A 57,671-nucleotide genomic window follows, 5' to 3' on the forward strand; every position below is an offset into this window, starting at 1 on the left:
CGCCGGAGGCGTGACCTACGGCGTGAGGCTTTTTTTCGTAGGTCCGGCCTCGTGGCCGGACGGCGCTGGACGCAGCAGAGCGTAATCTGTCGCAGAGAGCGTTGTCACGCCGGAGCCGTGACCTACGGCGTGACGTCTCTGCGTCTTGGCCTGAAATCCTGTTCCCATCAGGAGGGTTCATCATGCAGCAAGCGATTCTGACCGTGGATCTCGGCTTTGGCGATGCGGGCAAAGGCTCGATCGTGGATTACCTGGCGCGGCGCCACGACGCGCACACCGTGGTGCGCTACAACGGCGGCGCGCAGGCCGGACATCGCGTGGTGACGCCAGGCGCCGCGCCGCAGGAACACGTCTTTGCCCAGTTCGGCAGCGGCGCGCTGGCTGGCGCGGCGACCCATCTGTCGCGCTTCATGCTGCTCGACCCGCTGGCGATGCTGGTCGAAGCGCAGCATCTATGTGAACTGGGTGCGCCCGATCCGTTCGCCCACACCACGATTGACGCCGGCGCGCTGGTCATCACCCCGTTTCAGCGCGCCGCCAATCGGTTGAAAGAACTGGCGCGCGGACTTCGGCAAGCTCAGTCGAGCCGCGCTGGCCGCCACGGCAGCTGCGGCATGGGCATCGGCGAAACCCAGGCCGACTTCTTGTCTTTTGGCGAGCGCGTCTTGTTTGCCGGCGACCTGACCAAGCCCGCTGTGCTGCGCGAAAAGCTGGAATTCCTGCGCGCGGTCAACCTGGCCAAGGCGCCGGCCTTCCCATCGGATCTGGCCGGCAGCACGCTGATTGCGGCCGAATGGGAGATGCTGGCTGCCGCCGATTGGGCCGACTGGTTGCTGCCCGCCTACGCCGACTTCACGCGTCGCGCACAGGTCGTCCCCAGCGCCCATCTACACACGATTTTGCAACAACCTGGCGCGGTTATCTTCGAAGGCGCGCAGGGCGTGCTGCTGGACGAATGGCGCGGTTTCCACCCGCACACCACCTGGAGCACCACCACGTTGGCAAACGCCGATCGGCTGCTGGGCGAGGCCGGCTACGGCGGCCGCGTTGTGCGCCTGGGCATCACGCGCGCCTATGCCACGCGGCACGGCGCGGGGCCGCTGGTCAGCGAAGATGCTGGCCTGACGGCTGCGCTGCCCGACGCCGCGAACGGATTTGGCGCCTGGCAGCGCGACTTCCGCGTCGGCTGGCTTGACCTGGTCATGCTCCGCTACGCCCTGGATGTCGCCCGCCCGCTCGATGCCCTGGCGGTCACCTGCCTCGATCGGCTGATCGGACTGCCGGTGCTCCGGGTGTGCGATCATTACTGCGGCGGCGGCGCCCTCATCCAACGGCTGACCCCTGCGCCGGGCGGCCGCGATCTGGACTACCAGGCAGAGCTGACGCGGCTGCTCATGCGCTGCCAGCCCAGCCTGATTCCCGTGGATGGCGCACAAGCCTTACTCAGCCTGGTGCGCGCGGACTTGGGGATACCCATCAGCCTGGTTTCCTCCGGGCCAACCGCCGCGGATAAGCAAGGGATGGGAGAGATGTGGTAGATGGGCAAGCAGGCGAGATGCCTGCAGCCCACATTCATGATCGGTCAATTGGCGCACGCGCACTTTTGGGCTATAATCCGCCCCATGCCAACCAACGGACACAACGGAACGCGCATCATTTTTCTCTTCCTCGACGGCGTGGGCCTGGGCGCCGACGATCCATCCGTCAATCCGTTGGCGCGCGCCCACCTCCCCACCATCGCCGCGCTGTTGAACGGCGCGCCGCTCATCGCCTCCAGCGGCCAGGTGACGACCGCACACGCCTCCCTGACGCCGCTCGACGCCACGCTGGGCGTGCCCGGACGGCCGCAGAGCGCCACCGGCCAGGCTGTCCTGCTGACCGGCCGCAACGTGCCGCAAGAGGTGGGCGAACACTACGGGCCGCGGCCGCATCCCCCTGTGCGCACGATCGTGCAGGCTGGCACGCTGCTGAGCCAGGTGCGAGACGCGGGCAAACGCTTCATCTTCGTCAATGCCTATCCTCCCAACTATTTCGACGTGGTCAACCGCGGCAAACGCGTGCTGTCGGTGATGCCGCTGGCGGCGGTTTCGGCCGGGCAGACGCTCTTGACGCATACGGACCTGCTGGCGGGTCGTGGATTCTCGGCCGATTTTACCAACCAGGGCTGGCGCACGCACCTCGGCTTTGCGGATGCGCCGCTGCTGACGCCTGCGCAGGCCGGGCGCAACCTGGCCGCGCTGGGCCGAGTCTTCGATTTTGTCCTATTTGAGCATTGGCTGACCGATGTGCATGGGCATGGGCAGGAGATGGAAGCGGCTGTCGCCAATCTGGAGGCGTTCGATGGCTTCCTGGGCGGGCTCATCGAGGCGAGCGACCTGGCGCGCACGCTGATTGTAGTGACCAGCGATCATGGCAACGTCGAAGACCTGAGCGTGCGCCAGCACACCATGAACGCCGTGCCCGGCCTCTTCATCGGCGCCGGTCATGCCGCCATCGCTGCGCAGACGCACGACCTGACTGACGTGGCGCCGGCCCTGCGCCGCGCGCTGGCCCTGACGGCTTGATCTTTGCACTTTGACCTTTGCACTTCTGACCAACAGGTGGCTCTATGACAAACCAACTGAAAGTAGGCCTGCTTGTGGGCCGCGAACGTTCCTTTCCCGATGCCCTGATCGCCGAGATCAACCGGCGCGGCCAGGGGGTGACGGCTGAGTACGTCAGCGTCGGCGGCGTGACGATGGACGATCTCCTGGGCTATCGCGTGCTCGTGGATCGTATCTCGCACGATGTACCGTTCTACCAGCCGCTGCTCAAGTACGCCGCCCTGCAAGGCGCCTATGTCATCAACAACCCCTTCTGGCGCATCGCCGACGACAAGTTCTTCGGCACAGCGTTGGCGCACCGCCTGGGCGTGGCTGTTCCCAAGACGGCCGTGCTCCCCAACCACAGCCACGGCTCAGACGTTTCTAGCGAGAGCCTGCGCAACTTGATCTACCCGCTGGATTGGGAACGGATGGTCAACTACGTCGGCCTGCCCGCGATTCTCAAGCCTCACTGGGGCGGCGGCTGGCGCCATGTCCACCTGGTGCATGACCTGGAAGAGCTGTGGCGCGCGTATGACAGCAGCGGCCGCCTGACCATGATCGTGCAGGAGTTCATCCAGTGGGATCAGTACATTCGCTGCCTGTGCATTGGCCAGGACAACATTTTGCCATTGCGCTGGGACCCGACCCGTCCGCATTACGAACGCTACGCCGGCAGCCACCAACCGCTGGCGCCAGCACTGCTTGCACGCGTGGTGGCTGATGCCCGCGCATTGAACCAAGCCCTGGGCTATGACATGAACACGGTCGAGTTTGCCGTGCGCGACGGCATCCCCTACGCGATTGATTTCATGAATTCCGCGCCCGATTTCGACATCACCTCGCTCACGGTGGTCTACTTCGATTGGGTGGTCAACGCCATGGCAGACCTGGTTATCGCCAAGGCGCTGGGGCCAATCGGCGGGGCGACCATGCGTTGGGACGCGCTCTTGCGCGGCGAAAACGGCGCCTGAGGCACCGTTAGCGGTTTGGGGGCGATACAGTCGGAGAACAGCCCGACCTGCCAGGCTGAATTAGGAGGAAGACATGTCCGTGCAAGCAGCCATTGACCGTTGGCACGAGCTGTTGGCGGCCGACCCCCTGGGAACATGGGAACAGGTGCAGGCCGCGATGGCGGCCGATCGGCTCTATTTCGGCGCACGACCGGTCTGCTCGGTGCTGCGGCCGCACTTCCTCTCGCCGCGAGCCTACAGCTACCTGGTGGAGGTATCGCGCATCGTGCGCGGCGCGCTGGGCAAGGCCTACGATTATCTGTTGGCGCACGATGCTTTGCGCGCGCGCCTGGGCGTCAGCCGTCAGGAAGACGCGCTGCTCGCGCTGGAGCCCACGCGCGGCCCCGGCGACTACAGCGGCCGCCTGGATGCCTTTTATCTGGCAGATACGCTGCCAGAAGCCGGCCAGTACCCCACGCTCAACTTCGTCGAATACAACGCCGAAAGCCCCGGCGGCCTGGCCTTTGGCGAATCGCTCAGCGCCATCTTCCGCGACCTGCCGCTCTACCACCACTTCACGCAGTACTACCAGGTTGAATCCTTTGTCCCCCGCCCGCGCATCCTGGCTGAACTGCTGGCTGGCTACCGCGCCTGGGGCGGCCTGGGTAAGCCGCGTATTGCCATCGTGGACTGGCGCGGGGTGCGCACCTACCGCGAGTTCGAGCTGTGCCAGGACTACTTCCGCAGCCAGGGGTACGACGTAGGCATCTTTGACCCGGACGAGTTGGAGCAACGTCCCGACGGCCGCCTGGCCGCGGGCGACTTCGCCATTGACCTGGTCTACAAGCGCGTGGTCACGCTGGAGCTGCTGGCAAAGTACGGCACGGACCATCCGCTGATGCATGCCGTCGGCCAGCGCACCGTCTGCATGGTCAATTCCTTCAATGCCGTGCTGCTCTTCAACAAGGGCCTCTTCGCTCTGCTCAGCGACAGCGCCTTTCCACTCGACCTCAACCCTATCGAACGCCTGGTGATTCGGCGGCATGTGCCCTGGACGCGGCTGCTGGTGGATGGCCGCACGGACGTGGACGGCCAGGCCGTGGATTCGCTCTCCTACGCCATCGCCAATCAGGACAACCTGGTCATCAAGCCGACGAATGACTACGGCGGGCGCGGCGTCATCCTGGGCTGGGAGTGCGACCCGGCTGCCTGGCGCGTCGCGCTGACGGCTGGCCTGCAAACGCCCTCAATCCTACAGCGCCGCGTGCCGATACCGCAGGCGCTCTTTCCGAGCATCAGCGACGGACAACTTGACCTCTCGCCGCGCCTGGTGGATGTGGACCCTTATGTCTGGGGCTGTGCGGAGGTTGAAGGCGGCGGCGTCCGCCTCAGCACCAGCTCGCTGCTCAACGTCAGCGCGGGCGGCGGATCGGCCGCGCCGCTGTTTGTCGTCGAGCCGGTGAGCCGCGCATAGACGCGTAGAAGTCGGGTTTCTGCGCGCAACCCGACTTCTTGGTAGAGTCAAAGACTGAGTTTGGGTGAGAAACCGGCTTCTTAGCAGGTCAATCCCCAGTGCGCGGACACCGTCATGATGTCAATCACATCAATCACGCCGAATGGCGCCGCCACGTCGTAGGTTGGATCGTACAGCCCAGCGTTGCGCCACCGACTGGCCACGGCCGTGATGTCGAGCGTGTCCACCTGACCATTGTGATTGAAGTCATAGCAGACGCCTGGCGTCGCCGTCGGCGTCGGGGTGTTGGTGGGTGTGGGGGTTCGCGTCGGGGTGTTGGTAGGTGTAGGCGTACGCGTGGGTGTACTCGTCGGCGTCGGCGTCCGCGTGGGCGTATTGGTTGGCGTAGCCGTAGGCGGCGCCGTGACTGTGAAGCAGGCCGAGAACTCAGAGGTATAGTTGCTCGGATTGGTGGCCGTGGCGGCAACGATCTGCCCTGGCGTGACCGCTACCGGCAGGCTCGCCGTGAAACTGGCATTGCCGCTGGCGTCCGTCGTTATGTTCTGCGCGCCCAAGTACGTGCGCCCTTCGCCATTGCCTGAGGCGTCGCAGCTGGTATCGGAGAAGAACTCCAGGCGAAATGCACTGCTGGCCGTGCTGTTGAGCGTGCCCTGAATCGTGGTCGTGCCGCCGCCGCTGGTCGCCGACGTCAATAGCGGGTAGTTCTGCAAGCTGTTCGGCCCAGTGTCGCCGTCGCCGGGGTCGTTGGGCGTCACGCCATCGTTGTTCAAGTCAATCCCCAAGCCCGCATTGCCGTAGATCGAGTTGCCCAAGATGTCTGATTCCGCGCTGGTGATAGCCGAGATGCCGTCCGCGCCGTTGTTGGCAATGATATTCGCTTCCCCGGTCGCGGTCCCGCCAATCGTGGCCGGCACAGCGTCCTGCAAGTAAACGCCATGTTGACTGTTGCCCAGCGCGGCGCCTGCCGTGTTGAGGCCAATGTAGTTGCCTTGCACGCGCACGCGCGGCGAGTACGTCCCCGCCACGCGTGAAAAGAACCAGAAGCCATGGATCGCATTGCCGGAAACCAGATTGCGCGCGGCCGGCGTTACGCCGCCGATCAGAACGCCCTGCGTATCCTGCACGTAAACCCCATAATTATTGGGCAGAGCCGCAGCGCCCGTTACGTCGGCGCCCACATAGTTGCCTTCAACCACCGTGCCGCTGGCGTTCTTGTGCGTGATGATGATGCCAAAGCTGTTGCCAGACACCAGGTTGCAGGCGCCCGTGCACGCGCCGCCCGGCGTCACGCCCGTCGTACCGCCAATGTGGGTCCCGGCCGCGCCGTAAACCTGAATTCCGTACGCGTTGGCAATCGCCGCCGTGCCGGCCGGGTTGGTGCCGATGTAATTGCCAATGATCTGGTTGTTCTGCGTCAAGCCGTTGAGATCATAGCCCACGTAAATGCCAGGGCCAGGGCCGCCCGCGCCATTGCCAGAGATGATGTTGCGCGCCGCCGCAGTCGTGCCGCCAATGGTGTTGTCGTGCGCGCCGCCGTTGATGTAGATGCCGTTGCCGGGATTGCCAATGGCCGCGGTGCCGGCGGCGTTCAAGCCAATGTAGTTGCCCAGCACCTGGTTGTTGGCGGCGGCGCTGCCGTAAATCACCACACCACCGTTGTTGCCGGAGATGATATTGCGAGATCCGGCGCTGGCGCCGCCGATCGTATTGTTGGCGCCCCCTTCGATCCAGACGCCCGTCGAATTCCCGAGCGCGGCATTGCCCGCGGCATTGGCGCCGATATAATTGCCCACCACGGTATTCCCACCGGCTCCTTCCAGGAAGATACCGCGGTTGTTGGCAGAGATGACGTTGCCCGCGCCGGCCGCCGTGCCGCCAATCGTGATGCCGGTCTCAGTGTTGTCCAGGTAGACGCCGTGCTTCGAGCTGGTAAACCCGGCCGTGCCCGCGGCATTCAGGCCGATGAAATTCCCCTGTACGCTGATGGATGTGCTGCTGTTGGTCAGGGCGACGCCGTGATTGTCGTTGCCAGAGATGATGTTGCGCGCGGCGGCCGTTGTGCCGCCCAGGGTGACATTGGTCGTGTTGAACAGCCACACGCCATAGCCAGCATTGCCCAGGTCATTCGTTCCGGCGGCATCCAGGCCAATGGTGTTGCCCTGGATCGTCGTACCCGCAGCCTGCGCATAAGCCACGACGATGCCGCGACCGCCGTTGGCGGAAATGACATTCCCGGTAATCGTCGTATTGCCGGCGCGTTCCACGTGTACGCCGTTGATGTAATTGCCCAGCCCTGCCGCCCCGGTTGTATCCACGCCGATGTAGTTGCCGCGCACAGTGTTGCCCGTCGCCGCGGTGCCGGTAATGAAGACGCCGGAGCCAATCGAGCCGGTGTCGCCATTGGCCGAGATAGTGTTGCGCGCGGCCGCGGCCGCGCCGCCGATCGTGTTGCCGGGCGCGCCGTCCACCAGGACGCCGTGCAAGGCATTGCGCCGCGCCGACACCCCGCTCAGGTTGAGGCCGATGATGTTGCTCTGCACGATGTTGCCGGTCGCGCCGCTGCCGCGCAAGGTCACGCCGTCCTTGTTGAGACCGGAGATCAAGTTACATTCGCCGCTGCACGCGCCGCCCAGGGTGACGCCCGTCGTGCCGCCAACCGTATTGTTGGCCGCATTTTCGATCAACACGCCATCGCCGGTGTTGCCCAGGTACGCGCTGCCGTTGATGTCGGCGCCGATGCGGTTGCCCTTGACGGTATTGCCAGTGGCACTGCTGCCGGAAATGTAAACGCCCTGCTGCAGGTTGCTGGAGATCAGGTTGCCCGTAGTTCCCCAGATGCCGCCCACGATGTTGTTGGGCGCATTGACGATGCGCACGCCGCTCAGGCTGTTGCCCAGCGCGCTGTTCCCGGCCTGATTGAGACCGATGGTGTTGAAGATCACCTGGTTGCCGCTGGATAAGGTGCCCGTGATGAGCACGCCGTTCTGATCGTTGCCCGAAATGATGTTGTAGATGCCAACGCCCGGCGTGGAGGCGCCAACCACGTTGCCCGACGCATTGAGAACGATGACGCCATCCAGGGTGTTGCCCAAATCCACGGCGCCCGTCACATCCAGGCCGATATAGTTGCCCGCAACCACGTTGCCGGTCACATTGGCCGCTGTGCCGTTCAGCCCCACACCATACTGCTGATTGCCAGAAATGATGTTGCGGCCGGCCGCATACGCGCCGCCCACGGTGTTGTTAGCCGCACCGTTGAGGATGACGACGCCGCTGAAGAGGTTGCCCAGGTCGGCCGTGCCGTTGACATCTACGCCGATATAGTTGCCCAACACGGTATTCCCGGTCGAACCGGCGCCATTGAAATTGATGCCGTCAATGTTGTTGCCGCTGATGACATTGCGCAGATTGCTGGCCGCGCCGCCGATGGTGTTATTGGCGGAATTGGTCGCATAGATGCCGGTGTTGTTGCCGGCTGCGGCTGTACCCGCGCTGTTGGCGCCGATGGTGTTGCCGGTGATGGTGTTGCCGTCACCCGTGTCCAGGAAGATGCCGCGGCCGGCAAAGCGGTTGACGATCAACCCCTTGACCGTGCTGCCGCCGGCCGTGATCCACAGGCCGTGGCAAGGGCTGGTGGTGCAGCTTGCGCCGCTCAGCTCGATCAGCGGCGTCCCTGCGAACCCCGGCTGCGTCGTGCCATCCACGATCACAGGGTCCGTGATGGTGGGCAGAATCGTCAGCGGCGCAATGGTCTTGACTCCCGCGCCCGCGATGTTGAACGCAATCGTGTCCAATCCGGCCGCGCCGTTGGCCTGACCGATGGCCCAGCGCAGCGAGCCAACCCCGCTGTCTGCGGTATTCGTCACGGTAAACGTCGCGGCCGGCGCATTTTCGCCATCCAGGAGCCCGGCTGCGGCCGGCCGCGCCGCGGGGAACAAGGCCACGCTGATCACCAGCAACAGCCAAAACACGGGCCATCGCCCGGAATTTTTCGTCATTGTCGCACCTCGCCTTCTCGTCATCAAAGCACTCGACATGACCCCATCTTACGCAGCCATCGTAAAACTTTCGTAAAGGAACGCTAGAGATTAGGGATCAGAGATCAGAGACCGGTCGTACGGCGAGCGTTGTGTCGGTGCAAGCTTCAGACTTCGCTTACGATGCGCGTGGTGCATCTTCCACACAAGTCCGGTCTCCAATCTCCAATCTCCGGTCTCGGATCTCCGGTCTCTGACCCAACAACCACCCCCACAGCGCGTAGGCTCCGTGCACCCGTGGATAGGCCAGCAAGGCCCACCAACCGGCGCTGAGCTGCGGCGCCTGGTAAGGCCATGGGATGCTGAGCAGCAGGGCGGCGAGCGCCAACCAACCCCAGGCGCGTCGCCTCAGCCGCGCCGTCCAGGCCCACCAGGCCGCGATGAGCAGCGCGGGCAGGATAAGCGTGTAGTGATAGCCCTCGCCCAGCGGTGCGTTCGCGATCGCCAGGGATAGCAGCAGCGCCAGGCTTAACACCTGTCCGGCGTGGTCAGCCTTTAGTCTACGCTGACCGTACGCGGTCAGGATGAAGGTTGCAAGCTGTACGGCCAGGGTCAACCCGGCAGCCAGCGCAGGCAGATGAGCCACCGGCGCGGGACTGAAGGGCGGCGCGTAGACCAGCAGATGGCCGAACAAGCTGGTGATGGTCTGATAGCCGGCGCTGTAACGATCGGTCATGGTGAAGAGCAGCGGCATCTGGTTCAGATAAGCGCGCCAGGGAGCAAGGCCGAAATAGGGCAGTGTGAGCAAGGCCACCGCGGCGGCCGCGGCCGCGCCCCAGAGCAGCACGCGCTGCCGCCGCGGCTCGACTGAGCTCGCCGAAGTCGCCAGCCACAGCAAGGGCCACAGCCAGATCAGCGCGGTCTTGAAAATCAGAAGGAAGCCCAGCATGGCCCCGCCGACGGCGTCAGTGGTGCGGCGGGGCGGATGCTGCGCCAACGCCCACAGCGCCAGGCACAGCCAGAGCAGCAACCAGAGATAGACCTGTCCCTGGCGCAAATTATCATGCACCGGGTCAGACAACAGACACAAGGGCGCGATCCACAGGCCGACGCGCGCCGGCCACCGCACAGCCCGCGCCAGCAGCATCAGGCTGGCGACCAGGAAGACCAGACTGAGCAGCAGCCAAATCAGCCGCGCGACCGGATAGGGCAGCCAGACCAGCGGCGCCAGCAGCAGACTGCCCGGCGGCGGCTGGTTCTTGAACACCTCACGCACACCGGGCGCGGTCAACGCCGCCACCTGCGGGCCGTACCACGCTTCGTCATAGGCCAGGGGCAACTGCGCCGGCGTGTAGACGGCGATGTGGCCGACGGTGTAATAGCCGGCAAAGCCGTTGGTGTGCAATTGCGCCAGCGGCACTAGGACCGCCCCCGCGTATCCAATCAGCGCCAGCAAAGCCAGGCCTGTCGCAAGGTGCGCCAACCAGCGGCGTTCTCGTTGATCGTGCATGCAGCAGCCCTTTCAGGAAGTTTTGGTGATTGCGGAGGTGCTTGATCGCATGGCCCAGGGCAGCGCCAACCATAGGACCACCAGCGGCGTCACGTGCGTCAGCAGACGGTCAATCGAATTGAGGACGTGCTGCCAGTAGGGCTGGTAGTCCGAAAAGACAAACCCCAGGCTAACCAGGGCGATGTAGACGGCGGGCATGAGCAGCCACAGATCGGGCCAGGCCAGCCGACGCGCCGCGCCAGGCGCCTGTCCACGCGGCCAGATGGCCCGTCCCAACAGCAGCAGCGCGGCCAGCGGCCAGGCGTAGCTCACGCGCGCGCCGGCCAGCGCGGTCGCCGCCAGGCGCAGGATCGTCGGCAGCCGATTGGCATTGGCCTGCCACGCGGCCCAGGTCACGGGGACAAAGGCGTTGTTGGGCGCGGGATGGCCGCGCAGGAAAAGCTGCCACGGCGCGTTGATGACCAGCACAGCCAACAAGAGCGCGCCCAACGTCAGCCCTACGCGGCGATCTCCTGGCCGCGTCAACTTGACGATCAGAAGAGTCGAAACCAGCGCCAGCCACAGCAGCAGCCCCTCGTTTTTTGTCCACGGCAGCAGCCCGGCCGCCAGCGCGGCCACCCACAGCGCGCCGGCCCCTTCGCCTTGCAGCCAGGCCGCCAGGTAGAGCCCGGCCGCGGCGGCGAAGAGCGCCAGCGGCGCATCGCTGAGCACCGCGCCGGTCCAGGTTGCCAGGTTGGGCAGCATGGCGATGGCCGTCACGGTCGCCAGGACGATCAGACGCGAGGCGCCTCGCCGCTGCAAGGCCGCGGCGCAGAGGCCGAGGAGGGCAAGGTAATGAAGCACCGACAGCACACCCACCAGGCGGTCATCGGCCGCGCCCAGCCAGCCGTAGATCCAGGCCTGGTTCAGCGGGGCCAGCAGCGGGTAGTCCAGCAGGGTCACGGCGCGGGAGGGGTCGGCATACACCGCGGGCGACACGCCCCCATCCAGGAAAATAATGCGTGACTTCATGCCCCACGTGACCCAGCTGTCCCAGATGCGCAAGGGAGCGCCGCAGGCGGCCAGAGTGACTGAGGCGATCTGAAAGGCGAGCAAGGCCACAAGAAAAGCCGCGACGACGTGCGTCCACTGCAAGCGCCGCGGGGGGCGCGGGGGCGATTCCTGGCCGCGTGGGTGCTGCGTGTCAGGGAGTTCAAGGCGCCGGCGCAACCGCGCCCATCCCCGCCAGGTCAGAATGACGAGCGCCAAGAGTGTCAGCGCCTGCATTTGATTTTGAAGCGTCAAACCCAGGCGGTCGAGCGACCACATGGCGAGCGAGATCGCGCCGCTGCCGAGCGTCCAGGCCAGGGCCAGCATCTCCAGGCCGGTCGGACGATAGCCCAACCAGACCGCAACCTGCATAACGCCAAATCCAGTGAGCCAAATGACGACCAGGGCCAGCGGCAGCGCGGCGAGGTAAGGAATGTGTGTCCCCGACCGGTTGGCAGGCCGGGCTAATGGGCTTGGCGGGTCGGCCTCAACCGAGAGCAGGTAGCCCTGATCCCAGGACGCCAATTTGCGACCCCATGACAGATCGAGCGCCGGCGCGCCGGGCGGCTGAAAGACCAGGATGTGCGTTACCTGGCGCTCACGCGCGACGGTTTGCACGGCCGGCGCGGTCAGCGGGGCGGAAATCCACCAGCGTGACTCCCAGGAGCCGTCCGCGGGCGCCGGCGCCAGCCACCAGACGCTGCGCGGCGCCAGGAAGTAGAGCGCGCGGTGGAAAAACGTGTATTCGAGGCGGCGGACGTCGCGACCGCGGGTGACCAACAACACGGAGGCGTCGCGTGGCAGCGCGGCATCGGCATCTCGCAACAGGTCATAGGGTACATCGCCGAGCAGGATGCGATACTGGGCGTCCGGTTGATTCCAGAAGCGCAGCAGCGGGAAGACAGGGCGCACCAGCAGCCTGAATTGCGCCGGCTGATTGAACAGGCCGCTGAGCAGGACGAGCGCCAGGGCCAGGCCAGACCAGGTTGCGAGCCGCCTGGGCTTGACGCGCGCCAGAAATCGCGCCAGCGGCTTCATGGCTGCACCCAGTAGATGTCAAGCGCGCCGTAGGTGGCATCCTCGATGGACGCGGCCAAGCGGCCGTTGTGCTGCGCCAACCAGGCGGTCAGGGCGGCCTCCTGGTCACGATGGTGCGTGAAGTAGTCGCGCAGATGCGCGTCGAGCAGGATGACATCAGGCGCCACGCGGCTAAGCGCCGCGTCGAACGTGAGCGGCGGTGAGGTGTAAGCCGGATCGGTCCACAAGATGGGTACGGCAAACGAACGGTAATCGTAGTCTTCCAGGCCCAACCAGTAGTTGTGCAGACCGAGAACTTGTGAGCCGGGGGGCAGCCAACGGCGCACCTGCTGGATGAAGGCGGGATAGGGCGTTGTCCCGGCCGCGGCGGTTTCGAGCGCGGCCAGCCGCGTGACACCTTCGAACACGGCGGCGAGCAGCAGCGCCGCCAGCAGCCACCGCATGGCCCGCAGGCCCGGCCGTGCCCTCGTCAGCCGATCCCACAAGGTTACGCCGCCCCAGGCGAGCGCCAGGCACCAGACCGGCGTGAAGAGCACCAGGTAGTTGGACAGCTTGAGGAAGATCAGCAGCGCCATCAGCGCGGGCAAGAGCACGGTGGGCAGCAGCAGCGCGCGCGCCGCGGCGTCATGCCGGGCGCGCCGCGTCAAAACCAAAACGACCATTGGCAGGCCAAGCAGGTGCACCCACGCGCCGACGCGCGCCAGGCGAGGGAGTAGATCATCTGGCAGCCAGAGCGCGTAGCGCAGCGGCTCCTGGCGCAGATTGGTGAGGTACCACTGCCAGTCGAACAGTTGAAATCGCTCGCCGTAAAAACTGGTCTGCCCACGCCAGGCAGGTAGATCGGTGAACACATACGGCAGGTAAAGCAGCCAGGGAATGAGGAAGCCGGCCAGCAGCCCCGCAGCGGCGACCCTGTGTGGTCGCCCCTGCCGACCGGGCAACGGCAGCCAGAAAGCCAGAATCACCAGCGCCGGCAGCCAAAACGCGCCGTAGAGATGGCCCAGGCTGGCGAGGGCGGTCAGCGCGCCGGCGAGCAGATAGCCGAAGACCGCGCGACGCCCCACGGCTGGCCGCTTGACTGCCGTGCGCCAGAAGACATACCAGGCGGCCAGGCCAAAAACCGGCACGGTCATGTCATAGCGGGCGATGCGCGCCGTATCCAGGAGCGGAATGCCGGTGACGCGAAAGGGGCCAGCGCCGTTGAGCCGCAGGAACAAGAGGAACAGGAGCGCCAGCAGATCCACACGGCGATTGCGAAAGAGGGCTTGCGCCATCGTCGCGGTCAGCGCCAGCGTCAGCAGGCCCAGAGCCACCGGCTCCAGGCGGGTTTGCAGCAGGCCGATGCCGGCCGTGCGGTAGATGGCGGCGAGCAGGAGCGGGTGCAGCGGCAGGTAGCCGTAGTAACGCCGATCCATGTCGTAAAGCCCGGCAAACAGGTCGCTGCCAAAAACGCCGGATGTGGCCAGCTTCCAGCCAGTGGAGGCCTGCCAGGGTTCATCCTCGTACACGGGCGGCACCACGGTCAGATGGCGTAGTGAAATCAGCCAGAAAGCGAGCAGGAGAACAACCAGGGCGGCTCGCCTGATCCCTGGGGAAGTGGCCGCGGTCATGCGGCCTCGTGGGGCCGGGAGCCCGATCTGCGCAGATGCAAGGATTGGTAGATGGCAAGGGCCTGGCGTCCCACCGCAGGAACGCTCAAGTGGGCCCCGAAGAACTCGCGCACGGCCGCGATCTGCGGCGCCAACGGCTGCTGCGCGCATGCGACCAGGGCTGCGGCAAAGGCGTGGGCATCGCCGGGCGGCCAGAGGGCGCCCAGCGCGCCGTTGGCGGTCAGCACACGGAATGAAGGAATGTCGGTCACGATGGGTACGGCGCCGCAGGCCAGGGCATCCAACAGTGCGTAGCCGGTGCTCTCATGATGACTGCCCTGCACGAAAAAGTCGGCGCTGTTGAAGTGCGCCTCGATGTCAGCGCGCGGTAGGGCGCCGAGGAGCTTGACCGCGCCGGCAAGGGCCGGGCGCTGAGCCAGGCAAGCCTGCACTTCTGGCAGCAGGTCGGCAAAACGAAAGGCCATGTAGAGGCGTGCGGCGGGCAGCTGCGCCAGCGCAAGCTCGAAACCGTGCAGGATGGTCAACGGATCTTTGTTGGCGTCCAGGTTGCCGGCCCAGAAGAGAATAGGGTCGCCTGCCATGCCGGTTATCGCGCGAGCTGCGGCCCGCGGCTGGGTGTGAAAATCGCTCGTGCCTTCCATAATCTGAAAAATGGGCTGGCCGGGTCGAATCATGCCGGCCGCCTGCCAGGGCTGCGCCAGGGCGAACGCCGTAAAGAGGAATCCATCACACGAGCGCAGCGCCAGGCGCTGAGCCGCGCCGCGGAGGCCCGTCCACGGCCGTTCGGCGTGGTGCTGAACGACCACGGCGCAGGCGCGCGGTAAGCGTTGGCGCAAGGCCCAGGTTTGCAGGGGAAACAACAGGCCATTGATATGGACAACATCCGGCCGCGCCTCTGTCACGGCGTCGTGCAAACGGCGCGGGGTCTGCCAGGCGCGCGGGTGAGGGCCGAGACCATCATTGACGAAGCGATAGGTCACGCCCTGGCGCTGCCGTTGCGCGTCCAGCGTGAATGCCTGTACCACCGTGACCTGCGCGCCCGCCCGCGCCAGTCCGTCCGCCCAACTGACCAGGCTGAAATAGCGATCGAGCAGCGCGTCCGGGTCTTTCAAGTCAGGCGCGCAGGCGTAGTTCACGATGGCGATGTGAGTCACAACCGCAGGCCAGGCACGTTTACGATTCCGAAGGTCGCTTCTCGGTCCGGTACAGGTTCTGCCATTCGATCAGCGTTTTCGCCGTCCTCAGGCCTTCCTGCAGCGCTCGCAGAACATCCACATCTTCAATTTTGTAAACTTCTGGCAAGACGCTCGCTGCCTGGAAGCCAAATTTCAACTCCAGACCCACAGCAATACCCGCCAACAACCCCTGGCGCAGGCCAATGGTTTCGCCCTGCTGAATGCCCTGCTGAATGCCTTCCTGTCTGCCAGTTTCGAAACCGCGTTTGATGGCAATACGTTCAATACTGGTAACATACGTCATATGCTGCGCCTCCTCAATTTCCGTCACCGCGCGCCAAATCTCATTCTCAACCGCTTGTGGCAAGACCAGGACCCAGTCAATGAAACGAAACAGGTTCAGCACGTCGTCGCGTTCATACCCTCGCTCGTATAAACGCCGAATCAACATGAGCTTCCAAAGCTTGCGTTGCCCCTCATCACGGCGAGTTTCCTGTGCTTTTAGATGCGCCATCACAACCGTCGCAAACGGGTTATCGAGAGCAGTCAATTCATCCCAACGTGCGCCGTAATCGTGCAATTTGACCGTGGGGAAGCGAAAACTGATCTCACAGCCCCACAAATTGTACCCGTAATGTCCGGGCCGCCATGCGGGCTGTGTATCGGCCAGAACAACCAGGCTCACTACTTTGTGCTGATAACGATCAAACAGGCGGTAGTGGTATACGAAGATGCGCTCATCAAATGCCTGTTCCACCTGGCCTTGAACTTCGACGTGGATGAGCACCCACGTTTCTTCACCGTTCAGCAACCAGACGCGAGCAAGCTTGTCGCCATAACGCCGCCCCAAGGAAGATTCACGGACTACTTTCTGCAGTTCCTTGTCCAGGAACTCATAACCGCGCGGCCAATCAATATCGGCATGGGCGGTCGGAAAGAAGAATTCCATAAACTGCTCGAAGTAAATCTCGAGGACTTCTTTCCATGGGCTGTCGTAATCGCTGCGTTCCTGGATCTCTTCCATGCGTATCTCGCTGTTGTTTGAGATAATGCGCGCGCCAGTATTTTACGTCAAACGGGGGCGCTGTCAATTGTCTCTGCGATTTGACCAAGCAAGATAGACTCAAAATCCCGATGTCTCTGGCCGCTGATAACGAATGCGCCTTTGCACGGCTTCCAGTTCGAAAGGCCAGCGGTAGACGCGCAGGTTGTAGCGCCAACCACTCAGGGCCTTGAGAATCGGACGCCAAAGCGGGCTGTGCAGACGACGGTCGGTGGTCGTTGGATAATACGCATTGAGCACCGTCTCGAAGTTACGCATCAACTCGCGTTCGCTGCGCTTGAACCACGGCGTATCCGCGCTGCGGCGCAGCTGCACACGCACCCATTTGGGATCGGCCCACTCGTCCAGGGTCTGTGGGAAGGCGAAACCCGACGCTTCGGCCGCCAACCACATCTCGCCGGCCAACGGCACGGGGTCGTAGCGATACATGATGATCTCCACGGCCGGGTTGATCTCTTTGACCTTGCGGATGAACTCGATGCCGCGCTCGATGTCCTTGTGCGGATCGGGCGGATTGCCCAGGATAAAGCTGAACTCGGGCACGATATCGTATTGGCGCGCGCGCGCGGCCAGCGCCAGCGTCTTGTCGGCCGTCAGGGTGCCGCCCTTGTTCATCTTCCTGAGCGTTTCATCGTCCGCGCTCTCGGCGCCCATGAAGACCATCTTCAGACCGCTGTCACGCATCAATTTCCAGGTGCGGTCGCTGTATTTGAGCATGGTATCAATACGCCCTTCGCCCCACCAGGCCAGCAGCAGGTCGCGGCGCAGCAGGTCTTCGGCATAGGCGGCCACCCGTTTCTCGCTGGTGAAGAAGTTGTTGTCATGAAACTCTAGCGCGTTGATATGCCAGTTGTCCACAAAATACTGTGTCAACTCGCCCAGGCGTTCGGCGCTCTCTGGCAGCCACTTGCCCTCCGCCAGGTTGACCACGGCGCAGAAGTTGCAGAAGAACGGGCAGCCAAAACTGCTGTGATGGCTCAACGTGCGCGTGCCCAGGTGCGTGCGGTTGACGTAGCGATCCACCGGCACCTTGTGGTAAGGATACCAGGGCAGGTCGTTCGGGTGGTGCGGCTGCCGCGGCAGGGTGTGAATCACCTGGCCGTCGCGCGCAAAGGCCAGCCCGGCCACGGTCGCCGGATCGCCGCCTTGCTCCAGCGTGTCGAGAAGCGCCGGCAGCGTATCCTCGCCCGCGCTGAGCACCACGTAGTCAATGGCCGGATCATTGGCGCAGGTATTTGGGTGGTTGGTAGGAAAATAGCCCCCCACGATGATGGTCAGATTCGGGCAGGCGGCCTTGATGCGCCTGATGTCTGGCGCCGCCCGCTGCAACTGCGGGCCGGGCATAATGGTCACGCCCAGGTAGCGCACGCCGTCACGGCGCACACGGTCAATGATTTCACCTGCGCGATCACGCTCCTGGTCCAAATTGCCGTCAATGATCTCATACGGATAGCGCCCTTCCAACAGCGTGCCCAATTGCAGCAGCGAATGAGGCAGGCGATGATAGCCCGGCTTGGCGACTTGCGGGTTGTAAAGCAGGATCAGCGGTGTATCAGTTGTCATGTCGTGTTCCCTCATGTTCTTTTCTAAGCGCACGGCGTTCGCGCCAGCCCCACAAGTAGGCCAGACCGTCTGTCCACGGCATGGCGCGCAGACTGCGAAAAACGGCCGGCCAGGTAGACGGTGCGGCCGCGTGCAGCCGTTGATACCTGGCCGCGCTCATGTCCCAAAAGGCCTCCGCCTCGCCAGGCAGGCCGTAGGCCGCAGCGGTGTAGCGCCGCATGCGCTGCGTACGCGCCGTGCTATACGCCTGCGAAGCGTGCGCGGCGATGGCGGCGGCCTGCTGTTGTGCCTGCACGCTGCTTGTGCTGCAAACCACGTTCGTCAGGCTCGCTCCCAGCGGCACTTGCAAAGCCATCGCACGCACACGCGGCGCGCCAGGCCACTGTGCCAGCGCCGCGGCCAGTGCATGCGCCACCTTCCAATGCTCTGGGTGAAAATCCACTCGCGACGGCGCATAAATCACGTCTGGCTGCACCCCTTCCAGGGCTGCCAGCAGGCGCGACGCCAAGGTTTCGATCTCCCATGCCCACTCCGGCAATCCCAGCCATTGCCAGTCGCTGACGCCCAAGACCGCCGCGCAGGCCGCGGCTTCTGCCTGGCGTCGTGCGGCCATCGCATCCGGCGCTAATCCCAGCGCGCGCGAGCCGCGGCCGTCAGTGACATATAGAAGCGTGACCGCATCGCCGGCTGTCAGGTGACGCAGCAAAGCGCCTCCGCAGCCGCACGCCTCATCATCAGGATGGGGCGCAATCACCAACACGCGCTGCCCGCCGGGCGTTGACCAGGGTTTCACGGGATCTCCAGTCGTTCGGATCGCGTGCCTGACCACGCCGGCCAGCCAGAATCCGAGCCGCCACCCCGTTTCGACAAATGCCGCCAGCCGGCGCTTGAGCCAACGCAAGGCTTGATGAAGCATCAGATCACGTCGAAATCGCTGCCGGTCAGATACCACTGCGCAGGGTCGCGCAGGGCGTCCAGGTCGAGCGGCTGCGCCAACGGCCGCGCTTTGACGGTAAACGCGCCCAAGGCTGGCCGGAAACCGACCTGCGTCAGGCTGTGATGGAGCGGAGTCGCTGGCACAGCCAGGGTGGCAACCTTCTCCGCGCCCAGGTCATACAGCAGATGCAGCGCGTGCGCCAGCAGCGCCTGCCGGGCCGGCTCGTCTGCCGCCGCGGTGAACAGGTCAGCCAGAAAGCCGGTCGTGCGTCCCGCCTCGCTGTGCAGCCGGTAGGCCGCATAGCCCACCGGCTCCTCGCCGCGATAGGCCAACAGCAGATGATAGCGCCAGCGGCGCTCATCGGCCGGCGCGGACAAGAAGCGCCAGTTCACCCAGCGCCGATCACGCTGCACGCAGTATCCCTGGCGGGGATGCGCGGTCTGCCACAGAAGATCAAAGCGCGCATCGGCCTCTGTCACGGGCTGCACCACGATGCCGTGCGCGCTCGGCACGCGCCAGCGGCGCTGCCACACGCGGCTGACGATAGCCGCACGCGCCAGGAACGGCAGGTGCAGGCGGCGGGCCGCTAAGGCTTCTGGGCGCAGGGGATAGATCAGCCACGCCAGGGGCAGCAGCGGCTGCCAGCCCAGGTAATCAGCGCGCGATCCCCAGCGCTCGTTGGGCAGCCCAATCGTGAACGGCAGCCCGGCCTGGCTCCAGGTTGCGTACACCTGCGGCGCGTACGCGGTGAGCAGCCCGCGCCGGCGTTGATCGGGCGCGGTCATCAGATCCGCGCCGGTCATCAGGATTGCGGGGGCGTCCGGCGTCTGATACGGCGTCGGGACGCTGGCGTAGTGGAAGATCGGCCTGTCCTGCTCCCACGCCACCCAGACATTGGGCGTCGGTGACGGCAGGCCGCCCAGTTTCCAACGGTAGAGCGGCTCGGACATCGTGTGGCCGTAGGCCGCGGCAAACAGGGCCACCAACGCCGCTTCATCGCCGGGCTGCGCCGGGCGCAAGGCCGGCAAGTCATCGGCGCCGGACGCCGGTGTGCGCATCGGCGCCATAGTTGAGGTCACGCTCACCCAATCACCTCGCGGTAAATCGCCTCGAACGCCGCGGCTGTCCAGTCGGCGTCGAAAGTCTGCGCCCAGGTCTGCGCGGCGCGGCCGCGCCGCGCACGCTGATCAGGATCGCGCAGCAGCGTCAAGATGCCTGCCGCCAAGCCAGCCGCGTCTCCAACCGGCGCGGCCCACGCGGCCTGCGGCGCCAACTCGGCCACCAATCCCACGGCTGTGCCGACGGTCGGCGCGCCCGCGGCCGCGGCTTCGCACACGGCCACACCCTGGCTCTCGTGCCGCGACGATTGCACGTACAAATGCGCCTGGCGAAAGTAGGGCGCCAGCACATCCGCCGGCTGCACGCCGTGAAACGTGACATGGGCAGCCAGATCAAGATCGCGCGCGAACGACGACATTGCGCCGCCCAGGGTGTCTTCGCCAAACCAGTCGAGATGCACAGACTTCTCGTGATCCGCCACCAGGCGCAGCGCGTGCAGCAGCGTGGACTGGTCTTTGACGCGGTTGATGCTGGCCGCATGCAGCAGCCGCCAGGGCGGGCCTGGCTGCCGCTCAGCCTCCGCCCGATCGCCGCGATAAAAGGCTGCATCAACGCCCAGCGGAATCCAGCGCGCGTCAGGTCGGGTTGGCAGTACGGGCGTCAAGACATAGCGGCTGCCGCCCGTAATCACCTGCGCGCCGTGCAACGCCAGCCTGACCTGCTGGCGATGCCGCCAGGAGGCCGCGCCGCCATAGCCGATCTCCGGCAGCCAGACCAACTCGCCGCCGCCGATGCTGGCAACCACCGGCAGGCGTCGCCAACGACCAACGCCCAGGGCCAGCGTACTCGCGGCGCCCAGCCAAAACGCATGCAGGACATCGGCGCCGCCGTAGGCGTCGAGGGCAGCCAGGGTTTGGCGCAGACGCTGCCAATAGCCAAATCCCGGCAGACGGGACTGCCCGCGCCCCAGGTTGACGACCTGCGCGCCCAGCAAGGCATAGGTAGAAGGCGCCGGCTCCTGCTCCAGGGCAACGACGAAGACCGAATGGCGGCGGGCCAGCCGCTCGATCAACGCCAGCAGCGCAGGAATCACGCGCTCGCGGCCGCTGCGATCCACGCCGCCGGGCACGATCAGGGCAATCCTCATAGCGCCTGGTTGGGCCGGGCTGGGGTGAGCCGGTAGGCTGTGAGGATTTCGTTGACCAGATCCTGCTGCCTGAACACCTCGCACTGAAAACCGGCTTTGTGCAGACCCGCCAACAGCGCCTGGCCGTCGCCATCTGATGACAGGATCAACAGCGCCTGGCCCGCCGGCTTGAGCTGCGCGGCCAGGCCGGCCGTGAAACGCTCGAACACGTCCTCGCCGCGCCAGGCGTGATCGAGCGGTCGTTGCGGCCGGCCGCGATAGAACGGCGGGTTGAAGACAATCAGATCGAACTGCTTATCCGCCACCGGCGCGAACAGATCCCCCTGACGCACTTCGATCAGATCCTCCAGGTGATTCAGCAGGGCGTTGATCCGCGTGCAGCGCGCCGCTTCCGGGTTGATGTCTACCGCGACCACACGCGCGCCGCGGTGTGCGGCAAAGACTGCGCCCACGCCCGAACCCGCGCCCAGATCGAGGACATCCGCGCCTGGGCGCAGCGGCAGGGCAACTACGGTGCGGGCCAGGAAGACTCCCGTGCGCAGCAGCACCGGGTTGAAGACCTCCGGCAGCACCACGAGCGGCACACCGTCAATCTGTTCCAACACCAAACGATTGTGGCGCCGGCTCAGTACGCGGTAGCGCAGGGTCAACCACGCGCGCGCCACCCTGGCCGCCAGGAGACGGCTGGTTTTTGCCAACCTCACGACAACCTCTCCGGCGGCCACAGCCAGCGGCTGAGAACCTGCTCCAGCGGCAGGGCATACACATCGCGCTGGCAGCGCCACTGCGCCAGTTTCTGGAATGGGCGCTTCCACGGCGTGGGATGATCCCAGGCCAGCTGCGCGTAGAATTTGAATCGCTCCACCTGCTGGTAGCGCTGCGGGGTAACCCACGGCCCGGCCGAGCCAATGAAATCGAAATTGGCCCATTCGTCCAACGTGCGGGGCAGTTGGTAGCCGTTGCGCACCGCTTCCTCCGTGATGGGTGAACCAGGGTAGGGCTTGAAGAAGAAAACCGGCGTCTCGAAGTCAGGGCTGAGGCGGCGCAGCCGTTTGATGACATCGAGCGATGCCTGGACGCTCTCATCCGTTTCGTTGGGAAAACCGACGATAAACGGAAAAATCACGCGAATGCCGTGGCGCAGGCATTTCTCAGCGCTGATGAACACCTGTTCCAGTTGGATATCCTTGCGAATCCAATCCATCATAGCCTGCGAACCCGACTCCACGCCGATGATGACGCGGCGGAGGCCCGACTGCTTGCAGCGCGCCAGCACGGCATCCGGCAGGCGGTCGCCTTGATCCGCGCGCATCGTGCCAGCCCACGTGATAGGCAGCCGCCTGCGGATGAACTCTTCAACAATGGCTTCGACGCGCTCGGTGCGTGTGAAGAACGTTTCGTCCTGCAGCGACAGGTCGTCGAAACGATAGCGCTGCCAGAGCGCATCCACTTCCTCGGCCACCCGCAGCGGCTCGAATCCGACCCACTTGCGCTTGTAGACAAATGGGTCGGCGCAGAACGCGCAGCGAAAATTGCAGCCCTGCGAGGAAATGTAGTCGAGTTGGCGCTTACCCTTGAGCTGGTAGTAGCGCTCGACCGGCAGCAGAGCGTAATTGTGCGTCCGAAAGGTGTTGATGTTGCGCAGGGGGCGCGGCGGGTTAACGCAGATTTCGCCTGCAGCCGTGCGATAGGTGCAGCCCAGACAACCATCCAGGCTCTCACGCCGGGCCAGGCGCAAGACGATCTCGCCCAACGTCTCCTCGCCCTGCGCCTGCACGGTGATGTCCACCGATGCTTCTGCCAGGCACTCGGCAGCGAATAGCGATGGATGCCAACCGCCCCAAATCACCGGCAGGTCGGCGCGGCGCGCTTTGGCTGCCCGCGAGATGCGAATCGCGTCACGGATGGGCGCGCCGGTGAGCACGCTGATGCCCAGGCAAAGCGCATCATCCACGTGGGCAAGCACCGCGGCGACCGGGTCGGCTTCCAGGCGGCCATCAATGATCACCACCTCATAGTGCACCGGATCCAGATCAGAGCCAACAGCCAGCAGGCCGAGGGGCATGGTGAAAAAGACGGCTTGTGGATTGTAGAGAACGATTTTGTGGCGGTGTGACAGGCTCATGATTCACGCAAAGAGAGTGTGCAAACGCACTTGCGGCAGATGGCGTCGCGCTCCATGTCCAGCCCTGCGCGCCAGGCCAACGTCGTCGGGGAATTGAGCAGGCTGGTCAGGCTGGGCGCCTGGTAGATGTTGCCCAGGGGCGGCTGGAAGAAGCAGGGACGCACCGCGCCGTCTGCTTCGATGACGGCGGAGACCCAGGGCGCGTTGCACGATACCCGCGGAAAATCAGCCTGGCCGAGCAGGGCGGTGTAGTAGTGCAGAATACGCCGGCGCAGCTTTGCCTGTGATTCCGCAATATAACCGGAGGCAAAATCGGCCGCAAATTCTGTTTCCAGCGCGTCCAGCTCCTGGGCCAGCAACGGCAAATCCTCAGCCGCCAGCGCAACCTGCACGACGCGCGCATCATCCCAGCCCAACGGCCGGTTGAAGGCGTCGGTGCTGACATCAGCAGCCAGGAAACTGATGCGGTCCAGGCCCAGCTCGTGCGCTGCGGCCACCACCGCGCGCATCTGACGATAGTTGGCGCGCTGCACGGTGCAGCGGCCAGTGACCGTCACACGGGCATCGGCCGCCTTGACGGCCGCCACCCCTGCGGCCAGTTTTTCATAGGCGCGGGGAATGTTGCGAATCTCATTGTGAACGGCGGCCGGCCCATCCAAACTCACAACCACATCGTCACAGTAGGCAACCACCTGCGCCGCATGGCGCGCCAGCAGCAGGCCGGTCGTCAGCAGCGTGATGCCAATGCCGGCGCGCTGCAGATGGGCGCACAAGTCCCACAAGTGCGAGTGCATCAGTGCTTCGCCGCCGCTCAGCACCACCCGGCGTACACCCAACTGCTGCCACTCGTCCAGCCAGCGCGCCACATCGGCTGCGGCCAGCTCATCGCGCGTGGTCGCGCGCCAGATGTCACACATCAAGCAGCGGCAGTTGCAGTGGCTGTGCGGAAACAAAATCAGAATCGGCAGCCGCGTGATCGGATCCACGCGCGGCAGCGGCGCTAGATTCGCTTGGCCTGAAGTAGGCGTCGGTTTAGGCTGTAGAGTCGTCATATCACTCGTCTATTACCCAACAGAGGTTTTCATCGAGCTTGAATCTCATGCGGCAGCCTCAAGAGGTATCGCCACGTATCGCTCGCGTGACATCTCAGCTCCATAGGCAATGGCAGCATAAATATCCTGTACACTAAGCTGTGGATACTCAGTTAAGAGGTCTTCAATCGTCGCCCCATTCGCCAGGAAATCGAGAATAAGTGAAACCCAGATGCGCGTACCACGAATGCAAGGCTTGCCAAAACAAACGCTGGGATCAACTGAAATTCGGGTCATTAGTGAGTTCATACTTTTGCTCTCATAAACTCGATCAAATAATGATCCGCCAACCAGGGCAGGGGCCAGGCGGTCTCCAGGCGACGCTCAACGCGGTTCAGCCAGGCTAATACGCGGGGATGGCGGGCCGCCCAGGGTTCGACATACGACGGCGGCAGCAGTGCGCCAATCGCGCGGACGCGCTGCAGGGTAAAAGCGGGTGCGAACGCACGACGTACGGCCCCGATAGACGGGTAGCGAATCGTCAGTCCGCGCCAGACGACGCCATCACGACGCAAACGCCTGAACGCTTTTTTCGGCTGTCCCCGGCGCAGGTACCAGACCCATTCCCAGGGCGCCAACGGCCCCATGAGGCACATCAGCGCCCGCCCGCCTGGTTTGAGCAGCCTCGCCAGCGCCTGCGCCGCGCCGGCCAGGTCGGTCACGCAGTTCAGCCCGCCGAAGTTCGACAAGACGCCGTCGAAAGGGGAGAGGGATATCAGAGATCGGGGATCGGAGATCGGGTCGCGCGGCAACGGCGCATCGCCGTCTTGTGGTCTCTGGTCTCTGGTCTCCAATCTCAGCCATCTTCCCCATGCGGCCAGGTCTTCGATGTCCAACCTCTGCACCTTCACCAGGTCGCTCACGCCCGCTTGCGCCACTTTGCGGACGGTCACGTCCAGCATCGCCTGGGATATGTCTGTCGCCAGCACATGGACGCCGCGCTGCGCCAGGTGGACCGCATCCGCGCCGGTGCCGCAGTTCAGTTCCAGCACGTGATCGCCTGGCCGGAAATTGGCATCTAACCGCCGCCAGACCGCCGCGCGCATCAGGCGGCCAATCGCACTCTGGGTGAACGCGGCATCGTAATCGCCAGCCAGGTCATCGAATGCTGAATTCTGAATTCTGAATTCTGAATTCGACGCCACATCATCCAAGATCGCCGTTTGGTCTTCAGCGTTCAGCGTTGTCCCCTTTGCGTTTTGCACTTGGTACTGTGCACTGCCGACTCATCATTCATCATTCAGCGTTTTTCGCTTTAGTCAGCCTTCTTGTTCATCCGCCACGGCCAGCAGGCTGCGGCGCGCATCCTGCGCCAGGGTCTGCAGGCGCAAGGCTTCGCCGGCATCCTGGCCGTTCAAACGATGAGCCGCAACCTCGTTGCGCAGCCACTGATCGGCAAAGCGGTAATACTGACGCGTGTGCCGCCCGCGCACCACGTAATCGCGGTCGGTGGCCTCCACCCAATCCCGATCAAGGTGCAGCGTGTCTTTGATGGTTTCATAGTACGGCGTGTTTTTGATCGGGTAAGCCACCGTGGTGAAGAAGATGTTGGGGTTGGCTTTCTTCACATGCTCAATCGTGGCTTCGATGTCCTCGATCTGCTCGCCGTCATAGCCCCACATCAAGAACATGCCCACCTCGATGCCATGCCGCTGCGCCGCGTGCGTGGCCCACTGCACCTGCTCCACCGTCACTCCGCGCTGCATCGCGTCCAGGATGCGCTGGCTGCCGCTCTCAGAGCCGATCCAAATGCGATAGCAGCCCATGTCAGCCAGCGTTGCCAGCACATCATCCTTCATCAGGCGATCGGCGCGAGAAATGGTTTCAAACGGCAGGCGCAGTCCGCGGCGCTTCAGCTCCGCAGCGTACTCATATAGCCAACGGTGATTGATCGTAAACACATCGTCGGCGTACCAGACCTGGTCGGGTTGATAGGCATCTACGATGTGCTGCACCTCGGCCGCGCAGTCGAGGTAACTGCGGCGGCGGTGCGAATAGCCAAAGACCGCATGTGAACACCATTTGCACTTGTACGGGCAGCCGCGCGCGGTGATCAGATTGACGCTGCCCATGCCGTGGTGCGTGCGCCAGACATCCACATACTGAGGAAGATTGATCTGCTCGCGATCGGGCCAGGGCAGGCTGTCAATGTCGGCAATCTGTTCGCGCTCTGCGTTGCGAATGATGGCGCCCTCCTCGTCCCGAAACACGACGCCGGGAATCCCATGCAATCGGTGCAGCCCACGCTGCGCCAGGGTCGGCAGCAGCTCGGCCAACGTCGCCTCGCCTTCGCCAATCACCACTACATCCGCGCCATGGGCGATATACTCGCGCGTATAGTTGGCCGCTTCCGGCCCGCCGCAGATGACCGTCCACCCGTGACGCTTGGCCTCGCCGATGATCCAGACCACGTTGCCGCGCGTAATCAAGTTGGTGTAGATGCCCAGCACGCCGCCAGGAGTCTGCGCCAGGCGCGCCGCCAGGTCTGCTTTGCTGCTGAAGGTGGTGTCAAAAATCTCGACAGCAAAGCCGGCCCGGCGGAGGTAAGCCGAGTTGTACAGAAGCCCCAGGGTGGGGTAGGGCTTCATAATTTGGCGCTCTTTTTCGTCTTCCCACAGGAAGTAGCCGTGAGTCAGTAGTAGGTCAGCCATCTTGATGGTGTACGCAGCTCCTTTGATGTATTACCCGCCTAACCTCCGGGCCTATTCCGCAACTCCGCCCGACCGTAGAACGGATCGGGCTACGGGGTGCAAGGCCCTCCAGCCCATCGGGGCTTCCACCTCGTAACCGGGCGGCTTCTAGCCTCCGGCAGCCTTAGACCCGCCAGCGGGTTCAATTCCAATCGCGGCTGGTGTCAGGGGCGGCCGGCGCGCCGTACGGTTTGACGATCATCGTCGGCCTTTCGCTGCGGTGCAGCACTTCCAGGCGTCCCAGTTCCATCCATTCATGGCTCAGGTGGTCAAGCACTGATAACAGATCGGCATCAGGAACAACGCCAGGGCCATGACCGTTCGTGTTTTGGCGCGCCAGGCGCTGGCGCACCTCCAGATCGCGGTGCAGCACCCGGTGCAGCTTACGATAGAATGGCGACTGATAGGAGCCTTGAAACATCATTGCCAGGTCGTTGCTGTCCACCCAATTGGTCTTCTCTCCCAACTGCTCCTTGACCATCTCATGAAACTTGGTGCCAGGCAGGGGGTAGCTGACGCTGACGCCGATGTTATCGGGCAGCGTTTCGCGCACCAATTGCACTGTCGCCATAATGTCGTCGAAGGTTTCGCCTGGGTAGCCGAACTGGATGAAGAAGCAAGCCTTGATGCCGGCCTGCTTCAGGCGCGCGCGCGCGAGCTTGATTTGGGCGACTTGCGTGCCCTTATCCATCGCATCGAGCACCTTCTGGCTGCCGCTCTCGGCCCCCATCCACACCTCCACGCAGCCGGCCTGCTTCAGCCCGGCGACGGCATCGTCGGTCATCAGGTCGACGCGCGATTGAATCATGAAGGGAATGGCGGCGTCGCGGGCCGCCACCTCACGCCCCAACTCGGCCACCCAGGCTGGCCGCAGGCCGAAGATGTCGTCCGCAAACCAGAGGTGGTCTGGGCGCAGGTGCTGTTTGATCCAGGCCATCTCGGACGCCACGTTGGCCGGCGAGCGCATGGCGTAACGCTGGCCCCAAATGGGCTTCGCGCACCAGTTGCAGTGAAAAGGGCAGCCGCGGGTGCTGACCATGTTGAGACTGAAAAAACCGTGCGCCTGTGTCCAGGCCGCCCGGTAACGCTCGACGTCGAGCAAATCCCAGGCTGGAAACGGAAACTGGTCGGGCACGCGCTCAGGGTCGCGTTTGGCCGTGCGCAGCAATCCCCCTGGCGCATGCGCGTCGGGCAGAACCAGGCCCGCGATTTGATCCAGCGGCGCCGGTCGCCGGCCACTCAGCGCATCGAGCAGTTCGCGCAACGTGTGGTCTGGCTCGCCAACCATGACGACCTGCGTGCCATGACGCAGATAGATCTCCGGGTGATCGGTGACGTCGGACCCGGAAGCGATGACGGTGGCGCCGCGCGCATGCGCGGTTTGGCTCATGTGGCAAGCCGCCTCGCGCATGCGCGTGAGGCACATCTTGCTGAGAAAGTTGAAGTTGTCTTCATACAAAACCACGAAACGCGGCTGGTGCGCGGCGAAGACAGCCTCGAATTCGTGCTCACCCTCGGCCAGCATGGCGTCAAACAGCGCCACGGAATAGCCCACGCTGCGTAGATAACTGGCCGCGTACAAGGTCGCCAACGGCGGGTAAGGTCGCATTTTCTCAACCTGCTTTGCGTCGTATTTGAGAAAATAGGAATGGGCTAATAAGACATCAAGCATGTCGCTTCTCTCCGCCTCAAACGGGTATTGGCCAGGGCCGTTGCGCAATCACCAGTGGACTTCTTGCATCCAAAAGCAAGAAGAATCATACAAAGTCCGCAAAGGCATTTCTTCATTGGCGGTGCTGCACCTTTGCGTGAGCAATTTGGCGCCAGATTATCGGGGTTAGGGAGTCAGCATAGGGAATCGGCAAAGTGAGTCGGCAAATGAAGCCAGACAAAGGAGCGCCTATGATAGGAGTTTTGTTGATCGTTGTCAAGTTGGCAATAAAGTCAATGAGTATCAGAAAAATTCAGCCAAGCGGCTTCACGGCGCCAAGCGGGCGTCGCAAACTGGATCAGGAGAGGGATACCTGAGAACAAAGTTGCCAACCCGTGGCGAGTTGGCAACTTTGATTTTACTTCTGCTTGCGTGGGGTGGGGTCGCCGATGATCCCGGCATGGATGAAGTGATCCATGGGGATAAGGAAGAGCAGGCCGATGAAGAAGGTAGTGCCGATCAGGAATCCGGCGCCGAAACGCTCGGCCGGAATTCCCAGCACGGCAATGATCAGGTAGGCAGCTATCAGGCCGGCAACCATCGAAGCCGCCCACACAGCAACTTTTTTGCTCATAAATCCTTTTGTCCTCCTTGAATCGCGTCGGGTTGGCCGCCCGACACGCAATGATGGGGGAAAATCGGTGTTGGCTCAGGGTGCAATGCCTGGCTCATGCCAGGCGGCGTGCAGCAGTGCCGGCAACACCTGACCGGCTGGCCCTGGCAAGACATAAGTGGCATGTTCTGTCAAAGCCGTTGCAGAGGGGTTCACTTCGACCGTGATTGCTCCGTGCTCCAGGGCCTCGTAAGGCAGGGAGGCTGCGGGCTGCACCACGGCCGATGTGCCAACGCTCAGAAAAACATCACAATCGCGCGCGGCATCCAGCGCCGCCTGCAGCGCCCGTTGGGGCAGGCTCTCGCCAAACCAAACGACATCTGGCCGCAGCAGGGCCTGGCACTGTGGGCAGCGTGGGGGCACATCCTCCGTCTCCGCCCACGAGGTCACAACCTGGTGATCACGCGAACAAACGACGCGCTGTAGATTGCCGTGCAGCTCAATCACATCGGTGCTGCCGGCGCGTTGGTGCAGGCCGTCCACGTTCTGCGTGATGAGCGTCAGCCGCGGCACCAGCATCTCCAGCGCGGCCAGCGCACGATGCGCCGCGTTCGGCTCGGCCGCGGCCACCAGGCGGCGGCGCCAGTCGTACCACTGCCACACAACTGCGGGTTGGCGCCGAAAAGCCTCCGGCGTCGCCAGATCTTCGGGGTTGTATTGGCTCCAAAGGCCGGTCTGCGCTTCGCGAAAGGTGGGCACGCCGCTTTCAGCCGAAACGCCAGCGCCGGTCAACACCGCCACATGTTGGGCGGTGCGCAGCGCGTGGATCAACCCCAGGGGAATAGCCAGTGAGATTGTGTGCATCGTGTGGTCCAACTGTCGGGCAAGCAACGCCTGAGCCGCTAAACTTCGAGAACCATCCCAGCCTGTCTTGGCTGGCGCATGTGTTGACTATTTTACTCTGAGACGGTTTATTGAGCAACCCGCGGCCCTGTGGTAAAATTGGCCCCGGAACAAATCGCTTTGAATTAACCTGCTGCGGATGGGGCGCGCCTGCGCACCCGTCCGTGAGCCAATCACTGGTGCAACCATGGCTGAGAACATTCTTGTCTGCGTCGCCTGGCCCTACGTCAACGGGCTGCAACATATCGGGCACATTGCCGGCGCCTACCTGCCGCCGGACATCTTCGCGCGCTATCATCGCCTGCGGGGCAACAACGTCCTCATGGTCTCTGGCTCCGACACGCATGGGACGCCTATTACCGTGCGCGCAGACCAGGAGAAGGTAACGCCGACGGAGATCGTCGAACGCTTCCATCCCCTGATGATCCAAAGCTATCTCAAGCTCGGATTGACGTTCGACCTGTTTACCCACACCGACACAGCCAATCATTGGGCCGTGACCCAGGACATGTTCCTGACTCATCTGCACAAAGGGTACATTTACCGGGACACGCAGAAGCAGATTTACAGCCTGACCGACCAGCGCTGGCTGCCGGATCGTTATGTGGAAGGCACCTGTCCGGTGTGCGGGTACACGGAGGCGCGCGGCGATCAGTGCGACAACTGCGGCAGCACCTATGACGCAACGGAGCTGCAGAATCCGCGCAGCAAGATCAGCGGCAGCACCGACCTAGAGGCGCGCGATACCGAGCACTTCTTCCTGGACCTGGCGCAGCTCAACCCCGCGCTGGAGGCCTGGATCAACGATGGGCGTAAGGCCCACTGGCGCGCGAGCGTCTTCAACTTCAGCAAGGCGCAGATCGAGAGCCATGAGCTGCGCGGCCGGCCGATCACGCGCGATATTGATTGGGGCGTGACGATTCCGGCGCCAGGGTTCGACGACAAGCGCATTTACGTCTGGTACGATGCGGTGATCGGCTATCTGTCTGCGACGAAGGAATGGGCGCAGATCAGCGGGCAGCCCGAAGCCTGGCGCGCTTGGTGGGACGCGGACGCGGATGTGCGCATCTACAATTTCATCGGCAAGGACAACATCCCCTTTCACACGATCATCTGGCCGGCCATGCTGCTGGGCTACGGTGGTTTGGGGACGCCGTACGATGTGCCGGCGAACGAGTACCTGACAATGTCGGGCAGCAAGTTCAGCAAGAGCCGCGGGCGCGTCATCGCCATTCTCGATGTGCTGGAGCGTTATGATCCTGATCCGTGGCGCTATGTGCTGACCGCGATGGCGCCGGAGACCAATGACAGTGATTTTACCTGGGAAGAGTTCGTGGCCAAGGTCAACAACGAGCTGCTGGCCAACTGGGGCAACCTGGTCAACCGTATGCTCGGTTTTGCCTACAAGCGCTTCGAGCAGCGCGTGCCGGCGCCTGCGGCCCTGGATGCCAACGATGAAGCGCTGCTCGCCACGGTGCGCGGCGGCTTCGAGTCGGTGAGCCACCTGTACGCGGCATGTAAATTCAAAGCTGCGCTGGCCGAAACGCAGCGTCTGTCACAGGAGGTCAACCGCTATCTCAACGACAAAGAGCCGTGGAAAGCCATCAAGACCGATGCCCAGGGCGCGGCGACCAGCGTCTACGTGGCCTTGCAGGCGATTGACTGGCTGAAGACGCTCTACAGCCCCGTGCTGCCGCACACGTCGCAGTTGGTGCACGAGTACCTGGGCTATGACGGGCAGTTGTTTGGCCGCCAGGTCACCGAAACCATTACCGACGCTCGCGGCGCGCACCAGGTGCTGCGTTACGACGCCAGCGCCGCCAGCGGGCGCTGGGAACCAGGTAGCCTGCCGGTGGGGCAGCCCTTGCGCGAACCGGCGCCGCTGTACAAGAAGCTCGACGAGAGCGTGGTGGCAAGTGAAACTGGGATGTAAGCGGCCCACGCGCGCTGCGCACAGTCATAGGTCAGAACAAGCAATCCGCCGCGATCCGTGTTCATCTGCGGCCTATTCTCAGGTCAAGGCAAAACTGGCGCCAGCAGGGTGACAACCAGGGCCACCGCGGCCAGGCCAAGCGCGGCGCCGATCAGCCAACTGTTCGCCTGCACCGCCTGCTCCCACGCGGCCAGGGAATCGGTGCGCAGAATAGTCGAGTGAAAGACGGGGTCGAACAGGGCGCGGCGCACTTCGGCTACCGAAGGTGGCCGGTCGTTGGGATGCATCGCCATGCAGCGCATGATCGCTTGTTCGGTGGTGGTAGACACGGCCGGGTTGAGACTGCGCACCGGCACCAGGCTGCCCGGCTTGAGGAATCGCTGCTTGGCATCCGCGGGCGGCTGACCGGTTAGCAGGTGGTAGAGGGTGGCGCCGATGGCGTAGATATCCGAACGCACGTCGGTGTAGCCCGTGTCGCCGCCGTACTGTTCCAACGGCGTGTACTGCACCGTGCCCCGTCCCTGCACGACCGTCACCGTGCGGCTGTCATCGGCCAGGAGCAGCTTGACCAGGCCAAAATCCACCAGCTTGATCGCGCCGCGCGGCGTCAGCTTGATGTTGGACGGTTTGATGTCACGGTGCAAGACCGGCGGATCCTGGCTGTGCAGGTGCTCCAGGGCATCGAGCAATTGGCCCATCCAGCCAAGCACCTGCTCTTCGCTGAGAAAACGGTCCTGGCGGCGGGCTTCCTTGACCAGGTCGTGCAGGTCGCGACCAGGCACGAAATCCATCACCAGGTATTCGCGGCCGCGTGTGGTAAAATAGTCAGAGACTTTGGGTAGATTGGGATGATCGAGGCTGGCCAGGGTGCTGGCTTCGCGGTAGAACTGCTCGGAGGCTTGCTCAAAGAGGTCGTCGCCTTGATCTGGCACCACTTCCTTGACCGCGCACAAGCGGCCCTTCAAGCGCATGTCTTCGGCTTTGTACACCGCGCCCATGCCGCCTTGCCCGACCAATTCGATCACTTTGTAGCGGCTGTAGAGAATCGTACCGTTTGCGAGTGTTTTGCTCATAGATCGTCGTCGGGGTGACAGCCCGACTTTCACGTGTACTTGACTGCACGGAGTATACCATTGCTATGCCGAACCGTGAAAACGCGATGCTCATTCTCCAGCGCGGTAACCAGACCGGGCGCAGCTATCCGCTTGACCAACCGGAGCTGGTGATTGGCCGCAGCCCTGACTGTGACATCTTCCTGGATGATCGCCAGGTATCGCGGCGTCACGCGCGCGTCTTTCGCGAGGGTGATCGGTTCATGGTAGAGGATTTGGGCAGCAAGAACAGCACGCATCTTAACGGCCGCGACCTGGAAGGCGTCACCCCGTTGCAGGATGGCGATGAAATCCAGATTGCCCTGCGCTTCAAGCTGGCCTTTGTGGATGCGGAACAGACCGCGCCCCTCGTGTTCGACCAACCGCCCCTTGCACCGGTGCTGCACCTGGAACCGGATACGCGTCAGGTGTTGGTGGGCGAACGCTCGCTCAATCCCCCGCTGTCCCTGCCCCAATATCGGCTTTTGGAGCTGCTGCTGCAAGCGGCCGGCGGCGTCGTCAGCCGCGAGGAAGTGATTCATTATGTCTGGCCGGAAGATGCCGAAGAGGGCATCTCGGAACAAGCCATTGACGCGCTGGTGCGCCGCTTGCGCGAGCGCCTGGCTGAACTCGATCCAGGACACGCCTACGTGCTCACGGTGCGCGGACATGGCTTCCGCTTCCAAAACCGGGAAGCAGCCAGCGACCAACTGCGTCCGGCTAACGTCAAGCCATGACCACAGCGCCGCTCAGTCTCTACCTCCACATCCCCTTTTGCGCGCGCAAGTGCCCCTATTGCGATTTCAACACCTACGCCGGGCTGCAGGCGCTCTTCGAGCCGTTGAGCCTGGCCCTGGCCCGCGAGATCATGGCCGCCGGCGCCGCGCGTGCGCGCCCGCCCGTGCACACGATCTTCCTGGGCGGCGGTACGCCGACGGTGCTCAGCGCAGCGCAGCTGGCGCGCCTGCTCGACGCCTGCGCGCAGGCATTTTCGATTCTGCCGGGCGCTGAGATCACCAGCGAGGCCAATCCTGGCACGGTGGATCGGCCGCGCTTTGCCGACCTGGTCAGCCTGGGGGTCAATCGCCTGAGCATGGGTGTGCAGAGCTTCGACGCCGACGAGCTGGCTTTCCTGGGCCGCATCCATAGCGCAGACGATGCGGAAATCGCCTTCTCTAGCGCGCGCGCGGCCGGCTTCCGCAACATCAGCCTGGATTTCATCTTTGGCCTGCCGCAGCAGCAGCCGGCCACCTGGGAACGAACCTTGCAGCGCGCGCTGGCGTTGGCGCCAGAGCATCTATCCCTCTACAGCCTGATCGTGGAGGATGAGACGCCCCTGGCGGACTGGGTCCGCAGCGGACGGGTGCCCGCGCCCGATGAAGACCTGGCGGCCGACCTGTACGAGATGGCGCAGGCGCGCCTGGCGGCTGCGGGCTATCAGCAGTATGAGATTTCCAACTGGGCGCGACGCCATCCCACGGGCGACAACTTTCAGAGCCAGCACAATTTGACCTATTGGCGCAACCGCGATTACTTGGGCTTTGGGCCTGGCGCATTTTCGGGCGAGCAGGGCCGCCGCTGGTCTAACCTGCGCAGCCCGGCCGAGTACATTCGCCGCGTCAACGCCGGCCAGCCGGTGCTTGATTGGGAGGAACAAGCCACGCCCGCGCTCGCCAGGGGCGAGACCATGATGGTGGGGCTGCGTCTGCTGGACGAAGGGGTCAACCGCGCAGCATTTCGGACTCGTTTTGGCCTGGATGTCGCCGAGGCATATCCTGACATCGTGGCGGAGTTGAGGGCGCGGGGGTTGATCGAAGTCACACCAGACTGTGTGCGGCTGACCCCGGCCGCCGTCTTGATTGGCAACCAGGTCTTTGCCCGTTTCTTGCCAGGTTGACCCGGGCAAAAGGTCTGGTGCAGCGAGAAAGAGAACTCACACAAAGACACCAAGAAAAACGAGAAAACATCTTGGTGTTTTGGCGTCTTTGTGTGAGCCATTTGGTTTAGGAGACGACATGGATAATCAAATGTTGAAAGAGCGCCTGGCCGGCGCGTTTGTGGCCCTCATCACCCCCTTCACCGCCGCGGACGACGTGGATCATGTCGCCTTGGGCCGTAACGCGGCGTGGATGTTGGCCCGCGGCCTCGACGGCATCCTCCTGCTTGGCTCCACCGGCGAGCAGGTCCACCTGAGTGAGTTCGAGCGCGCGTTGGTGCTCGATGTGGGGCGGCAGCACATAGCGGCCGACCGGATCATGATCGCGGGGACTGGCCTCTCTGGCACGCGGCAAACTATCGAAGAGACGAAGCAGGCTGGCCGCGCTGGGGCCGATGTCGCCCTGGTGGTGACGCCCAGCTACTACCAGAAGGCCATGAACGCGGCCAACCTGGTCAATCACTACCGCGCGGTGGCCGACGCCAGCCCCATCCCGATCATGCTCTACAGCGTGCCGCCCATCATCAACGTGACCCTGCCCGCGGAGGCGGTGGCCGCCCTGGTTGAGCACCCAAATATCATTGGCATGAAGAACAGCGGCGGCGATCCGCAGGTAGCCGGCCTCTACCGGGAGGCCGCGGCCGACCACGACTTCATCATCCTCGGCGGTTCGGCGCACGCCGCGCCCGGCTTTTTGTTGACCGGTCTGGTGGATGGTGTGATTCTGGCGGCGGCGAATGTGCTGCCCGAAGCCGCGGCCACTCTGGTGCAAGCGGCCCGCGCCGGCGACATCGCCGCCGTGCGTCGCGCCGGCGAGCTGCTGCGCCGCGTCAGCGAAACCGTCGGCCGTCACGGCATCGCCGGCTGGAAGGCCGGCCTGGCCGCACGCGGTCAAGTGGGCGGGCCCGCGCGTTTGCCGCTGCGCAATCTCAACGACAGCGAGCGCCAGCAGGTTGCGACCTGGACAAACGAGTTGGTCGGGGCGCTGTAGCGATGTAGGTCACATCTCCGGTGTGACGACTCCCGTCGTGCCACAACATCGTCCGGCCAGGAGGCCGGACCTACGCAGTTCCGCGTGGGTCATATCTCCAGTGTGACGACGCACGTCACGCCGGAGGCGTGACCTACCAGAAGAGGTCTTATGACTCAGATCAAGCAAGAACGTTCTCCCCGCGTCAATCCGCTGAGCGGCATGAGCCAGTTCCGCCGTTTGTTTGCGTTTGTGCAACCTTACCGTGCGCGCCTGGCGGTGATGTTGGTGGCCGTGGTTCTTGGCAGCATTCTGTCCCTGGCCGGACCGTATGCCCTACAATTCCTGATTGACGCGGTCTTCAGTCGCAACGATGCCGCGCTGCTCAATCGCATCACCCTGATCCTGATCGGCATCTTCGCCCTGCAGAGCGTCGTCTACTTCGTGCGCGGCTACCTGCTCGCCACGATCGGCGAACGGGTTCTGGCCGACATGCGCGTGACGCTGTTTGAGCATCTGCAGCGCCTGTCGCTCAGCTTCTTCAACGAACGTCGCACCGGTGAACTGGTCAGCCGTTTGACCAACGACGTCACCACGGTGCGCAGCGTCGTGACGGCAGACATCTCCACGGCGCTGTCACAGGCGCTGACCTTTGTGGGCGCGTTCATTCTGATTATCGTGACGAATTGGCGTCTGACGCTCTTCATGCTGGCCCTTATTCCGTTCGTGATGATCGTCGCCATCCTCTTCGGCCGGCGCCTGCGCAAGCTCTCCATGGCCGTGCAAGATCAACTGGCCGACGCGACCACGGTGTTGGAAGAGGCCATCGGCGGCGTGCGCGTGGTGCAATCGTTCACGCGCGAAGCCTACGAAGTCGGGCGCTTTCGGCACAGCATCCAGCAAACGCTGGTCCTGGCCTTCAAGCGCATCCGCCTGAGTTCGTTGTTCGGCCCCCTGGCGTCGTTCATGGGTTTTGCGGCGGTCGTCTCGGTTTTTTGGTTTGGCGGGCACGAGGTGCTGGCCGGCCGCTTAACCGCCGGGCAACTCCTGATGTTCCTCATCCTGACGCTGACCATTGCCGGCTCCATCGGCCAGTTCAGCGGCCTGTGGACCAGCCTGCAAGAGGCGCTGGGCGCCAGCAAGCGCCTGTTTGAGATCCTGGACGCGGAGCCGGAAATTGCCGACGCGCCGGGCGCGGCGCCGCTGCCCTCGGTCGTAGGGCGCATCACGTTCGACGGGGTCTCCTTTGCCTACAAGGATAATCCCAGCACGGCCATTCTCAACGATATCCAGCTGGATGTGCGCCCCGGCGAGGTGTTGGCGTTGGTTGGCCCGAGCGGCGCGGGCAAGACCACGCTGGTCAACCTGATTCCGCGCTTCTATGATCCCACGGACGGCCGCCTGTGCGTGGATGGGCAGGACATCCGCGGCGTGCAGGTCAAGAGCCTGCGCGATCAGATCGCCATTGTGCCGCAGGAGACGCTGCTGTTTGGCGGCGCTGTGCGTGAAAACATCCTCTACGGCCGCCTGGAAGCAAGCGAGGCCGAGATGATCGAAGCCGCCCGCGCCGCGAACGCGCACGACTTCATCACGCAGCTGCCCAACGGCTATGACACCGTGGTCGGCGAACGGGGCGTCAAGTTGAGCGGCGGACAGCGCCAGCGCATCGCCATTGCGCGTGCGATTCTCAAAGACCCGCGCATCCTCCTGCTGGATGAGGCGACCTCATCGCTGGACAGCGAGAGCGAGGGGCTGGTGCAGGAGGCGTTGGAACACTTGATGCGCGGCCGTACGAGCGTCGTCATTGCGCACCGACTCTCGACGATTCAGAACGCGGATCGGATTGCCGTCCTGGAAGAGGGACGCCTGGTGGAGCTTGGCACGCACGACGAATTGATGAAGCTGGATGGCTTGTACGCGCGCCTCTACCGCATGCAGTTCAAGCTCGACGAGTCGCCGGTTGCAGCGCTGCCCGCGGATGGTCATGAGGAGCCGGTCGTCGCGCCGCGGCGGCGCTCGTTCAATTTCCTCTCCGGCCTGGCCTGAAAATAGCCCGATGGCTCACACAAAGACACCAAGACACGAAGTTGCTCTTGACTCCTGGGCGGCTTTGTGTCTTTGTGTGAGATTTTCTTGCTCACAGAGCCTATTTCGATCCGCTTGCGCTCATGTCGGCCGCCGCGGCCACCGCGCCGCTGATGACGAGTTGGCGGGCGGCCTCGATCAGCGGATACATCACCATGTCGGCGGCGACGAAGGGCACGTGTTGGCGCAACAAGGCATAAACGGGCGCAGTGCCGCGGCCCAGGGCCGTGGTTGGCCCCAGCACGCGGCGGCGAAAGTCAATGCCTTGGGCCGCGGCCAACAATTCCATCGCCAGGATAGACTCCAGATTGCGCACGATGCGCCGCGCCTGGCGCCCGCCAATCGGCCCGTTGCTGACGTGATCTTCGACATTGGCCGAGGTCGGAATCGTGTCCGCGCTGGCCGGATGCACCAGGGCTTTGTTCTCGCTGCACAGGGCGGCCGCCGTGTACTGCACCAGCATGAAGCCGCTGTTCAGACCGCCGTCGAGGGTCAAGAAGGGGGGCAGCACATGCCCGTTGCTGTCCGCATCCAGCAGGCGGCTCAGGCGGCGCTCCGACATGTTGCCTAGTTCGGTTAGCGCCAGGCCCAGGTAATCAAACGCGATCGCCAGCGGCTCGCCGTGGAAATTGCCCCCAGAGATGACATCCACCGCGCCCGTCGCCTCATCCACGAAGATCAGCGGGTTATCCGTGGCGCTGTTCAACTCAATCTCCACCACCCAGCGCGCGTACTTGATGGCATCTTCGCACGCGCCATGCACCTGCGGAATGCAGCGCAGGGTGTAGGCATCCTGCGGATCAATCGGCGTGTGCCGGTGCGGCGGCACGAAATCCGCAGATGGAGCCGTAGTCGCGGCGGGTGCAGACGCGGGATGGTGATCGCGCGTGAACTCGGAACCGGCCAGCAGGCCGCGCAAGCGCGCAGCGCATTCCATCTGGCGGGGATGCGGCCGCGCGGCGTGAATACGCGCATCGAAGGCGCGAACCGTGCCATGCAGGGCTTCCAATGACAGGCAGCCAGCCATATCGGCCACGCGCGCCGCATTCTCAGCCTCGGCTACGGCCAGGCAGCCGAGCGCGGCCATCAGGCTGGTGCCATTGGTCAAGGCCAGGCCCTCCTTGGCTTGCAAGATCACCGGCGCCAGGCCTACCTGGGCCAGCGCGGCGGCGCCGGGCATGATGCGGCCCTGCACCTCCGCGTCGCCCAGGCCAATCAGCACCAGGCCAACGTGCGCCAGCGGCGCCAGGTCGCCGGACGCGCCGAGTGAGCCTTGGCGCGGCACCACCGGATGCACGCCGCGCTCCAACATGCGCAGCAGCAGGCCGATGACCTCCGAGCGGATGCCAGAATATCCCAGGGCCAACGTGTTGGCGCGGATGAGCATCATCGCGCGCACCACATCGGTCGCAAACGGCGCGCCCACGCCGACGGCGTGGCTCATCAGGATGTTGCGCTGCAGTTGGGTTGTCTGTTCCGGCGAAATCAAAATGCTTTTGAACGCGCCAAAGCCGGTGGTGATGCCGTAGACGATTTGCGCCTGCGCCACAATCGTCTCCACCGCGGCGTGCGCGCGTTGAATACGCTCCTGCGCCGCATCGCTCAGGCGCAGACGCAGCATTCCTGGCGCCGCGCGCGCCGCCTGCACCACGTGCGCAATCGTAAGCGATTGTCCGTCGAGCACTAGTTCGAACATGCCAGCAGTCATGGCAGGTGAGAGCCTCCTTAATGCCAGATTCAGCGCGCCTTTGACCACAAGGAACGCAAAGAACACAGAGAACATGAAGAATCTGTGCTTTTTGTGCTCTTTGCGATCTCTGTGGTCAAAAAAAACCGTTGAGAGTTACTTCATTTTACCACACCTGACCCCATGTGAACCGAACGGCCTGTTTTCAACTTGCAACTCAGGCAGCAAGTTGCCATGCGCCGCGTTTTCAGGTATCATGACGCCGCCCCCTACCTATCCCAACAACCCAGCAAGAGGGAAGTGTCTGCATGAAAATCCTAGTTGTTGGCACCGGCTTTGTTGGCCTTACCCATGCGGCCGTGTGTTCTGAATTTGGACATCTGGTTTATGCCTATGACATTGACCAGACACGCATCGCGGCCTATCAGAGCGGCGACCGACAGCGCATCGAGCGTTACGTCAACGAGCCAGAGCTGGCCGATGTAGTCACCGAGAATCTGAATCACCATCTGTTCTTTGTCTCAGAGGTCGAACCGATCCTCGAAGGCACCCAGGTCATCTTCTTGTGTCTGCCCACGCCGCCGCTGCGCAGCGGCGCCACCGACTTGAGCTACTATCTGAAAGCGGTCCATCAATTGGGCGAGCTGCTGGCCAACCGCCAGGATCAGCGCCGGGTGGTGCTGGTGAACAAGAGCACGGTGCCCGTGGGCACGGCGCGCAAGCTGCAGAAGGTGCTGCAGGAGCATCACGTGCCCAACTTCGGCGTTGCTTCCAATCCAGAGTTTCTACCCGAAGGCAATGCGGTCGAGCGCTCGCGCAAGCCCGATCGCGTGGTTGTCGGCGCAGATACCAGCGAAGATTTCACCATGCTGCGCCATGTCTACCCGCAGTTCGTCAACCATGTGCGCATTCGCTACATCGAAACTACCCCGGAGACAGCCGAGGCCATCAAGTATGTCGCCAATACGCTGCTCCTGACCTACGTCTCCTTCTGGAACGGGGTTGGCGCGCGGCTGGCGGAAACGTTCGACAACATTGACATGGCGCAGCTCAAGCTCGGCGTGACCGCGGACGAGCGCATCAGCAAATGGGGATCGTATGTCAGCAACGGCGCGGGCGGCAGTTGTTTTGGGAAGGACATCCAGTCGCTGACCTACCAGTTGAGCCGTCGCGGCCGGTCCACGGATCTGCTGCGGGCCGTCTACCAGATCAACGAATATCAAAAGAGCTACCTGGTTGATCGCGCCGTGCATGAAGCGCACTTCAGCTTCAACCACAAGACCGTGGCCTTGCTGGGGCTGGCATTCAAGAAGCACACCAATGACATTCGTGACTCCTCTGCACTCAAAGTAGTGGATGGCCTGCTGGCATTGGGCGTCAAGGCCATTCGCGCTTATGACCCGCTTGCCACCGAAGAAGCGCAGCACCACTTCGACCCGCGGCGCAACCACTTGTTCGAAAAGATCAGCTATCACAGCAGCGCGCACGTAGCCATGGAAGGCAGCGACGCCCTCTTCATCTCTACCGACTGGGAGGAGTTTCGCGGCATTTCTAACGACATCGAACATACGTGCCGCCCGCCCTACCTGATCATTGACGGCCGGCGCATGATTTCTGATTTTGCTGAATTGGTCGCCCGCGGTTATACCTACCTGGCGGTTGGCTCGCCGGTGCTGCGGCCCAATGCCCCTGCCTCCTTGCCCGAGGCTGAGAACGAAGACGGGGATGAAGAGTAGGGGACTGGCAATGCGGACACACATCCTGGCTGGATGAACAGAGAGGAAGATATATGCCAGGCAAATACTTCGACGATTTGACCGTGGGCACGCGCATCCAGCACAGCCTGGGGCGCACAGTGACAGAAATGGACAACGTGCTTTTCAGCGCCCTGACGATGAATCCCCAGCCGCTGCACCTGAATGAGGATTTTGCCAGCCGCACGTCGTTTGGGCAGCGGATTGTCAACGGCATCTTCACGATGGGCCTGGTGGTTGGCCTGACCGTGTCTGAATTGACCGAGGGCACCATTGTGGCGAACTTATCGTATGAGCGGGTGACACATCCGCGCCCCGTCTTTCATGGCGACACCATCTACGTGGAGACGGAAGTGTTGGAGATGCGCGATTCTGCCTCTAAGCCCGATCGCGGCCTGGTGCGGTTGCGTCATGTGGGCAAGAACCAAACCGGCGCCGTGGTGATTGAATTGGAACGGACGGTGCTTTTCCTGAAACGACCGGCCTGAAAAGGTCGCAGGCGGCCGAAGTTGCGGCAATGATGATCAACCCTGCGCAGGCTGACGCCGGGCGCAGGAGCCTAAGCAAATGACATGAAAGGTGAGGGAATATGAAAGTTGGAGTTCTAGGCGCCGGGCATATCGGCGGTACGCTGGGCAAGCGGTGGGCGCAGGCTGGTCATACGGTTCAGTTCGGCGTACGTGACGTGACAAAGCCCGAGGCGCAGGCGTTAGTCAGCGGATTGGGCGCGCAGGCATCGGTTGCGACGCTGGCGGAGGCCATTGCCTTCGGCGAGGTGGTGGTCTTCGCCATTCCTGGCGGCGCGATGGAGGCGACCATTCGCGCCCATGCCGCGGCCTTGAACGGCAAAATTGTGATTGATTCCGCCAACCGCATGGGCGCGCCGGCCATGAACAGCGCGGCCATCTTCGCATCCCAGGCGCCTGGCGCCACGGTGTTTCGAGCCTTCAACACCATGGGTTGGGAGAACTTTGTCAACCCTCGCTTTGGCGATCAACAGGCTGATCTATTCTACTGCGGCGCAGGGGGCGACGCGCAGGCGGCCGTTGAGCAGTTGATCGCAGACGCGGGGCTGCGCCCCATTCGCGTCGGCGACATCGCGCAGGCGTCGTTGGTGGACATGGTGACCGGCCTGTGGTTTGCCCTGGCCAACGGTCAGCGCATGGGGCGCCACCTGGCCTTCAAGGTGCTCACCGACTAAGGCAGGAGGCCGCATGACCCGCGTCCGACGTTCCCTCTTGTTCATGCCCGGCGACAGTCTGCGCAAAATCGAAAAAGCGACGCACTTGCCAACCGATAGCATCATCATGGACTTGGAAGATGGCGTGGCGTTCAGCCGCAAGGCGGAGGCGCGGGCCGCCGTGGTGGAAGCCATGCGCACGCTGGACTTTGGCGGCCGCGAGCGCCTCGTGCGCATCAACCCGATCGGCTCTGGGCTAGAGACGGCTGACCTGGAGGCAGTGGTGGCCGGCCAGCCTGACGGCCTGGTGATACCCAAAGTCGAGTCCGCGGCGCAGGTGCAGTGGATCAGCCAGGCCCTGGCGTCAGCCGAACAGGCGCATGCGTGGGCGGCGGGCGCGGTGCGTCTGCTTGTTATCGTCGAGACCGCGATGGGCGTTATGAACGTGCGTGAGATTGCGGCCGCGGATGACCGCGTCGATGGGCTGATGTTCGGGGCTGAAGACCTGGCCGGCGACATCGGCGCGACGCGCACGACGGAAGGCTGGGAAGTCTTCTATGCTCGCAGCGCCGTGGTGACGGCTGCTGCCGCCTATCGCCGGCAGGCCATTGACACTGTCTTCGTGGATTTGGCGGACGTGGAGGGCTTGCGCCGGGAATGTGAGCGCGCTATGCAGATGGGGTACACCGGCAAGATGGCGATTCACCCGCGCCAGGTCGAAGTGATCAACGCCGCGTTCACGCCGACGGCCGAGGCTGTCGCCCAGGCCCAACGCCTGATCGAGGCTTATGTCCAGCAGCAGGCCGCGGGCGCCGGCGCGTTTGCCTATGAAGGCAAAATGGTGGACATGCCGCTGATCCGCGCCGCAGAGCACGTCCTGGCGCGCGCGGCCGCGCAGCGGAGCCTTACCAGTTGACTTCTGGCGCACAAAGCAAGGATTTGCCTGCCACGAATTACACGAATTGTCCGAAGGCAGAAGGATCAATTCGTGTAATTCGTGTAATTCGTGGCCGAGATCGTCGTGTTCGGTATCGGCTTGTCCGGGTTAGGGAATCCGCAGCTTTTGTCCCGGGCGAATGAGGCGCGGGTTCTTGATCTGATCCTTGTTGGCCTCGAACAGCTCCGGCCAGCGGTTGCCGTTGCCGTAGAAATGCGCGGCGATCTTGAAGAGACTATCGCCGGCCACCACCACGTAGATGCGCTCGCTGCCGCCCAGGACGCCGCGGGTCCCGGGCTGCTGGGGTTCAGCGCCCAGCGCTTCGCGGGCTTGGGCAGCCGCGGCAGCCTTGGCCTTTTCGGCCTCAGTTTGCGCTCCAGCGGCTCGGGCTGCAGCTTCTGCTTCTAGCGCGGCCTTGGCCGCGGCGGCTGCGGCCTGCGCCTTCGCGGCCGCTTCAGCTTCGGCCTCACGCCGGCGAGCTTCCATGTCAGCGGCTGTCTGTGCCGCGGCGGCGCGCTCAGCCGCAGCCTTGTCGGCGGCCGCCTTTTCAGCAGCCGCACGCTCAGCAAATGCTTTCTCAACCGCAGCCTTGGCCGCAGCCGCGCGCTCCGCCGCGGCTTTATCGGCGGCCGCGCGCTCGGCGGCGGCCTTTTCGGCGGCGACCCTTGCGGCCGCGGCGCGCTCAGCCTCGTCGGCCGCGGCCTTGACGTCTTGCAGGGCCTTTTCTGCCACAGCCATCGCCTCGTCATCGAGCTTGGACTGCTGCACCATGCCCCACAACTGCGTCAGCATCAAGGGGCCAGCCAGAACGCCGCCCAAGCCGCCGCCATGCTGCCCAAAAACCCCAATGCCCGCGCTGACATCGGTGCCATCGCCCTTGGGCGCCAATTCCACATTGAGCGCGGTCTTGGTGCCCATCACCACCTTGAAGGTGTCGGCCTTGCTGATGCTGATATGCCAGCCTTTGTCGCTGCTCTGGGTCTGGACCTCAAAGCCCTTGGCCTGAAAATGATTGGCGACGGCCTGCGCAACAGGCGCCAAATCCGCCACATGGACGGGAACCGTTTTTTGTGATTGGAAAACTCCCATACTCTCTTTTTCTCCTGGTCTTTGACCAATTTTACTGTGCAACTCAGAGGCACAAGCCCTGACGCATGACCGCGGGCGAAGATTGGATGAGGTCGGCGTACGCGATGGTTTGAGGAAGAAGCTGACCTGCGGGGCATCCGGTGCGCCTCCGCAATCCTGAGCGCGCAAGGTATGATACGCCCGTAATCCACATTTGTCAAAGGCAAGACGACATCAATCGCTCAACGGTAGGCAGCCCCGCGTGTCTCGAGCTGCTGGACGACGGCCACGGCGCGTGCGATCCCATCTTCAGCTTGGATTTTTGCCCCCAGATTGGCTGCGCGCTGACGCATCGTTTGATCTGTCACAGCCCTCTGAATGGCTTGCGCAAGTCGTTCAACTGTCAGTTTTTTCCGTGGAATAGGTTCTGGCCCAACCCCTAAGTCTGCGACGCGCTGCCCCCAAAAGGGCTGATCAGCAAAGAAGGGAATCACCACGGAAGGAATCCCGGCCCTGAGACCGTAGGCTGTCGTTCCCGCGCCTCCGTGATGGACGACGGCCGCGACGCGTGGGAAAAGCCAGGAAAAGGGGACCGAGTCCAGCATCAAAACGGAGTCCGGCAAATCGGCCTTGTGTAAACCGCTCCAGCCAGAGAGGATGATAGCCCGCTGTTGCGTTCGCGCCAGCGCCTGCAAAACGAGATCCGCAGTCTCTTCTGGTTTTCGACTGCTCATGCTCCCAAACCCGACATAGACCGGCGGGGAACCAGCCTGCAGAAACGCCGTCAGGGCTGGGGGCGGGGTCCAATCGGCGGCCGGATCCAAAAACCAGTAACCGGTGACATGTGTATCCGGGTCCCAATCAGAAGCCGGGGGGATGACAAATTGGCTGAATCCATAGAGAATTGGGTTCTGGCGCAGGCGGTCGGTCTTGTACGGTCCCCAAAACGGCGCCGCGGGCAAACCAAGCACTTTCTCTCGCGCCAGCCTATCGGCCGACCGAAACCCTTGCCACATGATCTGTCGGGCAAGATGATAAGACACGCGATTCAGCGCGCCTCCGAGCCACGATGGGAGCCTGGGAAACAGAAAACTGGGATAGGCTTGTGTGGGCGTGAAGGGGATGTAATAGGCCTGCAGAAACGGAAGACGCAGCTTCTCGGCCAGGGAAAGGCCAACGAACAGGCCGCCTATGCCTGCAAGCACCAGATCCATGCCTTGACACGCTGCGAGACCGCCCTCTGCCAAAGCAAGCGCGCCGCGTTGGGCTTCTTTTGCCATCAGCGACATGATGGCAAGAAAGTTCCCTTTTTCCAGCAGCTCACGCATTTCAGTGCTTTGCGCAATATCCTGCACATTGCCTTCGATGGGCCAAAACTCCAAGCCATGCGCATTGACCAGCGTGTCGAAGTTTTGATGGGTCACCAAGCGCACCCCATGGCCGGCCTTTTGCAAACCCTTGCCCAAAGCCACATACGGTTCAACATCCCCGCGACTTCCTGGCGCCATTATGGCAATGCGCATAAACAACACCTCGCGTTGGTATGAGGGGCGTCACAAGCGGTCATGAGGGATATGCCTTTAGGCCCGCACGCATGGCGCCCTCGATGGCGCCATCCACTTCTTCCGCGCCGGGGAAGAACCACTCCTCCGGATCGTAACGCCCGCTGCTGTACTTGTAGATGGCGAAATCCCAGTGGTTCATGTCGCCCGCATAAGTCAGCCGGCAAATCGGCTCAAACTGGTCGCCATGTTGGCGCCCCAGGTACAGGTGAACGCCGCGGTAATTGGTCACGTAATGCGCCCCGGGTTGGCCCCGCAGTCGCTCGACGTTGAAGCGGGCCACGATGGCGTCGGCCTGCAGTTTGATCTCAGGTGTGAGTTTCGGTTTTGGCATGATTGTCTACTCCTGTTGGTATGGGCGTTTTTCGTTTGCATCGGTATTGCCTGTGGAACAGGCACATGATATAATCAGAACAGATAAGTCACTCCACTGCTAGTGAAAGCCGGCTCCAAGCCGTGCGTCCGGTAACCGGACCTAGCTACAGTGGGGTGATTTTCGTTGTATTGAATCCAAGCACCAGGATCGGTGAGCAGCCTTCTTGGCCGACGATCAGATTGCCGGTGCGATCGTAAAATGTCGGATCCCCAGATTCATCGACAAAGAACCAATTGCTCCCTGATTGTGCCTTCTGCATGTTCTAAAACTCCCGGCCAACTTGTACTATGGAACCGAGTATTTTCGGCGCACACCCACACGATGTTGCCGTCGTTGGTAGCCGCCTTTTGCAGGCCGCACCAGTGCTGGTCTTGTCTTGTCCACTTCGCGCAGGAAGATGTGCAGCGCGCGCAACGCAGCGCCCTCTGCTTCCACATCCTTGCCCAGGGCCACGTCAAACTCACGTTGCACAAACCGCTCTAGGCGAGCAGCGAAATCGGGCAGGTTCTCATTGGCTGCCAGTTATAACTGAAGCGTGACCTTATCTCCCGGTGCTCGCGTTGTGTCACGATTTGCGCGTGATCTGTCCATTACTGTTGCAGTACCAGTATTTCAGCAGGGTTTCCGGCAGGTCTGCAAGTTTCCTGGCGAATAGTGAAGTGGAATGATTGATCAGTACGTAAAGGTGCGTTCTCGCCCGAGTTACTGCTACATAGGCGAGTCGAGACCTCAAGTCTGGAACGCTGGCACTTTCCCGAACCGCATCCAATCCCACTATTATGGCTGCATCAAACTCAAGGCCCTTGCTACCGTGCAGGGTTGTCAAGAAGACCGCATTGTCCAACTGGGCAAATTTGCGAACTGATAGCCGTTTGAGGCGATCCAGCTTACCGGTCTTAGAATAAAAGGCCCGGAGCTCTACGACGTCATCAGGCCTGACTAATTCATACGGCTTCATCAGGGACGCGAAATCTAATTTTTCGACAAGAGATAGCAGCCAGTCGTGAACTAGAAGTTCACCTGATCGTAGTTCCCATAAGGCTACAAACAACTTCTGGTCGAGTTCGGCACGATGGCGTTCATCATGGATTCCACAAGCAAGTCGCGTGAGTTGACCCCAAAAGGGAAGAAGTTCATGGAAGTAGGTCTCACCGCCTGAACACCACTTTGCCATAGCAAGCACCCAGGCAATCAACTCGAATTTGGCATCGTAGTCCGGATCTTTGTCAATGGTCACGGGGAAGGCCCCATCATCCTCCAGGGCTTTCAGTATGTCCTGAAGCTTTGCTCTTGTCGGTGATAACACGGCGATACGCTTCTTATCGGTCAGCCTTCGAAGACATCGTCGCACTATTGACGCAGTCTGGCTTGACTTTACTTCCACTACATGACAAATACCAGGCGCCTGCAGACTCGACTGGTAACCCGTATTCTCACCGAGCACGACGTTACCAAGATCAATGATATTTTGAGCAGAGCGGTAGTTCGTTCTCAGCGTGACCAGATCATTCGCACTCACTTGGCCCACTGTCTCAGCGAGATCCATCAGAAAATGGGGTTTACTGCCATGTAATTCTTCGTAGATGCATTGGTTTGGATCACCAATAGCAAGCAGGGAGATCTGTCCAGACTTCACAAGGTAGGTTACAAGTTGATGAAATAGCGGACTGAGATCCTGATACTCATCAACGAACCACCAAGGGTATGCTGCGGATAGTGTCATCGCAACAGAGGGGTAGTTCCGCACAAGCTGCAACGACAGCAATTCCACACGAACGAAATCAACCGAGCTCGGATCATTCTTGATCAGGCCATGAGCGTAGTCATGCGCTAATTGCGACCAGTCCAAACCTGCCAGGGCATTTCGACTATATCCATCGGCTTCGGCGAAGACCGAATTACTGAAGCTTCCGGTTTCAGAACAAAAGTACAATCTTCGAAATTTGTCGATGTTGCCCTGAATATTGCGCCACTCATTTTGAGGAGGACGCTTGCCTTGTATCTTGAGCGCCCTATCCAACGCGTCTGAACTCTCTTTCGTTGAAGCGATCCGAAAGGGGGTGGGTATCTGCTCCGGCATCAGTAGCCGACCAACTGGCATGATAATCTCTGCAATGCAAAAGGAATGAACGGTACCGACGTAGGTTGCACCGTCGTTCACTCCCAGTAAACGAAGTTCTTTCTCGAGATTTCCCGCAAGCTGGCGAGAATAGGTGATACAAGCCACCTTCTGAGGAGACCTAACGATGCCATCGAACAGAGTTTGAGCAGCTTTGGTCGTCAGCAAGTACGTCTTGCCAGAGCCAGGCCCGGCAACGACTACTTGGTTCCCTGAAGAACGAAAGGCAGCTCGTTGTTGTGAATCATCTTCGATTTTCGCAACGCGCTTGAGATATTCAGACATAATGACTCTTGTCCTACACTTAGACGGCTACGTCCTCGGGTGCTGCCGACGCAGACGAGACCTCTCTGTCAGTCACTTTGTCTATTGGCAAACCAGGAACTATCTGGAGCACGAATTTGATTGCCTCGTCAATGTATGATGGAACCTTGTTCCAAACTATCTTCTCTGCAAGCCGTTGCGCGAATCTTCCCTTGCCCATGCCTGTAGTCTCAATTCGCCGTATAACCTTATCAATCTCCTTCCGGTCGATTTCCGCACTCATGTTCCTTTGCTGTGTTGGAGTGCCGCCGAGTTCCCTGTAAATCTCAACAAACTGTGGCCCGTAACCAACGGTAAGAAGCTCATCCTCGAGAGTTTGGCGATTGACGAAGATACCAATCTTCGCAAGTGCCTTACGGACATCCTCCCATTTCCTCGTCCTGCAATCTGTCTCGAGTGAGGTAGTCTGCGCGTTGTCGATGAGTTTTGCCAGGTCAATGCCACGCTTTAGCCCAGCATAGTGACAATTGTCGGCCTTATCTTCGCCGTCGGTTTCTAACGCGACAGTTGGGTCACCATCGGTCATTACGGCAAATGGAAGATCAAGCCCTGATGGGCCAACGAATTGCACATACGGTCGAAAATCAATGCCGCAGACGCTACACACACTGATGCCTGCGCCATCAAGTGTGTGGGAAAGCTTTCCTGCCTCCTTGAGCCTCCGGGCAATCTCTGGAACTAAGAAGAATTCAGCATCGCCTTCAACCAGTATTAGGCCTCGGGCAAAGACGATTTCGCCGCGAGTAGCATCTAAGAACCTGCTCAGATCGCGGCGCACCTTCTCATCCAGTTGGGCTATCTTGGAAGTTGATACGGCCACTATGCCGTTCTTGCTGCGTTTGAAGAGCGCAAACCACTCTGGTTCGGCTAGACTAACGATCGTGGGCGAATGAGTCGAAACCAGGATTGGGAGTTCCCGTTTGAAGACATTCTTAAAGACAAGTCTCTGCAGATGGGGGTGCAAATGTGCTTCCGGCTCCTCAATTGCAAGGATCGTAAACTGCGATTGTTGGTTGGGCTTAGCATTGGTGCGGAGACGCTCAAGATACACCAGCCACATGATGAGGTATAGTATGTTCGATAACCCTAGACTGGAATGCTCCAGAGGCAAATCCATCTCTACAAACAGCGTAAGCATTCGCTGCAAATCGTCTGCGTTAGAGGGGAGGAGACCGATTGTGGGGTGTATGGCGTGCTCATCCTCTATGACATCCACCAATAACTCTCTAATGTCTTTCTGTAGTTGCTCAACAGACGTGATCTTCTGTAAGCGTTCCGATGCTGACTTGACTTGTTGAGCCACCTGTCTAAACTCGTCGTCTTGCGCCAGGCTCATAAGTTCAACCATCCGTCGCATTGGAGAGAGGCGCCAACTCTGCATGTCTCTGTCCATATCGCGGAGCGCCGGAACAAGCACCATTCTCACGAAGCTGCGAAAACGTGTCGCCCCTTTTGTATTTGTCTCGTCGTCTCGTGCATATCGTACGATCTCATACTCGTCTTCGCCCAGCGCATCCTCAGGCTTAAGGTTTGGACGAGGACGATAAACAGAGGACAGTTTCGTCTGTAGCGGCTCACCTTCGGTAGAAACTCGGCAATCATGGGCACAGGCTAGCAGATCCTTGTCTTTGGTCGGATCAAAACCAGAAAACCAGACATGAACCTCGATTTGCGTTCCTCTGAACGGAGTGACTCGATGTGAGAAATCGCCTGTGCTTAACTGCCCCCGATAGTTTGAGTCCAATACCAAACGCAACGCCTCGAAAAAGTTCGTCTTCCCGGTACCGTTTTCTCCAAGCAGAACCGCTTTCTCGCTCAGTTGGACTTCAAAGTCCTGTAGGTTTCGGAAATTCTTGATTTGGACTTTCGAGATATACATAGTTGTTGTACCCGCTTGAGATGATTTGGTGTGATCTCAATGAGATTGCGTAGAGCCTCTTACAACTCCCCCGAAACACCTAGGCCAGGCGCTCGGTCTACTGCATCGCCCCGCCCACGTTATGATCGCGGCGCAGGATGTGGCACGCGCCCGCACCATATCGCCCCACAGGGTTTCGTTGGTTTTGCGCTTGATCATAGACATCACGGCTGTTTCGCGAGTCGGTAATAGTCCGTTTTTGGTGCACCGACGAACTCGACGAGACCACGCGCCTTGAGGTCGGTGATGTTGCGCTGGGCTGCGGCCCACGAAACCTGCCATTGTTGCGCCAGGGTCAGCCCAGCCAGATAGTCGCCCGGCCATTATCTGAGCGATGAACCACTGCTGGTGAGCAGTTACAGCCTCATTCAACCTCAGCCGCCATTCGCCGATCACAACCGATCGTTAGCCGCGAGGCATCATGTTTCAAGTTTACCACAATTCCATGCTTACAGAAAACCAACAAGCCGATCCACTGGGAGATCGGCAGGCCCACGAGCAGGGCCGCATGGCAGAGGAAGATAAGGCAGGACACACGGATGCGTAGCGCCGTGGCAACTGGAACTCGACGGGCAAAACGTAGTCCACGATTCTGCAGATTATGCATCTCTGGGTGTCTTGTCCGACTGATAGGCGATCGCCATCGTGTTGCCGGGCAGGAAGTTCGACATCAAGTAGCGCAGCGATTGTTCTCGATCCTTACCGCCATCGTCGCTCAACAGCAACTGCTCGCAGAAGGCGGCAATGTCTTCGACGATCCGTTCATAGCGATAGTACGCCAACGCGTACGCGTCGAGCTCGGCTTGACCATAGCCCTGGTAGAACAGGGTCTCTTCCTCTTGCGGGGTGCGCACGTTACCGAATTGGCCGCCGCCGATAAACATCAAATCTCGCTCTTTGGGCGCCAGGATCGGGTTGTCCCAATCCACGATGTAGAGGGCGCCGCTGGTCGTGATCAAGATGTTGCCGGCGTGAAGATCGGAGTGACAGACAACGAACCCTGGTGATCGAGCCTGAAGCGCCAGGGCGAGCCGTTCTGCGCGGCCGACGAGATCGAGAATCTGAGCCTGCCTGGCCTGCAAAAACAGAGCGAGTCTTGCGGCCACAGGGTCGGCAAACGCCTCGTTCGCCGCGCGCATCAGGAGCTTCCTCACGGTTGCTCGCCAATGCGATGAGTATGTTTCCTGCTGGATATGAGCTGTGAGCGCGGGCGGTACGTCAGCCGTGTGGATGGCCTTGAGCGCTGCGCCGAAATCGGCCCATTGGCGCTCCGACAAGGTGATCTCATAACCATCCCGGCCATCAACAAACGGATAAAGAATGACGGTGAAGGCGTTCAGGCGCGCCCACGGCTGTCCAGTCTTGTTTGTCAGTGGGGCGATGATCTGCGCGACCCCTTGGTCGCTGAGGAATCTGGGCAAGGCCACAGAGGTCTCGTCAAAGATGCCGCTGCGCAGCTTCAGGAAATAGGGCGCACCGTCATCCGCCATGACGCGATAGACGGTCGTGTTCCGATCGGCGCCGAGAGGCAAGAACGTGACCTGAACGGCACGCAACCCATATTCATCCCGCATACAGGTGGCGATTCTTTCGGCTTGGAGATCGTTCATGTGCATGAACGATTATGCCAGAAACCAGCCCCTTGTCAAAGTGCAGCAGATCCAAATGCAGCGCACCTTCAACCACCGAAAACACAGAAAACACAGAGAACACAAAAAACGGCAGGTCAGGCGCCAAGTGGCAGCTTCTTTGCGTTCTGTGTGATCTCTGTAGTCAAATACCAAACGGGCGGCCGTGTGTGGCCGCCCATCCATCCGAACCTGATGCCCTTCAATCGTCGGCGTTGACATCCGCGCCGATGACGCGGAAGCGCCGGGGCATCGGCAGCAGCGATGGCGACTCAACGGCATCGAGTTGGTTGGGTGTCTGCCATGCGGAGCCGCCGTGCAGTTGCGCCGGCTGCGCCACCGGATTGACGATGATCATCGGCTGCGCTTGCGGCGGCGGGCGCGACTCCAGCGGCGCTTGCGGGGTCGGCAGGGAACGACGCATGAGCGACGCAATCAGCAGGCTGGTGGGAATGCTGGCCGCCACACCAACGACCACACCGATCGCCACGGCCATAGACTCCGTGCTCATCCGCTGGCCGACCACGTACGCCAAGACGCCGGCAAAAACCAACAGCGTCAAAGGAATGAGCTTCTTCATTCGTACCTCCCGTGATTGTGCAGTGCAACGCGTGATGGTCAATGTTCACCGTTGCGACGTGTGATGGCGACATGTCACAGCGCGATCAGCTGCCTGGCCTCGGTTGGGCTCCAGCGCCGCGAACGCCGCCCGCCTTCACGCAGCGCGCCCACCAGGCGGCCCAGGGTGCTCTCGCCAATCCAGGCCGCTTGAAAGCGCACGGTCTGGCCCTTGGTCACGAGCAGGAAATCGCCCGCGCCGGTCAGTTTTTCCGCGCCAGAGCCGGCCAGGCCGGTCGCAATCTTCGCTTCTTCCGGGCTGGTGACGCTGCCCACAAGACGCACAGGGAAATTGGCCTTCAGCAGCGGCCCCACGGCCGTACTGGTTGGCTTCTGCGTGCAGCACACAAGGTGAATGCCTGCCTCGCGCCCGCGCTGCGCCAGGCGCGTGAGCAGCCTTTCCACATCCTTGCCGCCAGCCTGCACCAGATCGGCCAGCTCATCTACGGCCACAATCAGACGCGGAGAATCCACCGGGCGCCGCAGTTGGCGCGCCATGGCGTCACGCCGCTCCATCTCGGCCACGAGGTCGCTGAGCACGCTGAGGACTTCTTTCTTGTCGGCCACGAGCGGCCGCAGCAGGTGCGGAAGCCCATCCAGGGGGCCAAAGCCGCGTCCCTTGGGGTCAATCAGCACCATTTGCAAGGCGCCCTGGCGATTGTGCATGGCGAGCGAGGAAAGCAGCGCGCGCGCCAACGCGGTCTTACCGCTGCCGGTCGTGCCGACGATCAGGACATGGGTCACATCGGGCGACGACAGGCGCAGAAGGAGAGGCGTCTGTTCTTCGTCAACGCCCAGGACGCCGGTGATGGGAGGAATGGTGGCGAGGCGCGCGCACAGCGGCACCAGTTCGATACGCGGCGCGGCAGTTTCACGAGCCACTTCGATGCTGATCTTGTCGCCATCGCGAAAGATGCGCGTCGAACGGGCGCCCAACGCCAGGGCAATCTCTTCAGCCAGCGCGCCCACGCGGTTGATTCGAGTGCCCATCGGCGTCACCAAATCAAAACGCACGAAGCGAGCGGTGACGGTGCCCCCCGCCACCCGTCCGCCCACCTTATGGCTGGCCAACACCGCCTCGATGCGGTCTGCCTGCATGTCGAGTTTGCGCTGCATAGGATGATCCTCCTCGGACGCTCCGTGCGTCGCCGGCTTCCTGCCAGAAGCGGGCGCTGATGGAGGCGGGCCGTCACGTCCGACGGTGCGCGGCCCCACCCAAAAACCTGGTACACTGGTAGGGCCGGCGAAAGGATCTTCTCTTATGTGCGCAAAACCAACGATTGCCCTAATCGAACAAGTGTTCTTAGTATATCAGAACATTTGTTCTATGTCAAGATGTACGAATGACGAATTTGCCAGCAGATTGGGCGCTCCGCGGAAAGACAGCGCGGGGCTGCGATCATGACGCCGAGGGCGGGATCTCCAGGCGCAGCTGCGTCAGGAACTGCTGCATGAATTCGGTGCGCGACCTGGCTTCTGCGCGCGCGCTCGCCGTGTGCATAAGATCGCCCAGGCGCAGCAGCTTGACGTAGAAGTGGTCGAGGACGGCGGTCGTATCGTCCGGCGGCCGCTGGTCAGGGAAGGGCTGGGCGCTGTCATACAGCGGCTTGCGCTGCGAACCGCCCAACAGCAGGCAGCGGGCGATGCCGATCGCGCCGATGGCGTCGAGGCGGTCGGCGTCTTGCACGACCATAGCCTCCAGTGTCGCTGGCGCGATGCCCGCAGAAAAACTGTGCGCGGCGATGGCGTGTTCGATGGCTGGAATCAAGGATGGCAGGTAGCCGCTGGCGCGTAGGAATTCGCCGGCGGCCGCGGCCGCCAGCGTGGAGGCGTGGCCGCGCTGCGGCGACGACTTGGGCAGCAGAACGCAGTCATGCAGCCACGCCGCAGGCAGCACGATTTCCAGGTGGGCGCCCTCGGCTAAGGCTATTCGGCGCGCGACAACGACTACCCGGCGTACGTGCTCCAGGTCGTGGGCGGGGTCGGCATCGGCCAGGCGCGGACGCAGGAACTCCAGGCAGCGCGCGGCCCAGAGCGTTTCGTCAAATGGTCGTGTTGGTGGATTCATGGGGTCCGGTATAGCACGGAAAGATGAGGGATGACAGATGAAACATTACACAGTGGAGATGGCGACCGCGGCGGCGTGCAGCGAGGCGCTGGCGATTGGCTGAATCGTTCGTTCTCAGGTAAAATCTATGCGTCTGTGCGTTTTAGAGACAGCATCCCCGAATTCTTTGCCCACCGTTGACCCGGCGACGCCGGGTGCGCGGCCGAGCAGAAGGCGTTGGCATTGGTTGTGGAAGAACTCCATGGTACATCCCGGGCATCGTTAATTCAGGTTCTACGTAATCGCGGCTTTTCACGCCTGTGGGCGGCCCAAGCCATCTCGTTGACGGCGCAATCCATGGTCAATTTTGCCGTCATTGTCTTAACCGAGCGGGTCACGCAGCGGTCTTTGTTCACCAGCCTGGCCATCCTGTCCTTCGTGATCCCGCCCGTGCTTGTCGGCGCCTTTGCAGGCGTGGTGGTGGATCGCTCGAACAAGCCCTTCATGCTGTGGATCACCAACCTCCTGCGCACGGGGCTGATGATCGGCTACTTTCTATTCGATCGTGACTGGTCGCCAGTGGTTTTGCTCTCTGGCATCTTCCTGATCACGGCGCTGTTTGCCGCCGTATCGCAGTTCTTCGGCCCAGCCGAAGCCGCCACGATTCCACTGTTGGTGCCGCGTCACCAACTCCTGTCAGCCAATGCGCTCTTTGCCACCACCTACAACGCATCCCTGGTCGTAGGGATGGCGATTCTTGGCCCGCTCCTGGTGACATTCCTCGGCCTGCGGCGTTTATGGCTTTTCATTGCGGTCTTGTACGGTCTCTGCACCATCCTGGTGGCGCGCCTGCCATCGGGCGATCGCAGCCAGGAACGCCCCCTGCGCGCCATTCTGCGCGAGTCAACCGATGGCCTGGCCGCGACCTTCTATCGCGAGTTCTGGCTGCCGGTGCGCGAGGGCTGGTCGTTCATGGCCAATTATCCGCCCGTGCGCACGGCCACCATTAACCTGTCGCTCGCCTCAACCATTCTGCTGGTGGTCGCGACGCTCGGCCCAGGCTTTGTCAGCCGCGTGCTCGGTCGCAACCCGGAAGACGTGAGCTTCCTGCTGCTGCCGGCCAGCCTGGGCATGGTATTGGGCATTGTGCTGGTGGGCCGCGTCGTGCGCCGCACCGGCCCTTCACGCCTGATCAGCCTGAGCATGGTGAGCGGCGCGCTCTTCCTGGCCGGCCTGGCCTTGTCGCCCACATGGGGCGCCAGCCTGGCGCATCTAATTTGGGGAGCCGCCGCGCCAGCCAACCTCGTCGGCGATATCATTTTAGGCGGCGCCGTGGTGATGGCGATGGGGCTGGGTGTGGTCAATTCCTTCATCACCGTACCCGCCTACACGCAGCTGCAAGAGGAAACGGATGAGAACATGCGCGGCCGGGTCTTCGCCTCGCTGTTCATGATTACCGGCACTCTCTCCATGCTTCCCGTGCTTTTTGCCGGCGCGCTGGCCGATTGGCTGGGGCTGATCACCGTCATGGTCGTGGTCGCGGTCGTCATGGGCGCGGCCGGCTTGGTCACTATGGGCCGCCACTCTCCTGCGCCTCAACCAGGCGCGTAAGCCGACGGGCCGCCCGGAGCCTAAGCCTGAACGCACGAGCGCCACGCTGGTAGTCTTGGCGACGAGCAGCAGCAGTGCGCACGACACCCCAAAGTTGACACGTATCATTCCGCTGGTTGCGCCCGGTGGGCGATCTGTCAGGTATCTGTCGCTGACCTATGGGGCGCCAGGCCGCCGGCTGCTCCATAATCAACGGACTCTGTATGCGCGACTGCCGCCCGTTGCCCCGCGGATGACGGCATAAGCGGTGCAAATCACGAATTTCGGAGGCGCCTATGTTGTACGGGGAAAGGGTTCGTCTACGGGCCGTCGAGCGCACGGATCTGCCAACGTTCGTGCGCTGGTTCAACGATCCAGACGTGCGCCAGTATGTGCTGATGTCCGAACCGATGTCCATGGCGATGGAGGAGCGCTGGTTCGAGAATCGGCTGAGCCGCACCGATGATTATCTCTTCGGCATCGAAGCGCACGTCGGCGACGCGTGGGTTCACATTGGCAACAACGGTCTGCACCGTATTGACTGGAAGAGCCGCATTGCCACCTTTGGCATTGCGCTGGGCGAAAAGGCCTATTGGGGCCAGGGTTACGGCACGGACGCCACGCGCACCATCCTTCGGTTTGCGTTTGGCGAGCTGAA

General features: G+C 62.3%; 47 protein-coding genes (1 of these 47 running past the window's edge). 15 read left to right on the plus strand and 32 right to left on the minus strand.

Going from position 1 to position 57,671, the window contains the following annotated elements; all coding sequences use genetic code 11:
- The first annotated feature begins 182 nt into the window (after positions 1-182).
- From ACPQ6D_RS16135 to ACPQ6D_RS16150, 4 genes are all read left to right on the plus strand, one after another.
- A complete protein-coding gene (locus ACPQ6D_RS16135) occupies positions 183-1,538 on the plus strand; it encodes an adenylosuccinate synthetase (protein ID WP_423225375.1) in 1,356 nt (451 codons plus the stop codon).
- Between the two features lie 84 nt (positions 1,539-1,622).
- Positions 1,623-2,564: a hypothetical protein gene (locus ACPQ6D_RS16140; RefSeq protein ID WP_423225376.1), complete on the plus strand. Its 942-nt coding sequence runs from the start codon at positions 1,623-1,625 to the stop codon at positions 2,562-2,564.
- 44 nt (positions 2,565-2,608) lie between these two features.
- On the plus strand, positions 2,609-3,556 hold the full coding sequence (locus ACPQ6D_RS16145; protein WP_423225377.1) for an ATP-grasp domain-containing protein: 948 nt from the start codon (positions 2,609-2,611) through the stop codon (positions 3,554-3,556).
- Positions 3,557-3,629: 73 nt separating this feature from the next.
- A complete protein-coding gene (locus tag ACPQ6D_RS16150; protein ID WP_423225378.1) occupies positions 3,630-5,009 on the plus strand; it encodes a hypothetical protein in 1,380 nt (459 codons plus the stop codon).
- An 80-nt stretch (positions 5,010-5,089) separates the two neighbouring features.
- On the opposite strand, the gene ACPQ6D_RS16155 is transcribed toward ACPQ6D_RS16150, so the two are convergent.
- The 19 genes from ACPQ6D_RS16155 to ACPQ6D_RS16245 form a co-directional block, all read right to left on the minus strand.
- On the minus strand, positions 5,090-9,007 hold the full coding sequence (locus tag ACPQ6D_RS16155) for a beta strand repeat-containing protein (protein WP_423225379.1): 3,918 nt from the start codon (positions 9,005-9,007) through the stop codon (positions 5,090-5,092).
- A 157-nt stretch (positions 9,008-9,164) separates the two neighbouring features.
- Positions 9,165-10,496 carry a glycosyltransferase family 87 protein gene (locus tag ACPQ6D_RS16160; protein WP_423225380.1) on the minus strand — a complete coding sequence of 444 codons (1,332 nt, stop codon included), beginning with the start codon at positions 10,494-10,496 and terminating at the stop codon, positions 9,165-9,167.
- A gap of 12 nt (positions 10,497-10,508) precedes the next feature.
- The gene (locus tag ACPQ6D_RS16165; protein WP_423225381.1) at positions 10,509-12,563 is read right to left on the minus strand and encodes a hypothetical protein; all 2,055 of its coding nucleotides are present in this window, start codon (positions 12,561-12,563) and stop codon (positions 10,509-10,511) included.
- Positions 12,560-14,173, minus strand: a complete 1,614-nt coding sequence (locus ACPQ6D_RS16170) for a hypothetical protein (protein ID WP_423225382.1) — start codon at positions 14,171-14,173, stop codon at positions 12,560-12,562. The genes ACPQ6D_RS16165 and ACPQ6D_RS16170 overlap by 4 nt, the downstream gene beginning before the upstream one ends.
- Positions 14,170-15,327 carry a glycosyltransferase family 4 protein gene (locus tag ACPQ6D_RS16175; protein WP_423225383.1) on the minus strand — a complete coding sequence of 386 codons (1,158 nt, stop codon included), beginning with the start codon at positions 15,325-15,327 and terminating at the stop codon, positions 14,170-14,172. The genes ACPQ6D_RS16170 and ACPQ6D_RS16175 overlap by 4 nt, the downstream gene beginning before the upstream one ends.
- A gap of 19 nt (positions 15,328-15,346) precedes the next feature.
- Positions 15,347-16,372, minus strand: coding sequence for an RpnC/YadD family protein (locus ACPQ6D_RS16180; RefSeq protein ID WP_423225384.1), 1,026 nt, complete (start codon positions 16,370-16,372; stop codon positions 15,347-15,349).
- A gap of 99 nt (positions 16,373-16,471) precedes the next feature.
- On the minus strand, positions 16,472-17,974 hold the full coding sequence (locus ACPQ6D_RS16185; protein WP_423225385.1) for a B12-binding domain-containing radical SAM protein: 1,503 nt from the start codon (positions 17,972-17,974) through the stop codon (positions 16,472-16,474).
- On the minus strand, positions 17,964-18,767 hold the full coding sequence (locus ACPQ6D_RS16190) for a PIG-L deacetylase family protein (RefSeq protein ID WP_423225386.1): 804 nt from the start codon (positions 18,765-18,767) through the stop codon (positions 17,964-17,966). The genes ACPQ6D_RS16185 and ACPQ6D_RS16190 overlap by 11 nt, the downstream gene beginning before the upstream one ends.
- A gap of 122 nt (positions 18,768-18,889) precedes the next feature.
- The gene (locus tag ACPQ6D_RS16195) at positions 18,890-19,990 is read right to left on the minus strand and encodes a GNAT family N-acetyltransferase (protein ID WP_423225387.1); all 1,101 of its coding nucleotides are present in this window, start codon (positions 19,988-19,990) and stop codon (positions 18,890-18,892) included.
- A gap of 2 nt (positions 19,991-19,992) precedes the next feature.
- Complete coding sequence (locus ACPQ6D_RS16200) at positions 19,993-21,117, minus strand: glycosyltransferase family 4 protein (protein ID WP_423225388.1); 1,125 nt, start codon at positions 21,115-21,117, stop codon at positions 19,993-19,995.
- Positions 21,114-21,821, minus strand: coding sequence for a HemK2/MTQ2 family protein methyltransferase (locus tag ACPQ6D_RS16205; RefSeq protein ID WP_423225389.1), 708 nt, complete (start codon positions 21,819-21,821; stop codon positions 21,114-21,116). Before ACPQ6D_RS16205 ends, ACPQ6D_RS16200 begins: the two co-directional genes overlap by 4 nt.
- On the minus strand, positions 21,818-23,242 hold the full coding sequence (locus ACPQ6D_RS16210; protein WP_423225390.1) for a B12-binding domain-containing radical SAM protein: 1,425 nt from the start codon (positions 23,240-23,242) through the stop codon (positions 21,818-21,820). Before ACPQ6D_RS16210 ends, ACPQ6D_RS16205 begins: the two co-directional genes overlap by 4 nt.
- Positions 23,239-24,294 (minus strand): radical SAM protein, encoded by a 1,056-nt coding sequence (locus tag ACPQ6D_RS16215; protein ID WP_423225391.1) that lies wholly within the window; start codon positions 24,292-24,294, stop codon positions 23,239-23,241. Before ACPQ6D_RS16215 ends, ACPQ6D_RS16210 begins: the two co-directional genes overlap by 4 nt.
- Positions 24,295-24,339: 45 nt before the next feature.
- On the minus strand, positions 24,340-24,582 hold the full coding sequence (locus tag ACPQ6D_RS16220; RefSeq protein WP_423225392.1) for a DUF433 domain-containing protein: 243 nt from the start codon (positions 24,580-24,582) through the stop codon (positions 24,340-24,342).
- Positions 24,579-25,478 carry a class I SAM-dependent methyltransferase gene (locus ACPQ6D_RS16225; protein WP_423225393.1) on the minus strand — a complete coding sequence of 300 codons (900 nt, stop codon included), beginning with the start codon at positions 25,476-25,478 and terminating at the stop codon, positions 24,579-24,581. Before ACPQ6D_RS16225 ends, ACPQ6D_RS16220 begins: the two co-directional genes overlap by 4 nt.
- 114 nt (positions 25,479-25,592) lie before the next feature.
- Positions 25,593-26,984 carry a B12-binding domain-containing radical SAM protein gene (locus tag ACPQ6D_RS16230; RefSeq protein ID WP_423225394.1) on the minus strand — a complete coding sequence of 464 codons (1,392 nt, stop codon included), beginning with the start codon at positions 26,982-26,984 and terminating at the stop codon, positions 25,593-25,595.
- A 181-nt stretch (positions 26,985-27,165) separates the two neighbouring features.
- Positions 27,166-28,695, minus strand: a complete 1,530-nt coding sequence (locus ACPQ6D_RS16235; protein WP_423225395.1) for a B12-binding domain-containing radical SAM protein — start codon at positions 28,693-28,695, stop codon at positions 27,166-27,168.
- A 397-nt stretch (positions 28,696-29,092) separates the two neighbouring features.
- Entirely contained in the window at positions 29,093-29,308 is a 216-nt protein-coding gene (locus tag ACPQ6D_RS16240; protein WP_423225396.1) for a hypothetical protein, read from the minus strand.
- A 75-nt stretch (positions 29,309-29,383) separates the two neighbouring features.
- Positions 29,384-30,151: an SIR2 family NAD-dependent protein deacylase gene (locus tag ACPQ6D_RS16245; RefSeq protein ID WP_423225397.1), complete on the minus strand. Its 768-nt coding sequence runs from the start codon at positions 30,149-30,151 to the stop codon at positions 29,384-29,386.
- A gap of 226 nt (positions 30,152-30,377) precedes the next feature.
- On the opposite strand from ACPQ6D_RS16245, the gene metG reads away from it, so the two are divergent.
- Positions 30,378-32,123, plus strand: coding sequence for a methionine--tRNA ligase (gene metG / locus ACPQ6D_RS16250; RefSeq protein WP_423225398.1), 1,746 nt, complete (start codon positions 30,378-30,380; stop codon positions 32,121-32,123).
- An 83-nt stretch (positions 32,124-32,206) separates the two neighbouring features.
- Here metG and ACPQ6D_RS16255 read toward each other — a convergent pair whose 3' ends face one another.
- The gene (locus ACPQ6D_RS16255) at positions 32,207-33,196 is read right to left on the minus strand and encodes a serine/threonine-protein kinase (RefSeq protein ID WP_423225399.1); all 990 of its coding nucleotides are present in this window, start codon (positions 33,194-33,196) and stop codon (positions 32,207-32,209) included.
- A gap of 65 nt (positions 33,197-33,261) precedes the next feature.
- Between ACPQ6D_RS16255 and ACPQ6D_RS16260 the strand changes: the two genes are divergently transcribed.
- From ACPQ6D_RS16260 to ACPQ6D_RS16275, 4 genes are all read left to right on the plus strand, one after another.
- Positions 33,262-33,951, plus strand: coding sequence for an FHA domain-containing protein (locus ACPQ6D_RS16260; protein ID WP_423225400.1), 690 nt, complete (start codon positions 33,262-33,264; stop codon positions 33,949-33,951).
- Positions 33,948-35,111: a radical SAM family heme chaperone HemW gene (gene hemW, locus ACPQ6D_RS16265; RefSeq protein WP_423225401.1), complete on the plus strand. Its 1,164-nt coding sequence runs from the start codon at positions 33,948-33,950 to the stop codon at positions 35,109-35,111. Before ACPQ6D_RS16260 ends, hemW begins: the two co-directional genes overlap by 4 nt.
- A gap of 118 nt (positions 35,112-35,229) precedes the next feature.
- Positions 35,230-36,141 carry a dihydrodipicolinate synthase family protein gene (locus ACPQ6D_RS16270; protein WP_423225402.1) on the plus strand — a complete coding sequence of 304 codons (912 nt, stop codon included), beginning with the start codon at positions 35,230-35,232 and terminating at the stop codon, positions 36,139-36,141.
- Positions 36,142-36,291: 150 nt separating this feature from the next.
- The gene (locus ACPQ6D_RS16275; RefSeq protein WP_423225403.1) at positions 36,292-38,166 is read left to right on the plus strand and encodes an ABC transporter ATP-binding protein; all 1,875 of its coding nucleotides are present in this window, start codon (positions 36,292-36,294) and stop codon (positions 38,164-38,166) included.
- A gap of 100 nt (positions 38,167-38,266) precedes the next feature.
- On the opposite strand, the gene hutH is transcribed toward ACPQ6D_RS16275, so the two are convergent.
- Complete coding sequence (gene hutH, locus ACPQ6D_RS16280; RefSeq protein WP_423225404.1) at positions 38,267-39,913, minus strand: histidine ammonia-lyase; 1,647 nt, start codon at positions 39,911-39,913, stop codon at positions 38,267-38,269.
- 287 nt (positions 39,914-40,200) lie between these two features.
- On the opposite strand from hutH, the gene ACPQ6D_RS16285 reads away from it, so the two are divergent.
- The 4 genes from ACPQ6D_RS16285 (at position 40,201) to ACPQ6D_RS16300 (ending at position 43,742) form a co-directional block, all read left to right on the plus strand.
- Entirely contained in the window at positions 40,201-41,628 is a 1,428-nt protein-coding gene (locus ACPQ6D_RS16285; protein ID WP_423225405.1) for a UDP-glucose dehydrogenase family protein, read from the plus strand.
- 53 nt (positions 41,629-41,681) lie between these two features.
- Positions 41,682-42,134, plus strand: coding sequence for a MaoC family dehydratase (locus ACPQ6D_RS16290; RefSeq protein ID WP_423225406.1), 453 nt, complete (start codon positions 41,682-41,684; stop codon positions 42,132-42,134).
- Positions 42,135-42,235: 101 nt separating this feature from the next.
- Complete coding sequence (locus ACPQ6D_RS16295) at positions 42,236-42,847, plus strand: NADPH-dependent F420 reductase (RefSeq protein WP_423225407.1); 612 nt, start codon at positions 42,236-42,238, stop codon at positions 42,845-42,847.
- Between the two features lie 13 nt (positions 42,848-42,860).
- Positions 42,861-43,742, plus strand: coding sequence for an HpcH/HpaI aldolase/citrate lyase family protein (locus tag ACPQ6D_RS16300; RefSeq protein WP_423225408.1), 882 nt, complete (start codon positions 42,861-42,863; stop codon positions 43,740-43,742).
- Positions 43,743-43,871: 129 nt separating this feature from the next.
- Here the strand turns inward: ACPQ6D_RS16300 and ACPQ6D_RS16305 are convergent, their stop codons facing one another.
- The 11 genes from ACPQ6D_RS16305 to ACPQ6D_RS16355 all read right to left on the minus strand — a co-directional run bounded on the left by ACPQ6D_RS16305 (position 43,872) and on the right by ACPQ6D_RS16355 (position 55,444).
- Positions 43,872-44,852, minus strand: a complete 981-nt coding sequence (locus ACPQ6D_RS16305; RefSeq protein WP_423225409.1) for a LysM peptidoglycan-binding domain-containing protein — start codon at positions 44,850-44,852, stop codon at positions 43,872-43,874.
- A 221-nt stretch (positions 44,853-45,073) separates the two neighbouring features.
- Positions 45,074-46,354, minus strand: a complete 1,281-nt coding sequence (locus ACPQ6D_RS16310) for a glycosyltransferase (protein WP_423225410.1) — start codon at positions 46,352-46,354, stop codon at positions 45,074-45,076.
- A 40-nt stretch (positions 46,355-46,394) separates the two neighbouring features.
- Positions 46,395-46,727 (minus strand): hypothetical protein, encoded by a 333-nt coding sequence (locus tag ACPQ6D_RS16315; RefSeq protein WP_423225411.1) that lies wholly within the window; start codon positions 46,725-46,727, stop codon positions 46,395-46,397.
- Between the two features lie 145 nt (positions 46,728-46,872).
- Entirely contained in the window at positions 46,873-47,028 is a 156-nt protein-coding gene (locus ACPQ6D_RS16320) for a hypothetical protein (protein ID WP_423225412.1), read from the minus strand.
- Between the two features lie 26 nt (positions 47,029-47,054).
- The gene (locus ACPQ6D_RS16325; protein WP_423225413.1) at positions 47,055-47,240 is read right to left on the minus strand and encodes a hypothetical protein; all 186 of its coding nucleotides are present in this window, start codon (positions 47,238-47,240) and stop codon (positions 47,055-47,057) included.
- Positions 47,241-47,334: 94 nt separating this feature from the next.
- Positions 47,335-49,173, minus strand: coding sequence for a UvrD-helicase domain-containing protein (locus ACPQ6D_RS16330; protein ID WP_423225414.1), 1,839 nt, complete (start codon positions 49,171-49,173; stop codon positions 47,335-47,337).
- A 19-nt stretch (positions 49,174-49,192) separates the two neighbouring features.
- On the minus strand, positions 49,193-51,091 hold the full coding sequence (locus ACPQ6D_RS16335) for an ATP-dependent nuclease (protein WP_423225415.1): 1,899 nt from the start codon (positions 51,089-51,091) through the stop codon (positions 49,193-49,195).
- Between the two features lie 638 nt (positions 51,092-51,729).
- Positions 51,730-52,686 carry a phosphotransferase gene (locus tag ACPQ6D_RS16340; protein ID WP_423225416.1) on the minus strand — a complete coding sequence of 319 codons (957 nt, stop codon included), beginning with the start codon at positions 52,684-52,686 and terminating at the stop codon, positions 51,730-51,732.
- Between the two features lie 274 nt (positions 52,687-52,960).
- Positions 52,961-53,338, minus strand: coding sequence for a hypothetical protein (locus ACPQ6D_RS16345; protein WP_423225417.1), 378 nt, complete (start codon positions 53,336-53,338; stop codon positions 52,961-52,963).
- 74 nt (positions 53,339-53,412) lie between these two features.
- The gene (locus ACPQ6D_RS16350; protein WP_423225418.1) at positions 53,413-54,591 is read right to left on the minus strand and encodes a DNA translocase FtsK; all 1,179 of its coding nucleotides are present in this window, start codon (positions 54,589-54,591) and stop codon (positions 53,413-53,415) included.
- A gap of 184 nt (positions 54,592-54,775) precedes the next feature.
- Complete coding sequence (locus tag ACPQ6D_RS16355; RefSeq protein ID WP_423225419.1) at positions 54,776-55,444, minus strand: HD domain-containing protein; 669 nt, start codon at positions 55,442-55,444, stop codon at positions 54,776-54,778.
- A 228-nt stretch (positions 55,445-55,672) separates the two neighbouring features.
- Here ACPQ6D_RS16355 and ACPQ6D_RS16360 point away from each other — a divergent pair, with 228 nt between their 5' ends.
- Together ACPQ6D_RS16360 and ACPQ6D_RS16365 are read left to right on the plus strand one after the other, a co-directional pair.
- Positions 55,673-57,034: an MFS transporter gene (locus ACPQ6D_RS16360; protein WP_423225420.1), complete on the plus strand. Its 1,362-nt coding sequence runs from the start codon at positions 55,673-55,675 to the stop codon at positions 57,032-57,034.
- A gap of 275 nt (positions 57,035-57,309) precedes the next feature.
- Positions 57,310-57,671 carry the 5' portion of a GNAT family N-acetyltransferase gene (locus tag ACPQ6D_RS16365; protein ID WP_423225421.1) on the plus strand. It continues 178 nt past the right edge of the window, so 362 of the gene's 540 nt are visible here — the first part of the coding sequence; its start codon is at positions 57,310-57,312; its stop codon lies off the right edge, out of view.

It is taken from the genome of Candidatus Amarolinea aalborgensis (assembly GCF_900491745.1).
GTDB lineage: Bacteria > Chloroflexota > Anaerolineae > SSC4 > Amarolineaceae > Amarolinea > Amarolinea aalborgensis.

What these genes read in the sequence shown, in the direction of transcription:
- ACPQ6D_RS16170 (WP_423225382.1), bottom strand. Translation starts at nt 14,173, where the DNA reads ATGACCGCGGCCACTTCCCCAGGGATCAGGCGAGCCGCCCTGGTTGTT.
- ACPQ6D_RS16165 (WP_423225381.1), bottom strand. Translation starts at nt 12,563, where the DNA reads ATGAAGCCGCTGGCGCGATTTCTGGCGCGCGTCAAGCCCAGGCGGCTC.
- ACPQ6D_RS16300 (WP_423225408.1), top strand. Translation starts at nt 42,861, where the DNA reads ATGACCCGCGTCCGACGTTCCCTCTTGTTCATGCCCGGCGACAGTCTG.
- ACPQ6D_RS16180 (WP_423225384.1), bottom strand. Translation starts at nt 16,372, where the DNA reads ATGGAAGAGATCCAGGAACGCAGCGATTACGACAGCCCATGGAAAGAA.
- ACPQ6D_RS16210 (WP_423225390.1), bottom strand. Translation starts at nt 23,242, where the DNA reads ATGAGCCTGTCACACCGCCACAAAATCGTTCTCTACAATCCACAAGCC.
- ACPQ6D_RS16295 (WP_423225407.1), top strand. Translation starts at nt 42,236, where the DNA reads ATGAAAGTTGGAGTTCTAGGCGCCGGGCATATCGGCGGTACGCTGGGC.
- metG (WP_423225398.1), top strand. Translation starts at nt 30,378, where the DNA reads ATGGCTGAGAACATTCTTGTCTGCGTCGCCTGGCCCTACGTCAACGGG.
- ACPQ6D_RS16270 (WP_423225402.1), top strand. Translation starts at nt 35,230, where the DNA reads ATGGATAATCAAATGTTGAAAGAGCGCCTGGCCGGCGCGTTTGTGGCC.
- hutH (WP_423225404.1), bottom strand. Translation starts at nt 39,913, where the DNA reads ATGACTGCTGGCATGTTCGAACTAGTGCTCGACGGACAATCGCTTACG.
- ACPQ6D_RS16245 (WP_423225397.1), bottom strand. Translation starts at nt 30,151, where the DNA reads ATGCACACAATCTCACTGGCTATTCCCCTGGGGTTGATCCACGCGCTG.
- ACPQ6D_RS16240 (WP_423225396.1), bottom strand. Translation starts at nt 29,308, where the DNA reads ATGAGCAAAAAAGTTGCTGTGTGGGCGGCTTCGATGGTTGCCGGCCTG.
- ACPQ6D_RS16235 (WP_423225395.1), bottom strand. Translation starts at nt 28,695, where the DNA reads ATGCTTGATGTCTTATTAGCCCATTCCTATTTTCTCAAATACGACGCA.
- ACPQ6D_RS16285 (WP_423225405.1), top strand. Translation starts at nt 40,201, where the DNA reads ATGAAAATCCTAGTTGTTGGCACCGGCTTTGTTGGCCTTACCCATGCG.
- ACPQ6D_RS16155 (WP_423225379.1), bottom strand. Translation starts at nt 9,007, where the DNA reads ATGACGAAAAATTCCGGGCGATGGCCCGTGTTTTGGCTGTTGCTGGTG.
- ACPQ6D_RS16215 (WP_423225391.1), bottom strand. Translation starts at nt 24,294, where the DNA reads ATGACGACTCTACAGCCTAAACCGACGCCTACTTCAGGCCAAGCGAAT.
- ACPQ6D_RS16200 (WP_423225388.1), bottom strand. Translation starts at nt 21,117, where the DNA reads ATGAGGATTGCCCTGATCGTGCCCGGCGGCGTGGATCGCAGCGGCCGC.
- ACPQ6D_RS16160 (WP_423225380.1), bottom strand. Translation starts at nt 10,496, where the DNA reads ATGCACGATCAACGAGAACGCCGCTGGTTGGCGCACCTTGCGACAGGC.
- hemW (WP_423225401.1), top strand. Translation starts at nt 33,948, where the DNA reads ATGACCACAGCGCCGCTCAGTCTCTACCTCCACATCCCCTTTTGCGCG.
- ACPQ6D_RS16140 (WP_423225376.1), top strand. Translation starts at nt 1,623, where the DNA reads ATGCCAACCAACGGACACAACGGAACGCGCATCATTTTTCTCTTCCTC.
- ACPQ6D_RS16315 (WP_423225411.1), bottom strand. Translation starts at nt 46,727, where the DNA reads ATGCCAAAACCGAAACTCACACCTGAGATCAAACTGCAGGCCGACGCC.
- ACPQ6D_RS16345 (WP_423225417.1), bottom strand. Translation starts at nt 53,338, where the DNA reads ATGAAGAAGCTCATTCCTTTGACGCTGTTGGTTTTTGCCGGCGTCTTG.
- ACPQ6D_RS16260 (WP_423225400.1), top strand. Translation starts at nt 33,262, where the DNA reads ATGCCGAACCGTGAAAACGCGATGCTCATTCTCCAGCGCGGTAACCAG.
- ACPQ6D_RS16135 (WP_423225375.1), top strand. Translation starts at nt 183, where the DNA reads ATGCAGCAAGCGATTCTGACCGTGGATCTCGGCTTTGGCGATGCGGGC.
- ACPQ6D_RS16310 (WP_423225410.1), bottom strand. Translation starts at nt 46,354, where the DNA reads ATGCGCATTGCCATAATGGCGCCAGGAAGTCGCGGGGATGTTGAACCG.
- ACPQ6D_RS16145 (WP_423225377.1), top strand. Translation starts at nt 2,609, where the DNA reads ATGACAAACCAACTGAAAGTAGGCCTGCTTGTGGGCCGCGAACGTTCC.
- ACPQ6D_RS16220 (WP_423225392.1), bottom strand. Translation starts at nt 24,582, where the DNA reads ATGAACTCACTAATGACCCGAATTTCAGTTGATCCCAGCGTTTGTTTT.
- ACPQ6D_RS16185 (WP_423225385.1), bottom strand. Translation starts at nt 17,974, where the DNA reads ATGACAACTGATACACCGCTGATCCTGCTTTACAACCCGCAAGTCGCC.
- ACPQ6D_RS16355 (WP_423225419.1), bottom strand. Translation starts at nt 55,444, where the DNA reads ATGAATCCACCAACACGACCATTTGACGAAACGCTCTGGGCCGCGCGC.
- ACPQ6D_RS16330 (WP_423225414.1), bottom strand. Translation starts at nt 49,173, where the DNA reads ATGTCTGAATATCTCAAGCGCGTTGCGAAAATCGAAGATGATTCACAA.
- ACPQ6D_RS16230 (WP_423225394.1), bottom strand. Translation starts at nt 26,984, where the DNA reads ATGGCTGACCTACTACTGACTCACGGCTACTTCCTGTGGGAAGACGAA.
- ACPQ6D_RS16275 (WP_423225403.1), top strand. Translation starts at nt 36,292, where the DNA reads ATGACTCAGATCAAGCAAGAACGTTCTCCCCGCGTCAATCCGCTGAGC.
- ACPQ6D_RS16255 (WP_423225399.1), bottom strand. Translation starts at nt 33,196, where the DNA reads ATGAGCAAAACACTCGCAAACGGTACGATTCTCTACAGCCGCTACAAA.
- ACPQ6D_RS16305 (WP_423225409.1), bottom strand. Translation starts at nt 44,852, where the DNA reads ATGGGAGTTTTCCAATCACAAAAAACGGTTCCCGTCCATGTGGCGGAT.
- ACPQ6D_RS16335 (WP_423225415.1), bottom strand. Translation starts at nt 51,091, where the DNA reads ATGTATATCTCGAAAGTCCAAATCAAGAATTTCCGAAACCTACAGGAC.
- ACPQ6D_RS16320 (WP_423225412.1), bottom strand. Translation starts at nt 47,028, where the DNA reads ATGCAGAAGGCACAATCAGGGAGCAATTGGTTCTTTGTCGATGAATCT.
- ACPQ6D_RS16290 (WP_423225406.1), top strand. Translation starts at nt 41,682, where the DNA reads ATGCCAGGCAAATACTTCGACGATTTGACCGTGGGCACGCGCATCCAG.
- ACPQ6D_RS16150 (WP_423225378.1), top strand. Translation starts at nt 3,630, where the DNA reads ATGTCCGTGCAAGCAGCCATTGACCGTTGGCACGAGCTGTTGGCGGCC.